Genomic DNA, 54,183 nt, shown 5'->3' with positions numbered 1-54,183 from the left:
CGAAGGTGATCCCGCGGGTGAGGCAGTAGGCCAGGGTGTCGAATTGCGGCGCCGGCTCGCGGCCCTCGCGCCAGCCCGAGGCCATGTAGTGGTCGACCGGGTCGACGCCGGCGGCGGCGAGGTCGGGATTGCCGGCGAGATAGAAGGCGCCGTCGACGAGGCGGCGGGCGAGGCGGTGGGCCTCGGCCGTGTCGGGCTTCGGCAGGGCTTCGGACTCCCCCTCCCCGCCGGCCCCGCCGGCCCCGCCGCGGCGGCGCGCCAGGGCGTGCAGGAGCGGGTTGATGCCGGCGCGGGCGAGGTGGGGATGGGCGGCGAGGTAGGCGGCAGAGTCGAAGTCGGGGCGCGGGTCGCGGCCCGCGCGCCAGCCGTGGACGAGGTAGTCGCGCACCGGGTCGGCCGTGATCCCGTACCAGCTCGCGTAGAACGCCGCGTCGACATGCGGCGTCAGGACGGCGATCAGGCGCGCCTCGAGATCCGCGCCGGTCGCCGGGCCCGCCCAGCGTCGGTGCAGCGCCGCCGGCTTGGCCAGCGGGTCGCGCAGCCGGCCGAGGCGGCGGCGCATCCGCGTCAGGGCCGAGATCCGGCCGGTCCCGTCTGAGCCGCGGCGCATCTCAGGACTCTGCGGAGGGGCGTTCGCCGCGGACCGTCACGGGGCGCGGGATCCATCGGCCGCCCGCCGGGCGGGCGCGGTCGAGGCGCGGGGCTCTGATCGGGTCATGGGCGGCAGCTGGCGGGCAGCGTCGGAGGCGCGAGGCGGCGCGGGGGGATCGTCCTGTCGGACACAAGTCGCACTAACGGAACCGGCCGACTCCGTAAACCGTGGGGTGCCGGCACCGCCCGCGCCGGAGGCCGGTCGCCCGACGGACCGGCGGCCTTGCAGGCGATGGTATTTCGATATATCTATTTTTTAGACATATCGAGATCGGATCGAATCGATGCATCGCCGCTTCCCGGACTTCCTCCACGCCGATCCCTTCGAGGCCTTCCGCGTCCGCGCCCATCGCGGCCCGATGGGCAACGATCCCCGCGGACGGCACGGGTCCCACGGTCACCCGGGCCGCGGCCCCGGCGAGCGCCGGATGTTCGGCCGCGGCGGCCGCAGCGACCTCGCGCGCTTCTTCGCCCACGGCGACCTGCGCCTCGTCATCCTCCACCTGATCGCCGAGAAGCCGCGCCACGGCTACGAGATCATCAAGGCGATCGAGGAGCGGGTCGGCGGCGCCTACAGCCCGAGCCCCGGGACCGTCTACCCGACGCTGACCCTCTTGGAGGAACTCGGCCACGTCACGGTGACCCCCGGGGAGGGCACCAAGCGCCTGCACGCGATCACGCCGGAGGGGCAGGCCTTCCTGGACGGCAACCGCCCGACCCTCGAGGCGATCCTCGCCCGGATGGCGGAGGCCGAGGCCGCCCGGGGCGACGGTCCCCCGCCCTCGGTCGTGCGCGCCAAGGAGGGCCTGAAGCTCGCCCTGCAGATGCGGCTCGCCCGCGGCCCGCTCAGCGCCGAGCAGGCCGCCGCCGTCACGGCCGCGCTGGAGGCGGCGACCGCCGCGGTGGAGCGGGCGTGACGGGCCATCCCGAGCCCGTCACCGGCCCCGTCGCGGGGACGCGGCCGGTGCCCGACCCGCGGCTCGGCCGCGTCGTCCTCGGGATCACCCTGTTCCGGCCGCGACCGGACCAGGTGGCGCGCGTCCGGGACCTGGCCTCGGCCGGCTACGCCGCGGTGGTCGCCTTCGACAATGGCGGCCTCCCGGCCGGGACGGCCGACCAGCTCGCCCGGGCCGGCGTGACCCTGCTGTCGGCGGGCACGAATCTCGGCATCGCGGAGGCGCTCAACCGGATCGCGGCGGCCGCCCGCGCCGCGGGGGCCGGGACCCTCCTCCTCCTCGACCAGGACGCCGAGCCGCCGGCGGACCTCGCCGCCGCGCTGCTGACGGCCCGGGACCGGCTGCGGGAGGCCGGGATCCCGGCGGCGGTGGTGGGCCCGGCGCCCGCGCCGGCACCGGGCCACAAGGCGCCGGCCTACCCGCCCCGTCCCGGCGCGCCGGCACGCGACGGCCTCGCCCCGGTGCAGTTCCTGGCGACCTCGGGCTCGCTCGTCGACCTCGACGCCTTCGCGCGGGTCGGGCCGTTCCGCGGCGACTTCTTCATCGACGGGGTCGAGCTCGAATGGTGCTTCCGTGCCTGGAGCCTCGGTTACGGCTGCTACCAGACCCGCGCCGTCGCGATCCCGCACCGCGTCGGCGGCGGGACGATCCGGGCCCTCGGGATCGCGATGCCGCGCCAGCCCCTGTTCCGCATGGCGACCTACCTGCGCAACGCGATCTACGCGTGGCGGCTGCCGCATGTGCCGCCGCGCTGGAAACTCGCCCAGGCCGCCTACCTGCCGCTCCAGGCCGGGCTGTACTGGGCGGATTCGGGCTTCCGGCCCGCCGTGCTTCTCAGGCTCCTCGCGGCCGCCCGCGACGGCGCCCTCGGGCGCCTCGGGCCGCCCCGGGACCTGCCCGGAGACGCGGCCGGAAAGGCGGCCGGAAAGGCGCCTCGAGATCGGCCGAGAGATCGGACGCGAGCTCTGCCCCGGGACCTGCCGTGACCGACCGCCCTGCCCTCGACGTGGTGATCGTCAACTGGAACGGCGGCGGCCTGCTGCGCGCCTGCCTCGCGAGCCTCGCGGCCGCGCGGGACGCCGCGGCCGTGCAGGTCACCGTGGTGGACAACGCCTCGACGGACGGCTCCACCGAGAGCCTGCCCGTCCTGCCCCGCCCGCTCCGGCTGATCCAGAACGCCGCGAATCTCGGCTTCGGCCGGGCCTGCGACCAGGGCGCCGCCGCCGGCGACGCCCCCGCGATCCTGTTCCTGAACCCGGACACGCAGGTCGCGCCCGACGCCCTCGGCGCGGCCCTGGCCGCCCTGATGGCCGACCCGCGGACCGGGATCGTGGGCGCGCGGCTCGTCGACCCGGACGGGCGGACCGCGCGCTCCTGCGCCCGGGCGCCCTCGGCGCTGGGCCTCCTCGGACGCGCCCTGGCGCTGGACCGCCTCGGCCTCGTGCGGCCGCACTTCCTGCTCGAGTGGGACCACGCGGAGGACCGCGCCGTCGACCAGGTGATGGGCGCCTTCCTGATGATCCGCCGCGACCTGTTCCGGGCGCTCGGCGGGTTCGACCCGCGCTTCTTCGTCTACTGGGAGGATGCCGACCTCTGCGCCCGGGCCCGGGCGGCGGGCTTCGCGGTGCGGCACGTGGCCGGGGCGGTCGCCCGCCATGTCGGCCAGGGCACGACCCGGCAGGTGCGGGCGCGGCGGCTGTTCTACTTCCTGCGCAGCCAGATCCTCTACGCCGGCAAGCACCACGGCGCCGCGACGGCCCTCGGCCTGGCGGCGGCGAGCTTCGGCGCGCAGGTGCCCCTGCGGCTCGCCCTGGCCCTCGCCCGCCGCTCCCCCCGGGAGGCCGCGGAGGTCCTGCGGGCGGCGGGCCTCCTGGCCGCTTCGCTGCCGGGGCTCGTGCCGGATCTCCTCGGCTCCGCGCGCGCGCGGAGCCCCTCTTGAGCGGGACCGCGATGTCGCGCCGCGCCCGCCGCGCAGGGGCCGGCCGCCCGATCGACCCGGACGCGGCCGTGAACCTGCCGGTCACCGGTGACGGCCGGTTCTGGGCCCGCGCCTTCCTGGGCCTCGGCCTGCCGGCCTGCCTCGCGCTGGCCTGGATCGGTCTGCCCGGCGAGACCCCGTCCGCCTCCGCCCTCGCCGTGGGCGGCCGGCTCGCCGGCATCGCGGCGTTCCTGAGCCTGGGGCTCGCCGCCCTGGCCCTGGCGACCCGGGGCCGGGCCGCGCTGTTCGCGCTGCTGTGCTTCCCGGCCTCGCTCGCGGCCGCCGCCGGACCGGACGGGCCCGTCCTCGCCCTGGCGGCGCTCGCGGCCGCGTTGCTCGGCCCCCGGCCGATGACGGGCCGGCACGGATCGGCGCGCCGCGCCGGCGCGGCGCTGGCGATCGCCCTGGTGGTGCTGGCGCGGCCGGCCTGCGCGCCCCTCGTGGGGATGCTGCTGGTGCCGTTCCCGCCCGCGGGACGGCGCGTCCGCGCCTGGCGGGAGCGGCTGCCGCTCGCCGCGTTCGCCCTGCTGCCGGCGCTCCTGCCGGCGCTCCTGCCGGCGCTCCTGCCGGTCTTCCTGCCGGCCCTGCTGCCGGCCGCGAGCCCCGGGCTTCCGCCCCCCGCCGCGGCGGGGAGCGGATTCGTGTCCCTGGCCGTCCCGCTGCCCGGGTTCCTCTCCGCGGTCTGGGCCGCCGCGCTGCTGGTGCCGCCCGTCGCGCTGCGGCGCGGCCCCCTGCCCCCGCCCGCGGAGCGGCTGTGGCTCTCGGGCTGCGCGCTGCTCGGCCTCTGGCTGGCGGTGCTGCCGCAGGCCCTCGCTCCGGCGGGCGGCCTCGGCGGGGTGCAGGTCCGGGACCTGCTGCCGCTGGCGCCGATGCTGATCCTGGCCTTCGCCCGCGGGCGGATCGGCACCGCGGCGGCCCTGCGCTGGCCGGCCCTGCTGCCGGTGCTGGCCGCCGCCCTCGACGCGGTGGTGCTGCCGATGATCGCGCTGCGGGCGTAGCGGGCGCTCAGTCCCGGTCCAGGAAGTCCAGGAGCGCCCGGTTGAAGGCCTCGGGCCGGGTGACGCTGTGGGCGTGGCCGCCCTCCGGGGCGAGGGCGAGCCGGGCGTTGGGCAGCGCCGCCGCCAGCCGCTCGGACCGGGTGTAGGGCACCAGCACGTCGTCCCGGGCGGCCATGACCAGGGTCTCGTGGCCGATCGACCCGAGATGGTCCGCGATGGTGAAGCGCTCCAGGGCGGCGATGCGGGTCAGCACGGTCTCGGCGCCGGGGAAATGCGCCAGCGCCTGCGCCTCGTCGGCTTCGACCCGCTCGGCCTGCGCGGAGAGCCAGGGGGCCGGGTACAGGAAGATCGCCTGCGCCCGCACGTAGGCCTCCGGGCCGCCCCCGGCCAGGATCGCCCGGCGGGCCGCGAAGCAGCGGCGCGTGGCCGGGTCCATCGCGTCCCAGCCGTTGATCACCGCGAGGCGCCCGACCCGCCCAGGGGCGTCCAGCGCCATCTGGAGGGCGATCAGGCCGCCGAGCGCGTGGCCGACCACGTCGGCCCGGTCGATCCCGGCCGCGTCCAGCACCCCGAGCGCGTCCCGCGCCATGGCGGGGATGTCGTGGTCCGGCGCGAGCGGGCCGGGCGAGCGCCCGGTGCCGCGATGGTCGTAGGTGACGACCCGGAACCGGCCGGTCAGGGCCGCCATCTGCGGCGCGAAGTAGCCCGCCGCGCCGCCGAGGCCCGGTGAGAGCAGCACCGGCCGGCCGCCCGCCGGGCCGGCCACCGCGTGGTGGAGCGGGCCCATCAGCGGCCGATATGGGCGATCGCCGCGATCTCCACGCGGGCCTCGGGCTTCACGAGGCCGCACTGGATGCAGTAGCGCGCCGGCTTCTCGCCCGGGAAATACTCGGCGTAGACGGCGTTGATCGCCGCGTAGTCGGCCCAGTCCGCCAGGAAGACGTGGTTGAAGGTGACGTCGTCCATCGTGCCGCCCGCGGCCTCGACCACGCCCCGGATGGTCTCCAGCACGTGGCGGGTCTGGGCCGCCGCGTCGCCGGCATGGACCACGTTGGCCTCCGCATCGAGCGGCAGCGTGCCCGAGACGTACAGGATTCCGTCGGCCAGGGTGCCCGGCACGTAGGGGGCCAGCGGCTTGCCGGTTCCCGGCGGTATCACGACCTGCTTGGGCATTCCCCTGCGCCTCCCGCGCGCGACCTGTCGGCCGGGCCGGGCAGGCCGCGCGGGAGGCCGCGTCGCGGCGGTCCTCGCGCTCCCCGCCGGTCACCGGCGGGGGGCGCGATGCACTTATCCGGCCAGATCGCCGCCGGATCTATCGATCCCGGCGTGTGAAGACGCCCCGAGGGCGGCCTCGAAAGCGGCGACGTCCGAGACCCAGCCGAAGAAGGTCTCGATGTTGGCGAGCGCCGCGCGCTGCAGGCTCTCCGGCCCGGCCTGGTGCGTGGCGTCGGCCAGCACGATCCCGAAATACTCCCGGTGGAACCCGTCCCGCAGGGTCGACTCGACGCAGACGTTGGTGGCGATGCCGGTGAAGACCAGCGTGGTCACGCCCCGGGCCCGCAGGGTGCTGTCGAGGGGCGTGTTGTAGAAGCCGCTGTAGCGCGGCTTGCCCATCACGATGTCGCCGGGCTCCGGATTCAGGGCATCCACCAGCGCGTAGTCCCAGGATCCCTTGGCGAGCAGCTGCGCGTTCGCTTCAGGATTCCGCCGCATCGTCTTGAGGGCGTTGGATTTGTGCCAGTTCGGCGAGCCCGGGCCACCGGCCTCGACATAGGCCGGGTCCCAGCCGTTCTGGAACCACAGGACCGGGATGCCGGCGGATCGCGCCGCCGCCACCGCCCGGGCGATCCGGGCGATCACCGGGCCGGTGCCCGACACGTCGAAGCCGGCCCGGTCGAGGTAGCCGCCCGGGCTCGCGTAGGCGTTCTGGACGTCCACCACGATGAGGAACGTGGTCGCGGGATCGAGGGCGATCGGCTCCGGGCGGGCCGGCAGGACGACGCCGCCGTGCCGGCCCTGGGCGTCGCGGTAGCCGGCGGGGCGATCCATCGGGTCATCCATCGGGCGGTCCATCGGGCGGTCCATCAGGCGACCTCCGGCAGCGGCGCCGCCGTCACGTGCCGGCGCGACCGCATCAGGGGCTGGATCCGGGTCCCGAAGTCGTCGAGGCCCTTGAGGAAGTCGTCGAAGACGAGCAGCACGCCCTCCACTCCGTCGATGGTCATGACGGCGTCGAGCATCGCGGCCACGCTGGCGTAGCTGCCCACCAGGGTGCCCATATTGAGGTTCACCGCCGAGGTCGGGTCGGCGAGCTGGCGCACGTTGGTGTCGCTGCCGGACTTGGTGTCGGCGGCGCCCTGGACGCCGAGCCACGCGATCGCCTCGGCATCCGCGCCCGCCTTGTAGTGCGCCCAGGTCGCCATGGCGGCGTCGTCGGTCTCGTCGGCGATGATCATGAACAGCGCGAAGGCGGTCACCCGCCGCCCGGTCCGCGCGCCGGCCTCGGCGAGCTTCTCCACCACGGGCGCGAAGGCGGTCGGCGTGTTGAGCCCCTTGCCCAGGCAGAAATTGTGGTCGGCGTACTGGGCCGTGAAGGCCAGCCCGGCGCCGCTCTGGCCGGCGCAGATGATCTTCACCGGCGCCTGCGGCCGCGGGCTCAGCCGGCAGTCGGTCATCTGGAAATACGTGCCCTTGCGGTCGCTGGCGCCCGTCTCCCACAGGTCGCGCAGGATCTGGGCGTACTCGGCCAGGTAATCGTAGCGCTTGGCAAAATACTCGTCGCCCGGCCACAGGCCCATCTGGTCGTATTCCGGCTTCTGCCAGCCGGTGACGAGGTTCAGGCCGAAGCGCCCGTCGGAGATCGAGTCGATGGTCGCGGCCATGCGCGCCACGATGGCGGGCGGCAGGCACAGGGTCGCCGCGGTGGCGAACAGCCGGATCCGGGTGGTGACGGCGGCGAGCCCCGCCATCAGAGTGAAGGATTCGAGATTGTGGTCCCAGAACTCGGTCTTGCCGCCGAAGCCGCGGAGCTTGATCATCGACAGGGCGAAGTCGAGCCCGTAACCCTCCGCCTTCAGGGTGATCGCCTTGTTGAGCGCGAAGCTCGGGCGGTACTGCGGGGCGTTCTCCGACAGCAGCCAGCCGTTGTTGCCGATCGGGATGAACACCCCGACGCTCATGGCCGGTGCCGGACGGGCATCGGCGCTGTCGTCCGCGTGGCTCTGCATCATCGTCCCGCGCTCCGCCCGGTCGGTTCCCCCGGAACCGAGTCGACGCCCGGAGGCTCGCAAAACAGCGGCGGAGGGTCAAACCCGCGCCGCCCGTCGGGCGCGAAAATGCCCATCTTTCCAGCGACTTGCACAACCAGGGCGCGATGCCTGCCCAACCCGTGCGCGCGTCCCGACCGGCCGCGCCCGTCCGCCGGGACGCGCTCCACCGCGCTTGACCGCCGCGACGTCCGCGCGGCGCGAGGACCGGTGACGGCGCGGCGATCATCGTCGGCACGATCACGGACCGATCACGAACCGATCACGAACATTGTCGTGGGCGTGGCGGAGACCATCTTCCCGTGACGATGATGGATCTCGGTCCGACACTGGCGGACTTTGCCGGACCTTGCCGGAGTGACAGCGATGCGCGCGTGGCCCGCCCTGCTCCTCGTCCTCGTCCTCGCGGGGCCGGCGGCAGCCGACGAGGCGGGGCGCGCGGCGGCCCGTGCGGTCATCGCCAAGCAGGAGCAGGCGCTCGGCCGCGACGACGCGCAGACGGCCTACGAGCAGGCCGCGCCGGGGATCCGGGACCTGTTCCCGAATGCCGACCTGTTCATCGGCATGGTCCGGAACCAGTACCGTCCGGTCTACCGCCACCGCAGCTTCGTGTTCGGCGAGGCGCACGACACGGACGCGGCGGGCGTGGTCCAGTCGGTGGCGATCCAGGACGAGTACGGCGTCGACTGGACGGCCGAGTACAGCCTCGCCCGCGACGCGGACGGCCAGTGGCGCATCACCGGCTGCCGCCTGACCAAGGCGCCCGGCACGCGCGCCTGAGATCGCGGCCCGAGACCGCGCGCCCGAGACCGCCCCCCGAAGGACGCCCGCCGCCGGCGCGGCGGGCGCGGAGGCCGGGCTCAGGGCCGGAACGTCGCGAGCTTGTCGAGCATCTGCAGGGTGACGTCGGCGCACGCCTTGGTCGTGTCGTCGTCGGCGCACTTCACGTCGACCCGCGCGTCGCCGCGCTCCAGCACGATGTGGGCGGCCCGCGACGGCGGCGGCGGGGGCGGGGGCGGGGGGCCGTCCGGACCGGGACCGCGCCGCGGGTCGCCGGGGGGCGGGGGTGGCGCGCCGGCCTCGGGGCCGGGCCTCGGGCCGCCGGGCGGCGGCGGCGGGGCCTGCGCGAAGGCGACGGTGCCGGACAGCAGCGCCGCGACGCCCGCGAGGGCGATGATTCGGGTCATGTCGGCTCTCTCCGAGACGGGATCCGCCCCGCCGGTCCGGGGGCCGCGGGGCGGTCCGGCTGTAGGACGCGGCCGGCCAACCGGCCCTGAACCGGCCCGTTCAGCCCCGGTTAAACCGCCGGCCCGGCGCGGACCGGCCCGAGATCCGTGTCGCGCCGCGCGCCCGCGCGCCGGACCGGCAGCGACTTCGGCGGCGCGCGCCCGGCTTTCGACAGGTCCGCCCGCATCGTGTAGAGGGGGCGCCTTCCCTCGGAGGACCCTGTGCTCCACGTCTCGACTCGCGGCGCGGCCGCGCCGCTCTCGTTCTCGGACGCGCTCCTGGCGGGCCTCGCCCGCGACGGCGGGCTCTACGTGCCGCAGACCTGGCCGCAGATCGGCCATCCGGAGATCGCCGCCCTGGCGGGCCGGCCCTACGCGGAGGCCGCCAAGCGGGTGCTGCGCCCGCTGATCGACGGCGACATCGCCGGGCCGGACCTCGACCGGATGATCGACGCCGCCTACGCGACGTTCCGCCACCCGGCCGTCTGCCCGCTGACCCAGCTCGACGACAACCTGTTCCTGCTGGAGCTCTTCCACGGGCCGACGCTCGCCTTCAAGGACGTGGCGATGCAGCTGCTCGGGCGGCTGATGGACCATGTCCTGACCCAGCGCGGCGCCCGCGCCACCATCGTGGGCGCGACCTCGGGCGATACCGGCTCGGCCGCCGTGGAGGCCTTCGGCGGCCTCGACCGGGTCGACGTGTTCATCCTCTACCCGCACGGGCGCGTCTCGGAGGTGCAGCGGCGGCAGATGACCTCGGTGCCGGCGCAGAACGTCCACGCGCTCGCCGTCGACGGCACGTTCGACGATTGCCAGAACCTCGTCAAAGCCCTGTTCCAGCACGCCGATTTCGCCGACGCGGTGCGGCTGTCGGGCGTCAACTCGATCAACTGGGCCCGGGTCGCCGCGCAGGCGGTCTACTACTTCACCAGCGCGGTCGCGCTCGGCGCGCCCCACCGCCCGGTCTCGTTCGCGGTGCCGACCGGCAATTTCGGCGACGTGCTGGCCGGCTGGGTCGCCAAGCAGATGGGCCTGCCGGTCGGGCGGCTGATGATCGGCACCAACGCCAACGACATCCTGGTGCGGACCCTGGAGCACGGCGCCTACGAGCTGCGCGGCGTGGTCCCGACCACCTCGCCCTCCATGGACATCCAGATCTCGTCGAACTTCGAGCGTCTGCTGTTCGAGGCTCTGGGGCGCGACGCCTCCTCCCTGTCGCGGCTGATGGCCGGGCTGAAGCAGTCCGGCGGGTTCACGCTGAGCCCCGAGGTGCTGGCGACGGTCCGCGCGGAGTTCGACGCCGTGGCGGTGCCGGAGCCCGACGTCATGGCGGAGATCGCCCTGACCCAGGCCGCCACCGGCGTGGTGCTCGATCCCCACAGCGCCATCGGCGTCCGCGCCGGGCGCCGGCTCCTGGAGCAGGATCCCGCGACCCCGGTCGTCGCCCTCGGCACCGCGCATCCGGCGAAGTTCCCGGACGCGGTCGCCCGGGCCACCGGCGGGCTGCGCCCGCCCCTGCCCCCGCACCTCGCCGACCTGATGGACCGGCCCGAGCGCCTGACCCGGGTGGAGAACGACCAGGCCGCCCTGGAGACGCTCATCCGCGAGCGCGCCCGCATCACGAGGGGTGCGTGAGCCCGGCGCGCGTCGCGCGACGCGCCCCCGCACCCCGTCCCTCTCCCGCACGGGAGAGGGGACCCGCGCCGCATCCGGTCCCCTCCGCGACGAGCCGTCGATGAACCAGCATTTCTCCACCCACGCCGCCTCGCCGTCGCTGCGCACCACGCGGCTCGACAACGGCGTCACGGTGGTGACCGAGCCGATGCCGGGGGTCGCCACCGCGAGCCTCGGCGTCTGGGTCGGGGCCGGCTCGCGCAACGAGCGCGCCGACGAGGCCGGCCTGTCCCACCTCATCGAGCACATGGCGTTCAAGGGCACGCGCACCCGCTCGGCGCAGAAGATCGCGGAAGAGATCGAGAATGTCGGCGGCGAGATCAACGCCGCCACCTCGACCGAGGGGACGAGCTACACCGCCCGGGTGCTCGGCGAGGATGCCGGCCTCGCCCTCGACGTGATCGGCGACATCCTCACCGATTCGGTCTTCGACGCGGGCGAGCTCGCCCGGGAGAAGGGCGTCATCCTGCAGGAATACGCCGCCGTCGAGGACACCCCGGACGACGTGGTCTACGACGCCTTCACGGAGGCCGCCTTCCCGGACCAGCCGGTCGGCCGGCCGATCCTCGGGCGCCCCGAGACGATCCGGAGCTTCGACGAGGCGGGGATCCGCGCCTATCTCGATCGGGAATACACGCCGGACCGCATCGTGGTGGCCGGCGCCGGGGCGGTGACCCACGAGGCGATCGTGGCGGCGGCCGAGCGCCATTTCGGCGCCCTCCCCGCCAAGCCCGCCCCCGCGGCGGTCCCGGGCGTCTACGGTGGCGGCGAGCGGCGGATGCCGCGCAAGCTCGAGCAGGCCAACGTGGTGATCGGCCTGCCGGGCCTCTCCTTCCGGGACGAGGGCTACTACGCGCTCCACATGTTCGCGCAGGTGCTGGGCGGCGGCCTGACCTCGCGGCTCTGGCAGGAGGTGCGCGAGACCCGCGGCCTCGCCTACGAGATCCAGGCCTTCCACTGGCCGTTCTCGGATTGCGGCCTGTTCGGCATCGGCGCCGGCACCGCCGGCGCGGACCTGCCCGAGCTCGTCGACGTGACCCTGGCGGCCACCGCCCGTGCGGCCCGCGACCTCGACGCCACCGAGATCGCCCGCGCCAAGGCGCAGCTGAAGGTCTCGCTGCTCTCGGCCCTGGAGACGCCCGGCGGGCGCATCGAGCGCAACGCCCGCCAGATCCTGGCCTGGGGCCGGGTGATTCCCGCCGGGGAGGTGATCGACAAGGTCGACGCCGTCACGGTCGAGGACGTCCGCGCCGCGGCGGCCGCGATGCTGCGGGGCACGCCCACGCTGGCGGCGATCGGCCCGATCCGCAAGCTGCCCGCCCTCGACAGGATCGCGGGCGCGCTCCGGGGAGCGTAGGGCAGCTTCGGCCGCTCGCCGCGCCACCGTCTCTGCGAGGGGAGCGACCCAGGACAGCGCGTGCGATGACGGAGAGGGCGGCAGAACGGCCGCCCCCGCCCCGGCCAACTTGATTTGGCCGCAAAGGGGCGCGATCCGCGGGCGGTGGACCGGCCCCGGGGCGACCTTGCCCCGAGTCAGGCCCGCGCCTATCGATCGAGGCCGCCCGGGCGGCCGATGCCGCAGCTCGCACGGCCGGAAGTCAAGACACCCTTGCGCATCCTCGCCCACCTCCTGACCCTGGTCGGCGGCCTCGTCGGTGCCCTCGCGCTCACGCTCGCCGCGAGCGCGCCCGCCCAGGCCGTGGAGGCGGTCCGCGTCACCCTCGACGCGCCGGTGATCGACCTGACCACGGCGATCGAGCGCTACCGCTCCGACGGCGACCTGATCCAGATCTCCACGGCGCCCGGCAAGGACGGCATCGTCCGGCGCATCGTCGTGAAGGCGCGCGACGCCGGCGCCCGGCCCGACTGGATCGTGTTCGCGCTCACCAACGACACCGATGAGCAGATCGACCGCATCCTGGTCGCCCCGCATTTCCGGCTGGTCGATTCCGGGGTGATCTGGCCCGATCTCGGCGGCTCGCGCATCGCCGCCATCACGGCGAGCCAGGGCATCCGGCCCGAGCGGGACGAGAACCCGGAGGCCGACCAGTTCACCATCACGCTGGATCCCGGCGCCACCGTCACCTACGTGGCCGAGCTGCGCGGCTCCAACGTCCCCCAGCTCCGCCTCTGGGACCAGGACGCCTACCGGCGCAAGACCGCCGGACTGACCCTCTACAAGGGCATCATCATCGGGATCAGCGGCCTGCTGGCCCTGTTCCTGACCATCGTGTTCGTGGTCAAGGGCGCGATCATCTTCCCGGCCGCCGCCGCGCTCGCGTGGTCGGTGCTCGCCTATGCCTGCATCGATTTCGGGTTCCTGCAGCGGGTGTTCCCGGTCACCGAGCTCGCCGAGCGGGTCTACCGGGCCTCCGCGGAGGCGGTGCTCGGGGCGACGCTGCTGGTCTTCCTGTTCGCCTATCTCAACCTCGCCCGCTGGCACGTGCGCTACAGCCACGTGGCGTTCTTCTGGCTCGCCTTCCTGGCGGGCCTCGTCGGGCTCGCGGTGTTCGACCCGCCGGTGGCGGCGGGCGTGGCGCGGATCTCGATCGCCGCGGTGGCCGGGATCGGCCTGCTGCTGATCGTCTACCTCGCCGCCCATAACGGCTACGACCGCGCCATCCTGCTGGTGCCGACCTGGCTGCTGCTGGTGGTCTGGGTCACGGCGGCGGGCTTCGCGGTCACCGGCCAGATCGGCAGCGACCTCGTCCAGCCCGCCCTGATCGGCGGCCTCGTGCTGATCGTGATGCTGATCGGCTTCACGGTGCTCCAGCACGCCTTCGCGGGGGGCGGCCTCAGCCACGCCCTCGTGTCCGACACGGAGCGGCGCGCGCTGGCGCTGACCGGCGCCGGCGACGTGGTGTTCGACTGGGACGTGCCCGCCGACCGGGTCTTCGTAGGTCCGGAGATCGAGGGCCAGCTCGGCCTCGCCCGCGGCACCCTGGAGGGGCCGGCGACCAACTGGCTGGGCGCGCTCCACCCGTTCGACGTGGAGCGCTACTCGGCGGCCCTCGACACGGTGATCGAGGAGCGGCGCGGCCGCATCGTCCACGACTTCCGCCTGCGCTCGGAGGCCGGCACGTTCTTCTGGTACCGCCTGAAGGCGCGGCCGGTGATCGGCGCCGACGGCGAGGTGATCCGGGTGGTCGGCACCATCGCGGACGTCACCGAGATCAAGACCGCCGAGGAGCGCCTGCTCCACGACGCCGTGCACGACAGCCTCACCGGCCTGCCGAACCGCGAATTGTTCGGCGACCGCCTCGACGCGGCTCTGGCCTTCGCCGGCCAGGACCAGCGCCTCAAGCCCACCGTGATCGTGCTGGACGTCGACCGGTTCAAGGGCATCAACGACGCGATCGGCCTGTCGGCGGGCGATTCGATCCTGCTGACCCTCTCGCGCCGGCTCGGCCGCCTGCTGCGCCCGCAGGACACCCTGGCCCGGGTGGCCGGCGACGAGTTCGCGGTGATCCTCCTCTCCGAGCGCGACCCCGACCGGATCCTGGCCTTCGCCGAGATGATCCGCCGGGCGATCGCCACGCCGATCACCTACGCCGACCGCGAGATCTTCCTGACCGTCTCGATCGGCCTCGCGCTCTACGAGGCCGGCGCCAACCTGAAGCGCGACGAGGTGTTCAAGAGCGCCGAGATCGCCATGATCCAGGCCAAGCGCAACGGCGGCGATCGGATCGAGGTGTTCCGCGCCCACATGCGCACCGACCGCTCCGACCGGCTGATGCTGGAGAGCGACCTGCGCAAGGCGATCGAGCGCAACGAGTTGCGGGTCCTGTTCCTGCCGGTGGTGCGGCTCGAGGACCGCACCGTGGCGGGGTTCGAGACCGTGCTGCGCTGGGACCATCCGAAGCTCGGGCGCATCCCCGCCTCGACCTTCCTGCCGCTCGCCGAGGAGAGCGGCTTCGTGGTCAATCTCGGCATCTTCGCCCTGGAGCGCACCGCCCTGGAGCTCGCGGCGTGGCAGCGCTCCCTGGAGGTCGAGCCGCCGATCTTCGCGGCCTGCAACCTGTCCTCGCGCCAGCTCCTGCGCCACGACCTCCTGCACGACGTGAAGACCGTGCTGGCCCGCTCCGGCGCCCTGCCCGGCTCGCTCAAGCTGGAATTCAGCGAGAGCCTCGTGATGGAGAACCCGGAATACGCCGCCCAGATGCTGGCGCGGATCCACGACCTCGGCGCCGGCCTGTGCCTCTCGGATTTCGGCACCGGCTACTCGGCCCTCTCCTATCTCCAGCGCTTCCCGTTCGACACGATCAAGGTCGACGCGACCTTCGTGCGCCAGATCGGCACCGGCCAGACCGCGATCCTGCGCTCCATCGTGCGCATGGCGAGCGAGCTGAACCTCGCCATCGTGGCGGAGGGCTGCGAGTCCGAGGCCGACGCCCAGGCGCTCGCCGGTCTCGGCTGCGAGTACGCCCTCGGCCCGGCCTTCGGCGAGCCGATGACCATGCTGCAGGCCCGCCAGATCGTCGGTGCCGCCCCGGAAGCGGCCTGAGATTCGATCCGGACGGGCCCGCTCGGTATACTGCCGGCCAACGATCCGCGCGGCGGCAGGTGACGCGATGACTCCGGACCAGATCAGGCTCGTGCAGGACAGCTTCGCGAAGGTGCGGCCGATTGCCGGAACGGCGGCCGACCTGTTCTACGGCCGCCTGTTCGCGATCGCCCCGGAGGTGCGCCCCCTCTTCCCCGCGGACATGACCGAGCAGAAGCAGAAGCTGATGGCCATGCTCGGGCTGGCGGTCGCCAACCTGAACCATCCGGAGACCGTGGTGCCCGCGCTCCAGGATCTCGGACGCCAGCACGTGGCCTACGGCACGCGGGACGCCCACTACGCGCCGGTGGGGGCGGCCCTGCTGTGGACCCTGGAGCAGGGCCTCGGCGTGGACTTCACCCCGGAGGTCCGCGAGGCCTGGACCGAGACCTACGCGCTGGTCGCCCGCGTGATGAAGGCGGCCGCCGCGGACGCCGCGTGAGCGGCGCGTCGAGCGGCGGGCGCGGACGGGCCGAGCGCCACCGCGGAGCGCGGGGCGGCGAGAGTCGCCGATCGGTTTAAGCCCGTCTTAACCATGTCCGACCAAGCTCCTGTTGATAGGCGGGCCCTTCAGCGCCCGCGATGGGGATGGGTCGGATGGCCGAGGCGGCACGGCGTTACCAGCAGGCAGGCGGCTCCGACCTCGTGCGCCGCCTGATGGCCCGGCCCGTCCGGCTGGAGCAGCAGGCCCGGACCCGGATGCCCCTCCGCGACCCGCGCCCGGTCGACGCGTTCGCCGACACGTATGCCGACACGGTCGCCGACGACGCGGAGGTGCGGGACGAGGCCGACGCGATCGCCCGCCTCGAGACCGAGCTGCAGGTGATGAAGGCGGTGCTCCGCGCCCAGCGGCAGGAGGTCGAGTCGCTGCGGGCGCAGCGCCAGCTCCTCACCGAATCGGCCCCGACCGACGATGTCCGCGCGACCCGCGAGCGCTGGGCGGCCCTGGTCGACTCGCTCCTGATCCGCGCCCGCTGATCCGTCACCAGGGCATGCGGGGGAGAGCCATGGGGGCGCGCTGCTCGCTCGTCGTCAACGGTCGGTCGGTCCGCGTCTCGACCGGCGACACGCCGCTGGAGGCGGCGCTGGCCGAGGGCATGATCGCGCCGCTGCAGGCGTCGCCCGGCAACCTGCTCGCCGGCCAGGGCTTGGCCCAGGGCTTGGCCCAGGGCTTGGCCCAGGGCAGCACCGCGCCGTCCGGCCGCCGGCATCCGGCCCGGCGGGCCCGGGCCGAGGCCCTGCGGCCCGCCCTCCCCGGCGCCCCGATCCAGGGCCAGGAGGAGGCGCCGCCGCCGCCCGTCGCCGTCCGCAAGGGCACGGTCACGGAGATCCGCCGGCTCAGCCCCGGCATCCTCGAGATCGTCGCGACCCTGACCCGGCGCCCGACCGGCGAGCCCGGCCACCAGGCGCTGGTGACCTTCGCGGGGCTGCCGACGCGGACGCTGTCCCCGACCCTGCGGGTCGACGGCACGACCGAGATCAACGACGCGGTGTTCCACGTCGCCCGCGACCCCGAGGGCGATCCCCTCGACGGGCTCCGCCTCGACCAGCCGGTGCGCCTCAAGGGCCCCGTCGGCCGGGGGCAGTACCGCCCCGGAGGCGGCCGGCTCGTGCTGGTGGCGGCCGGCGCCGGCTTCGGCGCGATCTGGGCGATCGCCCGGGCGGCCCGCTACGTCGAGCCCGCCCGCGAGATGGCCCTGGCCGTCGGCGCCCGCGACGCCCTGGACCTCTACATGCGCGAGAGCCTGGACTGGCTGCGCCGCACCGGCGTCGGCCGGATCGTGCTCTGCGCCGATCGCGGCCGCCAGCGGCCGCCGGACGTGCGCTCCGGCCCGCTCAGCGCCCACCTGCCGAGCCTGCGCGCCACCGACGTGGTCCACGTGGCGGGCGACGTCTCGACGGTCGGCGCCGTGCAGGTGCTCGCCGCCTCGGTGGGCGCCCGCTGCTACCCGATCGTGATCGACTGACCGCCGTCGCCTCGACGCGGCGGCGCCCGGCTGCTACCGGGCCGGTCCCGACCCCGATCCGAGCCCCGATGGTCCGCGTCCTCTGCCTCGGCTACAGCGTCACGGAGCTGCCGGGCTACGTCGAGCGGGCCAACGCCCTGGCCGAGGCCGAGGGGCGCCCGGTCACCTTCCTCCGCAGCGGCTGGGGCGGCCATTCGCTGCCCTCCATCGCCGCCCTGATCGACGAGATCCTGGACGCGATCCCCTGCGACAGCGTCCTCCTCGAGCTGTTCACCGGCAACGTCCGCTACTTCGACGGCGCGACGATGCGGGCCTATCTCGACGACATCCTCGCGGCGACCGCCCGGCGGGACCTGCCCGTCGCCTTCCTCAACCTCCACCAGGGCGGCGTCGACTACGCCGCCGAGCCCGTCGCCGGCCTGCTGGCGGAGTACCGCGCCCTCTACGGGATCCCCTATCTCGACATCGCCGCCCCGGTGGCGGCCGCGGGCGCGGGCGACATCACCTACCTGCTGAAGGACGCGACCCACGTCACGCCGGCGGGCGCCGACCTCTACGGCACCCTGGTCTACAGCTTCCTCCGCGCGCCGCCGCCGGGCCGGGCCTATATCGACCGGTTCCGGACCCTGCCGGGCCGGTTCGAGGCCCTGCCGCTGCGCGCCCTCCCCGGCCTGACCTGCGGGTTCACCCTCCGCCGCAACGGCATCCCGCTGGACTTCCTGGAGATCCCGGAGGGTACGCGCGTCGCCGTCCCCCTGGGGCGCCCCCGCGACGTGATCGGACTCCTCGTGACCTACGGGCCGCAGGCGGGCACGCTGACGGTCGGGGACCCGGCGACCGGGCGGGCGCGGGCCCTCGTCGCCTACGACGCGTTCTCCTACTACACGCGCGCGATGTTCCGCAGCGTGACCCTCCCGGCGGCGCGCGCGCTGACGATCGCGCAGTCGGCGGAGCGCCCGGACATCGCCCTGCGCAAGGGCGCGCCGGATCCGGGCCCGCGGATCGGGCGCGTGTCGCACGTCGTCTGCCGGCGGAGAGCGGGCCTGGCCCAGCGCGCCGCCCGCCTGCTCCACCGGCTACGGCGCGGCCTGCGCCGCCTCGGGCTGCGGGCCGGCCTCGTCCGCGGGGCCTGAGAGCCGGTCGCCCGAGGCCGGCGCGGCGCCGAACGACCGGCTTACAGGCGTCGATGTAAGTCTCTCGGTTTCTCAGTATTTGTTTCAATGGTGGAAGTGTCGCGGAGCAAAATCGGGCCCCGAAATCCGCGCGCGGGCTTGATCGCGCGTGGATCTTCGCCGGATCGGTATGGTAAAGTCCGATCGAAGTCCGGACGGAGATCAGGCGACATGCGAATGCTGCGAGATACGAGCCTGCATGTCAAAATGGCCGCCCCCCTCGCACTCATGCTGATCGTCGCGGGCGTCGCGGGCTTCTGCGCGCTGTCCGGTATCGATGAGATCATGGATCGGGACAAATATATCGTCGATTATTATTTCGTGAGACTGGAAATGTTCGCGCGCATCCGCGAGAAATTCGTCGACGCCGCGCTCATGAACCGCAACCTCATCATCGGCCGTCCGGAGACGGACCTCCCGCTCTTCCGCAGGCGCTACGACGAGGACGTCAAGGCCGTGGCCGACACCGTCGAGGCCCTGGCCGAGGGATCGCGCCGCGCGGAGATCGCGGCGCTGCAGCGCCAGATCGGCTCGATCGCCCGGGACTATTTCGATCTGCTGGACCGCTCCAATTACCTCGCCCTCCGCAACGACCGGCCGGCGGCGATCCAGGTCGGGGTCGTCGCGAGCCGCGAGGTCCGGGCGCAGTTCGACAGGGCGGCCCAGGCCTACGAGGCGCAGGCGGCGGCCCGCCTCAGCGAGGCGAAGGTCGCGTCGCAGCGGGAGGCCGAGCGGGCGCGGACCGTCCTGATCGGCTCGGCCCTGGCAGGCCTGCTCGCCGCCCTCGGGCTCTCGGCGGCGATCGTCGTGTTCGGCGTGACGCGGCCCCTCCACCGCCTCGTCGCCGCGCTGCAGCGCATGGCGCGGGGCGATGCCGAGGCCGCGGTCGTCGAGGCGCGGCGCGGCGACGAGATCGGGATGGTGGGGCGGGCGGTCGAGGCGATCCGCAGCACGGTCGCCCGCAACGCCGCCGCGGAGGCCGAGCACCTGCGCCGCGCGGAGGCGGAGGCCGCCGCTTCGCGCAAGGAGGCCACGATGGGCTTCGCCCGGCACTTCGAGGAGGCGGTGGCCACGATCGTGGACCGGGTCTCGACCGCCGCGGGCGAACTCGAGGACACCGCCCACCAGATGACCGCGACCGCCCAGGAGACGGCCGGCCAGTCCGGGGCAGTGGCGACGGCGGCCGCGGGAGCCGCGGCCGCCGTCGACGCCGTGGCGGCCGCGACCGAGCGGCTCGGCGGCGCCATCCGGGCGATCGGCCGTCAGGCGGGCGGCTCGTCCGAACTCGCCCAGCAGGCGGTCGGCGAGGCCGACCAGACCGCCGGCCTCGTGGCCGAGCTGCGGCAGGCGGCCTCAGAGATCGGCGACGTGGTGCGGCTGATCGCGTCCATCGCCGAGCAGACCAACCTGCTCGCCCTCAACGCCACCATCGAGGCGGCGCGGGCCGGCGAGGCCGGCCGCGGCTTCGCGGTCGTGGCGGGCGAGGTGAAGGCCCTGGCCGAGAAGACCGCGCGGGCGACCGACGGGATCGCCGCGCAGATCGGCCGGATCCAGGGCGTGACCGGATCCGCGGTCGGCGCCATCGGCGCGATCATCGACCGGATCCGCGAGATCAACGGGGTGGCGATCGCGATCGCCGCGGCCGTCGAGGAGCAGAGCGCCGCGACCCAGGAGATCGTGCGCACCATCGCCCAGGCGACGCGGGGCGCCGCGGAGGTGACCGGCACCATCGCCGGGGTGGCCGAGGCCTCCGGGCGGACGGGGGTCGCGGCCGACCACGTGCTCACGGCCGCCACCGCCCTGTCCCGTCAGTCCGAGGGGCTCGCGGCGGAGGTGGGGCGGTTCCTGGCCACGGTGCGCGCAGCCTGAGGGCGGCGCGGCCCGCTCCCGCGCGGGAGCGGGCCGGTGGCGCTCAGCCCAGGCGGACCCGCCAGATCTCCTCGGCGTACTCGCGCATCGCCCGGTCGGAGGAGAACCACGCCATGCGGGCGGTGTTGCGGATCGCCTTCGCCCACCAGCCGCGGGGATCGCGCCACGCGGCGTCGATGGCGCGCTGCACCCGCCAGTAATCGTCGAAGTCGGCGGTGAGCAGGTACTGGTCGCGCCGGCGCAGGTCGTCGGTGAGCGGCCGGAACCGGCCCGGCTCCTCCGGCGAGAACCGGCCCGACGCGATCATGTCGAGCGCCGCCGCCAGCCGCGGCGACGCCTGGATCGCCCGGGCCGCGTAGTCCGGCTCGGCCTGCCGGGCGCGCACCCCGTCGGCCTCCAGGCCGAAGATGAAGATGTTGTCCGCCCCGACATGGTCGCGGATCTCGATGTTGGCGCCGTCGAGGGTGCCCACCGTGAGCGCGCCGTTGAGGGCGAACTTCATGTTGCCGGTGCCCGAGGCCTCCATGCCGGCGGTGGAGATCTGCTCGGACAGGTCGGCGGCCGGGATGATCGATTCGGCGAGGCTCACCGAGTAGTTCGGCAGGAACACCACCTTCAGCCGGTCCGCGACCTCGGGGTCGTCGTTCACCGCCTTGGCGACGTCGCAGGCGAGCTTGATGATCAGCTTGGCCTGGACGTAGCTCGGCGCCGCCTTGCCGGCGAAGATCTTGACCCGGGGCGTCCAGTCCCGGTGCGGCTCGGCCTTGATCGCCTGGTAGAGCGCCACGGTCTCGACCACGTTGAGGAGCTGGCGCTTGTACTCGTGGATGCGCTTGACCTGGATGTCGAACAGCGCGGCCGGATCGACGTCGACGCCGGTGCGCTCGGCGATGAGCGCCGCCAGGGCCTCCTTGCGCTCCCGGCGCACGGCCGCGTAGCGCGCCACGAAGGCCGGGTCCTCCGCGTGGGCCTCCAGGCCCCGGAGCAGCTCGGGATTGTCGAGCACGCCGGCGCCGACCGTCTCCACGGCGAGCCGGGTGAGGCCGGGATTGGCGTTGTGGAACCAGCGGCGGAAGGTGATGCCGTTGGTCTTGTTGACGATCTTGTCCGGATCCAGCGCGTGCAGGTCGGAGAAGACCGTCGAGCGCATCAGGTCGGTGTGCAGGGCGGAGACGCCGTTGACCCGGCGGGCGCCGTGGAAGGCGAGGTGCCCCATCCGCACCCGCCGCCCGTGCGACTCGTCGATCAGCGAGATCGACGCGAGGTAGGCCGCGGCATCCGCCGATCCCTGGCGGCCGTGCTTGGCCTGCTCCTCCAGGTGCATCCAGTTGATCAGGTAGATGATCTGCATGTGGCGCGGCAGCAGCCGCTCCATCAGCTCCACCGGCCAGGTCTCCAGCGCCTCGGGCAGGAGGGTGTGGTTCGTGTAGTGCAGCGTGTGCGTGGTGACGTGCCACGCGTCCTCCCAGGAGAGGCCGTAGACGTCGAGCAGGACGCGCATCAGCTCCGGCACGGCGATTGCCGGGTGCGTGTCGTTGAGCTGGATCGCCGCGTGGTCGGCCAGGGACCGGACGTCGCCGCGCTCGGCCACGTGGCGGGCCACGAGATCCTGGATCGAGGCCGCGGTGAAGAAGTATTCCTGGCGCAGGCGCAGCTCCTGGCCCTCGGCCGAGGAATCGCTCGGGTAGAGCACCCGCGAGATCGCCTCGGCGCGCATCCGCGCCGCGACCGCGCCGACATGGTCGCCGCCGTTGAAGCGGGCGAGATCCACGGGCTCGCCGGCCTCGGCCTTCCAGAGGCGCAAGCCGTTGACGTGGCGGCCGCGCCAGCCGACCACCGGCACGTCGTGGGCCACCGCCCGCACGGTCTCGGCCGGCTGCCAGTGGCGCCGGATCACCCCCTCCTCCGGCGAGGACAGGGTGACGGTGCCGCCGAACCCGATCGCGTAGGTCGCCTCGGGCCGGGCGAATTCCCAGGGGTTGCCCTCGGCGAGCCACGTCTCCGGCGCCTCGCGCTGCCAGCCGTCCTCGAAGGACTGGCGGAACAGGCCGTGGTCGTAGCGGATGCCGTAGCCCATGGCCGGGATGCCGATGCTGGCCATGCTCTCCATGAAGCAGGCGGCGAGGCGCCCGAGGCCGCCGTTGCCCAGAGCCGCGTCGGGCTCGGCCTCCTGCACGGCGTCGAGGTCGATCCCGAGCTCCCGGAGCGCGCTGCGGGTCGTCTCGGTGAGGCCGAGATTGTTCAGCGCGTCCGACATCAGCCGGCCGATCAGGAATTCCAGCGACAGGTAGTAGACGCGCTTGTTCGGCACGCCGCGCTCGGCGGTCAGCGCGGCGGCCACGATCCGCTCGCGCAGGGCCAGCGCCGTCGCGGCGAACCAGTCGCGCGGGCGGGCGGTCTCCGGCGTGCGGCCGAGCGCGAAGGTGAGCTTGGCGCGGATCGCCTCGCGCAGGTCCACCACCGCGTCGCCGCTGCCGGACAGCACCGGGGCGGTCCAGGCGGCCGGGGCGGGCGCCTCGGTTGCGCGCTCGTCGCGCGAGACATCTTGTGGCACAGGCCGGGTCAGAACATCGTTCAACACGTGCGGGTCCCCCAAAGTCGTCGCCCCGGATTCTAGCGCCGGGGGTATCGTGGGCGGATTATCTCTTTTGATGGATTGCCGCCGCATGAACGGACGGGCGATCCGTGCCCCGAAGCGCCCGACGATGCGGTCGGCTTCCGGCGAAGTCGTGGCAGCGCCGCTCCGGCGGAGCGCACGGGCACGGCGGAGGAGATATGGCACGGCGGCGTGACATTCCAGGCACAGCCGCGCGCCGTCGCCCTGCGTGAGGGGCATGCGCACGGGTTTTGCGGGCCTGAGCCATTCCCTCGGCGACGCTGCACCGAGGCATTCGGCGCGCGGCGCGCGCTCCGAGCGCATCCATCGCCGGTCGCCAGCGCGCGGGTCAGCGGTTAAGCGTGGGCCGCCGATGCGAGGGGCGCAGCATGACCGACACCGTCTGGTGGAAGCGCGGGACCGTCTATCAGGTCTACCCGCGGTCCTTTCAGGACACGAACGGCGACGGGGTCGGCGACCTGCCGGGCATCACGGCGCGGCTGGACTACCTCGCATGGCTGGGGGTCGACGCCGTGTGGATCTCGCCGGTCTACCCCTCGCCCATGGCGGATTTCGGCTACGACGTGGCCGATTACTGCGGGATCGACCCGCTGTTCGGCACGCTGGCCGATTTCGACGCCCTCGTGGCCGAGGCCCACCGGCGCCGGCTGAAGGTGATCCTCGACTTCGTGCCGAACCACTCCTCGATCGCGCATCCCTGGTTCGCCGAGAGCCGGTCGTCGCGCGCGAGCCCCAAGCGGGACTGGTACATCTGGCGCGACCCGGCGCCCGGCGGCGGCCCGCCCAACAACTGGCTGTCGAATTTCGGCGGCCCGGCCTGGACGCTCGATGAGACCACCGGCCAGTACTACTACCACGCCTTCCTGGCGGAGCAGCCGGACCTGAACTGGCGCAACCCCGCGGTGCGGGCGGCCATGCACGACGTGCTCCGCTTCTGGCTGGAGCGCGGGGTCGACGGGTTCCGGGTCGACGTGATCTGGCACCTGATGAAGGATGCGGGATTCCGCGACAACCCGGCCAATCCCGACTACGCTCCGGGCGCGCCCGAGATCAACCGCTTCACCCAGGTCTACTCCGCCGACCGGCCCGAGATCTTCGACGTGATCGCCGGCATGCGGGCGGTGCTGCGCCAGTACGGCGAGCGGGTACTGATCGGCGAGATCTACCTGCCGGTGGAGCGTCTGGTCGCCTATTACGGGCCGGACCTGACCGGGGCCGACCTGCCGTTCAATTTCCAGCTGATCCAGACGCCGTGGCGGGCCGACGCGGTGGCGGACCTCGTGGCCCAGTACGAGGCGGCCCTGCCCGAGGGCGGCTGGCCGAACTGGGTGCTGGGCAACCACGACCAGCCGCGCATCGTCGCCCGGGTCGGGCCGGCCCAGGCCCGCATCGCCGCGATGCTGCTGCTGACCCTGCGCGGCACGCCGACCCTCTACTACGGCGACGAGATCGGGCTCGGCCACGTGCCGATCCCGCCCGACCGCGCCCGGGATCCCTGGGAGCACAACGAGCCCGGGCACGGCCGCGACCCGGAGCGCACGCCGATGCAGTGGGACGACAGTCCGCAGGCGGGCTTCTCCACGGCCGAGCCCTGGCTGCCGCTGGCGGCGGATTGGGCCGCCTGCAACGTCGAGAGCCAGCGCTCGGATCCGGGCTCGATGCTGACCCTCCACCGGCGGCTGCTCGCCCTGCGCCGCGACCACGCGGCGCTCGCCGTGGGCGGCTACCGGGAGGTGCCGCTGGGCAACGCCGAGGTGTTCGCCTACGAGCGCTTCGCCGACGGGGCCGTCCTGCGGGTGCTGCTGAATTTCGGCGCGGCGTCGCAGGACTTGCCGCTGCCCGAGGGGGCCTGGACCGTGCTGCTCTCGACCCGTCCCGGGCGCGCGGGCGCGCCGGCCGGGCTCACCCTGGCGCTCGAGCCCGCCGAGGGAGTGATCCTGCGCCGCGCGGGGTGAGGGGAGCCCGCGTCCGGCCCCGGCGCGTCAGTCCGGGGACCGAATCGGGTGTCCGGACTGAGGCGCCGCCCGTCGGCTCGAACGCGCGCCGGGTACGCGTGGCCGGGCACGCCCGGCTGGGCCCGGCGCGGTCGCCCCCGGCCGGAGCGCTGTATCCAGCGGCCGAAATCCGCCGTCGCGGCGCGATTTCTCGCTGCGATGCCACATAGGTAAGTGACGCTTAATCACCACGGTGGCCTATTTTGTGCGTCGCAACGGAACCGTCGCGGCGAAGGAGCATTGGCCGTGGTTGAGATCGTGACAGCCGTGCCTGCCCGGTCGACTGCCAGACCGGGGCATTCCGCCCGGCCAGGATCAATGCTGATGCTCGATGCGCGCCGTGGTGGTTCCTTCGCCGAGTGGTCGTCCGGCGAGGAGAACGGCGCCGGTCCCGTGCCGGTTCCGGCCCGGCCGGCCTCGCTGCGCCGCCGCATCCTCTACGCGACGCCCGAGATGGCGGATTTCGTGAAGACCGGCGGTCTCGGCGAGGTCTCGGCCGCCCTGCCCCGGGCCCTGATCCCGCACTACGACATCCGCGTCCTGATCCCGGGCTACCGGCAGGTCCGCGCCGCCTTCCCGGAGATCCCGGTCGTCGCCCGCCTCGAGGGGTTCGCCGGCATCCCGGCCTGCGACCTCGGCCTGGTCGAGGCGGCCGACGGCCTGCGGATCTACGTCCTGCTCAGCCCCGACCTCTACGAGCGCGACGGCACGCCCTACGGCGACCAGCACGGCGATTTCGGCGACAACGACCTGCGCTTCGCCCGCCTCAGCCTCGCGGCGGCGGACCTCGCCGCCGGCGCCGATCCTGACTGGGCGGCCGACCTCCTGCACCTCAACGACTGGCAGGCGGCCCTGGCCCCGGCCTATCTCGCGTGGCGCGGCCGGCGGGTCCCGAGCGTTCTGACGATCCACAACCTCGCCTACCAGGGCCTTTTCCCCCGGGACGCCCTGCCCCGGCTCGGCGTGCCGGACGCGGCCTTCCAGGTCGACGGCGCGGAGTTCTACGGGCAGCTCTCCTTCCTCAAGGCCGGCATCTTCTACGCCTCGCAGGTCACCACGGTGAGCGAGACCTACGCCCGGGAGATCCAGACGCCCGAGCTGGGCTGCGGCCTCGACGGGCTCCTGCGCACCCGCGCCGGACAGGGCCGGCTCGCCGGCATCCTGAACGGCATCGACGAGACCTGGGACCCGACCGCCGACCCGCACCTCGCCACGCGATTCGAGATCGACGACTGGAAGGGCAAGCGCGCCAACACGGAGGCGGTGCGCCAGCAATTCGGCCTCGCGGTCTCCCGCGGGCCGCTCTTCGCCATCGTGTCGCGCCTCGTGCACCAGAAGGGCATCGACCTGAGCCTTCAGGCGGCCGAGACCATCGTGGCCGGGGGCGGCCAGCTCGTGGTGATCGGCCAGGGCGAGGGCCGGTTCGAGCAGGCGCTGCAGGGGTTGGCCAAGCGCCATCCCGACGCGGTCGGCGTGCATGTCGGCTTCGAGGAGGCGCAGGCCCGGCGGATGTTCGCGGGCAGCGACTTCCTGCTGATGCCCTCGCGCTTCGAGCCCTGCGGCCTCGCCCAGATGTACGCGCAGCGCTTCGGCTCCCTGCCGATCGTGCGCCGGACCGGGGGCCTCGCCGACACGGTCGAGGACGGCGTGACGGGCTTCACCTTCGGGGAGGCCTCGGCCGCCTCCTTCGGGGCGGCGGTGCGGCGGGCGCTGGAGGCCTTCGGCCAGAAGAAGCGCCTCAACGCCATGCGGCGGCGGGCCATGGCGGCCCGCTTCGGCTGGGACCAGGCCGCCGACAACTACGCGGGCCTGTACGGCCGCGCCATCGGCAACAGCGTGGGACTACGCTGGCGGGCGGCGTAGGGTCGACGTAGGCTGCACACATCGGGCCGGGATGGCGGAGCGCGACGCGCCCTGTCTCCCGCGCGGGAGAGGAGACCCGAGCCGCACGCTGCCGTGCCGCCGCGCCCGCACCCTCGCTCCGGCTTCGCCGCGCGTGGCCCGCGGGGGCGCACCCCGCGGGCGGGACGAGGGGCTCACCCCTCCAGCAGGAAGATCATCGTGGCGAGCGGCGGCAGGGTCAGCGACAGGCTCTGACCCTGGCCGTGGCTCGCCTGGTCGTCGGTGTGGCGGCCGCCCTGGTTGCCCAGGTTGGAGCCACCGTAGACCCCGGCATCCGAGTTGAACGCCTCGCGATAGTAGCCCGCCTGCGGCACGCCGATCCGGTAGCCCTCGCGCGGCACCGGCGTGAAGTTCGACACCACGATCGCCACCTCGCCGGGCTTGGCACCCTTGCGGGCCCAGGCGATGACGCTGTTGTCCTGGTCGTCCGCCACCAGCCACTGGAAGCCGGTATGCTCGACGTCGCGGCCGTAGAGGGCCGGGGTCGAGACGTAGAGCCGGTTCAGGTCGCGGATCACGTTCTGGACGCCCTTGTGCAGGGGATCGTCCAGGAGGTGCCAGTCCAGGCTGTTGTCGTGGTTCCACTCCCGCTCCTGGCCGAACTCGCCGCCCATGAACAGCAGCTTCTTGCCGGGATGCCCCCACATGAAGCCGTAATAGGCCCGGAGATTCGCGAATTTCTGCCAGCGGTCGCCCGGCATCTTGCCGAGCAGCGAGCCCTTCCCGTGCACGACCTCGTCGTGGGAGAGCGGCAGGATGAAATTCTCCGAGAAGGCGTAGAGTAGCCCGAAGGTCAGGTTGTGGTGGTGGTAGCGGCGGTGGATCGGATCCTCCTGCATGAAATGCAGGGTGTCGTGCATCCAGCCCATGTTCCACTTGAAGCCGAAGCCGAGGCCGCCCGTATAGGTCGGGTGCGAGACGCCCGGCCAGGAGGTCGATTCCTCCGCCACCGTGATCGTCCCCGGGGCGTGGCTGTAGGTCGCCTCGTTGGTCTTGCGCAGGAAGTCGATGGCGTCGAGGTTCTCGTTGCCGCCGTAGCGGTTCGGGATCCACTCGCCCTGGCGGCGCGAGTAGTCGAGGTAGAGCATCGACGCGACGGCGTCCACGCGCAGGCCGTCGAGGTGGTAGTGCTCCAGCCAGAACCGGGCGTTGGCGGCGAGGAACGTCGCGACCTCGGTGCGCCCGAAATTGTAGATGTAGGTGCCCCAGTCCTGGTGGAAGCCCTGGCGCGGGTCGGCGTGCTCGTAGAGGTGCGTGCCGTCGAACAGGCCGAGCCCGTGGGCGTCGAGGGGGAAGTGGCCCGGCACCCAGTCGAGCAGCACGCCGATGCCGGCCTCGTGGGCCGCGTCCACGAAGGCCGCGAAATCCTCAGGGGTGCCGAAGCGGCTCGTCGGCGCGAAGAGCGAGACCGGCTGGTAGCCCCAGGACCCGTCGAACGGGAACTCGGTGATCGGCAGCATCTCGATATGGGTGAAGCCCAGATCCTTGACGTAGGGGATCAGCCGGTCGCCGAGTTCCTTGTAGGTGAGGTAGCGGTTGCCCTCCTCGGGCACCCGCGCCCAGGAGCCGAGATGGACCTCGTAGATCGAGATCGCCGCGTGGCGCGGGTCCTTGGCGCCGCGGGTGCTCATCCAGCCGGAATCGCGCCAGTCGAAGTCGCCCGTCCCGTGGGTGACCGAGGCGGTCTCCGGCGGGTGCTGGGCCGCGAAGGCGACCGGGTCGGCCTTGAGCGGCACCAGGGACCCGTCGGGGCCGCGGATCTCGAACTTGTAGCGCACGCCGGCCTTGAGGCCCGGCACGAACAGCTCCCAGATGCCGCCGTCCTGCCAGAGGCGCATCGGGTGGCGCCGCCCGTCCCAGTCGTTGAAGTCGCCGACGACGCTGACCTTGCGGGCGTTGGGCGCCCAGACGGCGAAGCGGAAGCCGTCGATGCCGTCGAGCTGCCCCGACTGCGCGCCGAGCATCCGGTAGACGAGGTTGGTGCCGACCTCGCGGAGCGCCGCCACGTCGTACTGCTCGATCGAGGAGCCGAAGCCGTAGGGGTCGTAGCGGCGCCGCTTCGTCCCGTCCCAGGACTCGACCTCGATCTCGTAGAGCGGCCGGTGCTCGCCCTCGACCTTAGCGACCCAGAACCCGTCCGGATGGCGCTTCTCGAAGGGCGCGGTTCGGCCGTCCATCACCAGGGTGGCGGCCCGCGCCTCGGGCAGCACGGCGCGCACCTCCCAGGCCTTCGGCCCGACCCGGTGGGGCCCGAGCACCGCGAAGGGGTCGCCGTGGTTGGCGGCCATCAGCGCGGCGATCGCGTCCGTGTGGACGCTCGGCGGCTGCGCGGCGCCGGAGCCCGGGACATCCGCGGTCCGCGCCGTCCCCGCGCCCGGGTCGGCCCGTCGTGCGAAGGTCTCGTCGATCGCCGTCATTCAGATGCTCCGGGCTCGTGTCCGTCCGTGTCCAGAATGGTGAGAACCCCACGGGCGGGGATTTCGATCCAGTCCGGCCGGTTGTTGGCCTCGTAGTCGACCTCGTAGAGCGCCTTGGTCAGCAGGCAGAGGCGCAGCAGACGGGTCCGGCTCTCCGGATCGGTCACCGCCGCCCGGGAGCCCTCGACCGCCGTCTCGTAGCCGGCGAGGAACGCCGCCTCGATCATGCCGCGCCACGCGGTCGCCGCGTCCCGCGCCCGCTCCTCGGAATCGGCGAACCGCGCGGTGATCTCCCGGATCACCGTCTCGGCGCCGTACGCGAAGGAGCGCATCAGCCCGGCGACGTCCCGCAGGGGCATCGACTTGGCCCGGCGCTCGTCGGCCGGCCGCGAGGGCTCGCCCTCGAAGTCGACGATGATCAGGTCGTTCTCGGCGACGAGCACCTGGCCCAGGTGGTAGTCGCCGTGGATGCGGGTCTTGTGGGCGCCCCGGACCGGTGCCGCGGTGAGCGACGCGATCAGCGCCTCGACCGCGCCCCGGCGCTGGGCGAGCTCCGCGCAGGCCGGCTTGCCGGCGTCGAGGGCCCGGTCGGCGAGGCCCTTGAGCGCCCGGAAGGCGCGCTCGGCCTGGTGGCGGGCGTCGCGCGCCAGCACGGCGAGGTCGTCCCCGGTGAACGGCTCGGCCGCGAAGGCCGGGTCGTCGGTCTCGATGGCGAGCGCCGCGTGCAGCTCGGCGGTGCGCCGGCCGAGCAGGTCGGCCCAGGGCCGGTGGGCCTGGAACGCCTCCTCGGGGGTCGCGGCCTCGCTCTCGGGGGTGAGCACCACGGTCTCGAAGTCCCGGCGCAGGCCCTCCAGCATCAGGGTCCAGGCGTCGCCCTGGTTCATGACGAACTTCTGCAGGACCGCCAGGGCCGTGCGGGTGCCGTCCTCGGCGACGTGCTCCAGGGTGCCGAGCAGGGCGGGGGTGTTCGAGAACCCCGCCTGCTCGGTGAGGAAGCGGCCGACCTCGATCTCGGGGTGCAGGCCCGGCTGCAGGCGGCGCAGCAGCTTGAGCATCATCTTCGAGCCGATGGCGATCGAGGTGTTGCTCTGCTCGCCCGAGAGCCGGCGGATGTCGGCCACGTCGACCGTGACGTCCGGGTCGAAGGCCGAGGTGACGGCGAAGACGAGCCGCCCGGTCTCCGTGGGGATCTCGCGGGCCTGCCGCATGTCGTCGATCAGGCAGGCGGCGAAGTCGTTGGAGCCGGCCGCGCCGTAGAGCAGGCCGGTGCGCGGCCCCCGGCGCACCCGCGCCACCGCGAAGGGCATGAGGGTCTCGTCCTCGCGGCCCTCCTCGACGCCCACGGGCACGAAGTATTCCTGGGTCTCGCCGCTGGCGAGCTGCACCTGCAGCCGCGGCAGCAGGAAGCGCGCGCTGCCGTCGACGTCCTTCAGGGCGGCGCAGTCGACGACCTTCGTGGCCTTGATCCGCGAGCCCTTGGCGCCGAACCAGCGCCGGCTCGTCAGGAACGGCGGCACCACGGTGCGCTCGAAGGCGACGCGCTCGCGCCCGCTCATCAGGGTCTCGATCCCGCCGGTGAGCACCAGGGTGAACAGCTCCGGCGGCTCCTGCTGCGGGCCGATCACCCCCGACCGGGCGGCACTCAGGGAGAACCAGTAGAAGCCGTAGGACGGCAGGGTCAGCAGGTAGGGCAGGTCGCCGATCGGCGGGAACTCGGTGCCGCCGGTGAGCTCGATCGGCACCGCGGTGCGCAGTTCCGACAGGTCGAGCTGCACCGCCTGCGGCGCGCGCGACAGGTTCGCCACGCACAGGATCCGCTCGTCCTCGTGCTCGCGGATCCAGGCGAGCACCTTCCGGTTCGACGGGTACAGGAACTGGATCGTGCCGCGCCCCAGCGCGACGCTGTTGTTGCGGATCGCGATCATGCGCCGCGTCCAGTTCAGGAGGCTCGTCTGGGCCTGGGTCTGCGCCTCGACGTTGATGGCGTCGAAGCCGTAGATCGGGTCCTGGATCGCCGGCAGGAACAGCTTCTGCGGGTTCGCCCGGGAGAAGCCGCCGTTGCGGTCGGGGCTCCACTGCATCGGCGTGCGCACGCCGTCGCGGTCGCCGAGGTAGATGTTGTCGCCCATGCCGACCTCGTCGCCGTAGTAGAGCACCGGCGTGCCGGGCATCGACAGGACGAGGGACTTCATCAATTCGATCTTGCGCCGGTCGTTCTCGAGGAGCGGCGCGAGGCGGCGGCGGATGCCGAGGTTGATCCGGGCCCGCCGCTCGGCGGCGTAGAACGACCAGAGGTAGTCACGCTCCTCGGCCGTGACCATCTCGAGCGTCAGCTCGTCGTGGTTGCGCAGGAATATGGCCCACTGGCAGCCCTCGGGGATCTCCGGGGTCTGGCGCATGATGTCGGTGATCGGGTGCCGATCCTCCCGGGCGATCGCCATGTACATTCGCGGCATCAGCGGGAAATGGAACGCCATGTGGCACTCGTCGCCGTCGCCGAAATACTGCGCGGTCTCCTCGGGCCACTGGTTGGCCTCGGCGAGCAGCATCCGGTCGGGGTAGCTCGCGTCCAGAGCGGCGCGGATCGCCTTGATGACGTCGTGGGTCTCGGCGAGGTTCTCGCAGTTCGTGCCGTCGCGCTCGATCAGGTAGGGGATCGCGTCGAGCCGCAGGCCGTCGACGCCCATGTCGAGCCAGTAGCGCATCACGTCGATGACCGCTTCCAGCACCTTCGGGTTGTCGAAGTTGAGATCCGGCTGGTGGCTGTAGAACCGGTGCCAGAAATACTGCTTGGCGACCGGGTCCCAGGTCCAGTTCGACGCCTCGGTGTCGAGGAAGATGATCCGCGTGTCCTTGTACGGCTCGTCGGTGTCCGACCAGACGTAGAAGTCGCGCTCGGGCGAGCCGGGAGGGGCCTCGCGGGCGGCCTGGAACCAGGGGTGCTGGTCGCTGGTGTGGTTGATGACGAGCTCGGTGATGACCCGCAGGCCCCGGTCGTGCGCCGCCTCCACGAAGGCCTTGAAATCCTCCATGGTCCCGTAGGACGGGTTGATGTCCCGGTAATCGGCGATGTCGTAGCCGTCGTCGCGCAGCGGCGAGGGATAGAACGGCATCAGCCAGATCGCCGTCACGCCGAGATCGCGCACGTAGTCGAGGCGCTGGGTCAGGCCCTCGAAATCCCCGATCCCGTCGTTGTTCGCGTCGAAGAACGACTTGACGTGGATCTGGTAGATGATGGCGTCACGGTACCATTGCGGGTCGCTGCGATCGATCATCGCGTCGCTGCCTCATCGGTCGAAAGGACTGGGACCGGCGGTCGGGACCGGCCGGGGCGCGGGCGGTCGGCCGCGCGGGGCAATGGTCGGCGACGGGCGGGCCCGTCGCCGGGGTCAGGCGTCATGGTCGAGTGCCACGGGCGGCCTCAGCCCGCAACCCGCCGCGGCGCCCGCAGGCGCCAGATGACGCAGGATCGCTCGGCCGGGTCGAGGGCGATGCGGTGGGACTTGCCCCGCAGCTCGAACCGGTAGCCCTGGAGCAGGTCCTCGACCTCGACGGCGCCGTCGTCGGGCAGGCCCAGCAGCCAGAGCGGCACCTCGTAGGTGCATTCCTGGCGGTTCTTCGGGTCGAGGTTGACCATGGTGAAGACGCAGTTGTCCCGCTCCGGCGTCGTCTTCGCGTAGGCGATGATGTTGTCGTTCCAGGCGCCCGTGAAGGTGACGTTGCGGAAGTCCCAGAGGGCGGGGTTCTCGCGCCGGATCTTGTTGAGCTTGACGATGTGCTCGCGGATGTTGCCTGGCCGGTCGTAGTCCCAGGCCTTCAGCTCGTATTTCTCGGAGTCGAGGTACTCCTCCTTGCCCGGGTAGGGCGCGGCCTCGCACAGCTCGAAGCCGTTGTAGATGCCGTAGACCGACGAGAGGGTCGCGGCGAGCGTGCCGCGGATGACGAAGCCCGCCCGCCCGCTGGTCTGGAGGAAGTACGGGTTGATGTCGGGCGTGTTGGCGAAGAAGTTCGGGCGATAATATTCGCCCATCTCGCCGGCCAGCTCCAGGGCGTAGTCGGTGAGCTCCTGCTTGGTGTTGCGCCAGGTGAAGTAGGTGTAGCTCTGCTGGTAGCCGGCCTTGGCGAGCTTCTTCATCATCTTCGGCCGGGTGAAGGCCTCGGCGAGGAAGATCGCGTCCGGATACTGGCCGTTGACCGCGCCGATCACCCATTCCCAGAACGGGATCGGCTTGGTGTGCGGGTTGTCGACCCGGAAGATGCGCACGCCCCGCGCGCACCAGCCGAGCAGGATGTCGCGCAGTTCGATCCAGAGCGAGGGCAGGGCGCCGCCGTAGAAGTGGACGTTCGAGATGTCCTCGTACTTCTTCGGCGGGTTCTCGGCGAATTTCAGCGTGCCGTCCGGGCGCCACTCGAACCATTCCGGGTGGTTCTTGATCCAGGGATGGTCCGGCGAGCACTGGATCGCGAAGTCGAGGGCGATCTCCATCCCGTAGGCGTGGCTCGCCGCGACCAGCCGCTCGAAATCCGCGAGCGTGCCGAGGTCGGGATGCACGGCCTCGTGGCCGCCCTCCGCCGCGCCCACCGCGTAGACCGAGCCGACATCGCCGGGCTCGGCCTTCAGGGTGTTGTTCTTCCCCTTGCGGTTGGTCCGGCCCACGGGGTGGATCGGCGTGAAGTAGAGGACGTCGAAGCCGAGCTCGCGGATCTCGGGCAGGCGCCGGATCACGTCGTCGAAGGTGCCGTGGCGGTTCACGTCCATCGACTGGGAGCGCGGGAAGATCTCGTACCAGGCGGAGAACCTAGCCGCGAGGCGGTCGGCGATCACCGGCAGGGTCACGGGATAGCGGGTGAGGTTCACCCGCTCGGCGTTGCGCCGCACGAGGCTCGACGCCTCGGGGGCCAGGATCCGGTCGAGCTGGGCGGCCGAGCCGGTCTCCTCGGCGGCGAGCGCGGCCACCAGGGCGGCGAGGCGCTCGGCGTCGCGCCCGCCCCGGGTGCGGGCCAGCGAGGCGGCGGTCCCGACGAGCGCCACGCCCTCGATCGTCTCCAGGCGCACGTCGACGCCGGCGGCGCGCTTCTTCAGGGTGTCGCGCACCCAGGACGAGAAGGCGTCGCGCCACGCCATCAGGGTGAACTCGTAGCGGGCGTTCCGCTCCAGGGGGAAGTGCCCGGCCCAGCGGTCGTTGTCGACGAAGACCATCGGGTCCTCGCGCCACACCTCGGTGCCGGCGACCCGCGACAGGATCGCGGCGTCGATGATCTCGTGACCGTCGGAGAAGATGTCGGCCTCGACCCGCAGGGACTCGCCGACGATCCGCTTCACCGCCGAGCGGCCGCCGTCGAGTTCGGGTGTCACCGCCTCGATCACCACCCGGCCCTCCCCGTCCGGGGTGCCGCGCTCCGGCTGGCGGGCGACCTGCTGGGCGCTCGCCGCGAGGACGCGCAGCTCGCCCGGCATCAGGTCGATGGCGCTGCCGGGATGGAAGGCGATCGGCTCGGCCTCCGGGGTCCGGTCGACGAAGGCGCCCAGCATCCCGCCGGTGCGGGCGATGAGCGGGCCGGCCTCGACCGGCACCGGCCGGTCGGTCGGGTTGTAGAGCACGATCAGCCCGTGCCGCGCCGAGGCCGGGTGGCCGGTGTCGAAGCGGGCGAGCGCCACGAGGTCGCTGTCGGGGGCGGAGATGCGGATCTGCGCGCCCTCGACATTGGCGGCCGGCAGCTCCGCCCGCAGGGCGTTGATCGCCCGGACGAAGCCGGAGACGTCGATGCCGGTGTCGTTCTCGCGGTCGCCCGGGGTGGTCTCCACCACGTGCAGCGCCCGCCGGTAGCCCCACTCGTAGCCGATCGGCATGAGCACGCCGGCCGAGAAGAAGGCCGCGAGCGCGTAGCGGGTGCGCAGATGCGCCGCCACCGCCTCCGGGCCGCCGCCGATCTCGGCGGCGAGCCGCTTCATGTCGTGGTTCTCCGGGAAGGCGATCGAGGGGGCCAGCACCCGCAGGCGCTCGTACTGCTCGAGCGCCCAGGGCTTCTTCAGGTCCCACCACGCGAAGGAGTTGAACAGGTAGTCGAAGCCGGCGCCGGCCGTGGCCCGGGCCTCCTCGAAGGTGCAGCCGAGGGTCTCGGCGGCGAACAGGCAGGCGGGGTCTTGGCTCTTGGCCTGCCCGATCAGGGCGCGCCAGGTCTCCGGCGGCACCTTGTAGGCGGCATCGCACCGGAAACCCTTCACGCCGAGGCCCTGGAGATGCGCCACGTAGGCGCCCCAGATCCGGGTCAGCTCGTCCCGGGCGGAGGGCGTGTGGTAGTCGAGCTCGGCCAGATCGCCCCAGACGGTGCGGATCGACGGGTCGTCCGGATCGACGGCGGCCGGGTGCATGATCGAGCCGTCCGGCTCCTTCATGAACAGGTCGGGCCGCTCGGTGGCGAGCCGGGCGTTGTCGGCGGTGTGGTTGATGACGAGGTCGGTCATGACCGACAGGCCCAGCGCCTCGGCGGCGGTGCAGAAGCGGCGGATCTGCTCGTCGTCGGGCGTGCCGTCGGGGTCGCGGAACCGCTCGTCCAGGCGCTCGGGATCGGCGACCGCGTAGAGGCTCCGCGAGCCGCCGGTCTGGTGGAACGGGTTGAGGTAGACCCAGTCGAAGCCGAGGGCGGCGATCCGCGGCAGCTCGGCGGTCCAGTCCGAGACGCGCCCGACCAGGAGCGGGAACAGGTTGTAGATCCGCGGCCCCTCGGCCCGGGGCGCGAGCGAGGCCGGCAGGACGGCCTCGGCTCCGGATGTCGCGGCGGCTTTGGTCGGTGCGTTCATGCGGCCCTTCGGCTCCCGTTCCCTGTGTCGTAACGCCCGAACCGCGCAGGCGTGCCGCGCGATCCGGTGGGCCCTGTCTCAGCAGACTCGCGTGACAGGGTTGCGGAGGCGGCCCCGGACGTCACGCCCGGACTGCCGTCCTTGCGCGCGGAACGGAGCAATCCGGTAGCGCCGCGCTGATCCAGGTCGCGCTGATCCAGGTCGCGCTGATCCAGGTCGCGCTGTCCTGGGTCGCGCTGTCCTGGGTCGTCGCGCTGCGCTCGCGATGACGGCGCGGTCACGGCTCCCGCCGCAGCACCGCGTAGGGCAGGTCGCGCAGGAGGTTGCCGAGATCGGCCCCCTCCCCCTCGACCACCCGCCCCGAGACGAGGTCCCGCCAGCGGGTCCCCGTCCCGAGATCCACCCGGGTGCCGGCAAAAGCCTCGCCCGACCAGCCGGTCTCGCCGACGAAGCCCGCGAAGAGCCGCGGCACCGCCACGAACAGGTCGCCGCCCTCCTGGACGGGGTCGGTCCGCCGGTAGGCGATGACGTGGTCGGCCCGCGCGCCGGTGGCCGCGACGGGCTCGTAGGCGGCGATGGCGTAGAAGTCCGGGCGCTCGGCCCGCTCGGCGAGGAGCCGCGCGAGCGTCGCCTGCTTGACCCGCCCGTCCGGCCAGTGGCCCAGCAGCTCGGCGGGCGCCCCGCCCTGCGCCAGCATCCGCTCCAGGGCCGGGTAGTCCACCGGGCGGCGGTTGTCGGGGTCGACGAAGGAGAAGTCCCACACCTCCGTGCCCTGGTAGGTGTCGGGCAGGCCCGGCAGGGTGCATTTCAGGACCGTCCGGCCGAGGCTCGCCAGCATGCCGAGATGGGCGAGCCGCCGGACGAAGGGCCTGAGATCCCGAAGGAAATCCGAGCCCGGGGCGACCAGCGCCGTGAACAGTCGCTTGACCGCGCCCTCGTAGACCGCGTCGACATTGACCCAGCTCGACCGGCGCTTGCCCTCGCGCATGGCCTTCTCGCCGTAGGCGATGAGCCGGTCGCGGAAATCCTCGATCGCGCCGGCCTCGTCCCGCTCCAGAAGCTCCAGCGGCCAAGCGCCGAGGATCGCCTGGAAGAACATCCACTGGTCGTTGGCGTCGGGGGCCGGCTCGCCGTCGATGCGGGCGAGGTGCGGTCCGGCGGTCCGCTGCCACAGGTCCCAGGCCTTCGCCCATTCCTCGGGGATCTCCGAGAGGGCGAGCAGCCGGGTGCGGGCATCCTCACCGCGCTTGGTATCGTGGGTCGCGGTGGTGATCATGGCGCTCGGCCAGTCCCGGGCGCGGGCGATCTGCAGGTCGTGGAAATGCTCGGCGTCGATGCCGTACTCGCCCGGGTCGCCGCCGACCTCGTTGAGGCCGAGCAGGCACGCGTAGCGGTAGAACAGCGTGTCCTCCAGGCTCTTGGCCATGACCGGGCCGGTGAGCTGCTGGAACCGGCGGCGGAAGCGCAGGGCGACCCGCGGGTCCGGCCGGCCCGGCCCCGCCGTCTCGATCCGCCCGAGCAGGACGTCGGCGGCGAAGTCGTGGACCGAGCGGTCGGGCAGGCTCGACCAGCGCTTGGCCTTGGCGACGGCGCCCTCGATCAGGCGCACGTCCTCCGGCTCGACCTCGCCCTCCTCCATTTCCGGCGGCAGGTAGCTCCGGTAGGTCGGGAAGCGCGCGATGATCTCGATCAGCGCCCGGCGCAGCGCGTTGACGGTGAAGTCGCGGGTGCGCCGGTCGGCGTCGGCGACCTCCTTCAGGTCGGAGGTCAGCACCTCCAGCTCGCTCGCGAAGCTGATCTCCAGGATCTCGGCCTTGGCGGCGCGGAGCTGGAAGCCGTAGGGCTCGTCGAACCCCGTGGCCCAGGTGTAGAGCCGCTCGACCTTCCCGCGCCGCGACTTGTCGACCAGGATCCCGTCGAGCTGGTTGAGCACGTCGTAGCCCGTGGTCCCGGCCACCGGCCAGGGCCGCAGCCGCTCGCCCGGCTCCAGGATCTTTTCCACCACCACGTAGAAGCCCGGGCCCACGGCCGCCTGGAGCGCCCGCGCGTAGCCCAGCGGGTCGGCGAGGCCGTCGATGTGGTCGATGCGCAACCCGTCGATCCGGCCCTCGCGGACGTGCCGGAACACGGTCTCGTGCGAGCGGTGGAAGATGTCGGACAGCTCGACCCGCAGGCCGGCGAGCGAGTTCACGTCGAAGAAGCGGCGGTAGTTGATGTCGCTCGACGCCACCCGCCAGTGGGCCAGCCGGTAGGCCTGGGCCTCCAGCAGGCGGTGCAGCGGCCCGAAGCTGTCCGGGCGGCCCTTGAAGCCGTTGAGCAGCGCCAGCGTGCTGGCGGTGGCCTCCTGGATCAGCGGCGACACGCCGTAGATCTCGGCGAGCCGGCGCTTCAGCCCCTCGGCCTCCTCGGGGAAACTCCTGCGCCGGCTCTCGTCGGTGTCGATACCCATCGCCCGCAGCCGCTCCGAGATCGCGAGCAGCTCCGCGGTGGTGTCGTCGTCCACGGCCCCGATCGCGGCGATCACCCGGTTGAGGATGGTCGGGTAGCTCAGGGGCCGGATCGGCAGCTGGTGCTCGTAGTGCCAGACGCTGAAGGCGCCCTTGTCGGGGTCGAACTTCAGCTCCAGCGTGCCCTTCTCCAGGGCCTCGCCGTAGCGGTCGCCGAGGAACGGGATCACGAGGTTGCGCCCGGCCCCGAGCCGCTGCCAGTCGATGTCGAAGGCGTCGGCGAAGGGCGACAGGGAGCCCCACTCCAGGACCGACAGCCACCACGGGTTGTCGGCACCGCCGACGCCCATGTGGTTCGGGACGATGTCGAGCAGGAGCTTCATCCCGTGGGCGTGGAGCGTCTCGGAGAGCTGGATGAAGCCCGCCTCGCCGCCGAGTTCCGGGTTGATCGCGCCGTGGTCGACGATGTCGTAGCCGTGGGTCGAGCCGGGCCGCGCCTTCTGGAGCGGCGAGGCGTAGACGTGGCTGATCCCGAGCCGGTGGAGGTAGGGCACGATCCGGCCCGCATCCGCGAAGGTGAAGTCCTTGTGGAACTGCAGCCGGTAGGTCGCGCGCGGCGGCGGCGCGGCGAGGCGCGCGGCGCCCGAGCGCGGGCCGCGGGCCTCGGCCGAGAGGGCGGCCGCGAGCTTCGCCAGGGGCCCGCCGGGGGCGGCGATGTCCGCGAGATCCCGGTCGAGCTTGCGCCGCCAGTTCGGGTAGCCCTCGGTCGAGCCCGGCACGTTGGCCTGGGCGAGTTCCGAGACCACGTCCTCGTACTGGACGGCGGTGAGCATCGCGGGCGCGCGGGCGAGGTAGCGGGCGGCGGCCTCGAAGGGCGCCGAGTCCGGCGGCTCGGCGGAGGGCAGCAGCTGCTCGGCCGCCAGCGCCTCGGCGAGGCGGCGGCGCTCGACGACGCGCTCGCCCCGCTCGGTCTCGGCCCGCTCCTGATCGTAGAGGCCCAGCGACTGGCGGGTGTCGGTGTCGACCCCGCGCCACCAGCCGACGAAGGTCGGCAGATCGTGGGTGGTGATGGCGGTCAGCGCGTCGCGCGGATAGGCCGAGGGCGGCTTGAACCGGCCGTCGCCCTCGCGCTCGAAGGCGAGGATCCGGTAGCTCAGCACCCCCGCCCGCATCAGCGCATCGGAGAAACCCTCGGGCGCGGTGCCGAGGTCTTCCGCAATCACCAAGCACTTGTTGCGGTGGCTCTCGAGCCGCAGCACCGCCAGCATCGGCTCGAACGGCATCGCCACGTAGGCGCCGGCCTGGGCGCCCGCGCCCAGCGGGATCAGGAACAGCCGGGCGAGCTGGAAGGCGTGGTCGATCCGGATCGCGCCGGCGTGGCGCATGTTGGCCTGGACCAGGGCCCGGAAGGCGGCGAGGCCGTCGCGCTCCATCGCCAGCGGGTCGAAGGCCGGCAGGCCCCAGTTCTGGCCCTTGGGCGCCAGCAGGTCCGGCGGCGCGCCGATCGAGACCTTGTCGGCGAAGCGCTCGGGATGCGACCAGATCTCGGACCCGCCCCGGTCGGCGCCGACCGCGAGGTCGCGGTAGAGCCCGACCCGCATGCCGGCGCCGAGCGCCGCCGCGGAGGCTTCTTCGAGCTGACGGTCGGCGAGGTATTGCAGCCACGCGTGGTAGCCGACCAACTCGGCGTTCCCCGCCGCGAAGGCCCGCACCGCCTCCGTGCCGGCCCGGCGATACGCCTCCGGCCAGTCGCCCAGCCAGTGCGCCCCCTGCCCCCGGAAGTGCTCCGACAGGGCCTCGAACAGGGCGTGCGATTCCAGATCCTCCCCGCCCTCCTGGCGGAAGCGCTCGAAGCCGGCATCGGTGCCGGCGCGCGCCGGCGATTCGGCCCACAGGGCGCGGAGCACCGGATCGAGCACGTCGTGCACGCCCTGGTGGTCGACGAGGGCGGCCTCGCGCAGCGCCGTGATCGCGTCCGCGCGCTCGGCGAGCAGCGCCTCGGCCCGGGAGCCCGCGAGCCCCGGGAGGCTGCGCGGCGCGATGAACAGAGTCTCTAGAAATAAGCGCGAGGAGGGCGAGTAGGGCGAGATCTTGGTCCGGTCGGAGCCGAACAGGGCGTGGACCGGGCTCAGTCCCAAAAAAGCCGCGCCGCGCAGGGCGGCCTCGCGGGCGGCCTCACCGGCATCCGCGTAGGTGCCGATGCCGATATTGGTCGCCGAGCGCAGGCCGTAGAGCTGGGCGGCCAGGCCCCAGTCGGAGGCGCCCTCCTCGGTGTAGGGGCGCGGGCGCCAGCAGCGCTGCGGCGCGGCGATGACCCAGGCCTCGGTGCGGGTCTGCCCGGCCTGCACGGTGAGGCGGTGATAGCCCGGCGTCAGCGGCGGCAGCTCGAAGCCGGGCTCCGACCCCTGCGGATTGGCCCGGCCCTCGCGGGCGGTGCCGCGCTCGTCGACGAGGCGCCAGACCAGGGTGTGGGGCGCGCCGTTCTGGAGCCGCACCGGCACGCGCGCCGCCCGGCGGGCCTCCACGGGCAGGAGCGGTGGGATCAGGCCCCGGCGCAGGCGCTCGACCTGCGCCAGGCTCTCGGCGATCGCCGCCTCGTCCTCCACGGCGAAGCCAAGGGCTGCGAGCAGGCCGCGGCGCACCTCCAGGGACGTCTCGACGGGCTTGCCGAAGGCGTCGGTATAGCCGCCAGCGACGCCGACGAGGTCGGCCAGCTGTTCCAGGGCGCTCACGTTCGAGGCGTTCACGAGCGGGACTCCGTCAGGAACACGCCCGTCCAAGACGGGAGATCGCGTCCGGCCCCGTCCGGGGCGTTGGTCCAGACCACACGGGCACCGCCCGGATCCAGCGCGAAGGCGGAATCCCCGACATTGGCGACGAAGCGCAGGGTGCCGGCGCCGAAGCGCCACGTGCAGTCGACCACGTCCGCGCGCGGCATCGTGGCGGCGGCGCCGTCGTAGCCGGACTTCGCCAGGGGCACGACGACGTCGCGGCGCAGCCCCAGGAGCCGGGTCGTCTCGGCCAGCACCTCCCGGTGGGGCGAGCGCTCCCGCTCGGACCAGTCGAGCTTTGACTGCTCGAACGTCTCGCGTTCGGTCGGATCGGGGATCTTCGAGGTGTCGTCCGCGAACGCCGCAAAGCTCTTGAACTCGCGGCGGCGGCCGTCGCGCACCGCCGTGTTCAGCGCCTCGTCCGGCGCGAAGTCGACGAAGAACAGGAACGGCGCCGAGGCCGACCATTCCTCGCCCATCCAGAGCATCGGGATCTGCGGCGCCAGCAGGAGGCCGGCCCGGGCGAGGTCGAGCTTCTTCGGATCGGCCAGATGGTTGAGCCGCTCGCCGAGCGCCCGGTTGCCGACCTGATCGTGGTTCTGCAGGAAGGTCACGAAGGCCGAGGGCGGCAGGTGCCCGGAGGGCTCGCCGCGCGGGTGGTTGTCGAGGGTCGAGAACGGCTCGCCCTGATAGGCAAACCCCTCCGCGAGGCAGCGGGCGAGGTGGGCGACCGGTTTGTCGGCAAAGCTCTTATAATAGCCGGCGTCCTCGCCCGTGAGCAGCACGTGCCAGCAATGGTGCAGGTCGTCGGCCCACTGGGCGTCGTGCATCTTGGGGCGCCCGGCGGCGTCGCGCTCCAGCCAGCGGGCCTGGTTGGCCTCGTTCTCCAGCATCAGGTGGATCTGCCGGTTGGGAAACGTCTTCCGGACCGTCTCGCCGAGCTCGGCCAGGAAGTGGCGGGGCGAGTCGTCGAGGATCGCGTGGACGGCGTCGAAGCGCAGGCCGTCGAAATGGTACTCCTCCAGCCAGTACAGGGCGTTCTGGATGAAGTACTGCCGCACCGTGGCGCCGCTCTCCTTGCCGTCGAAGTTGATGCCCGCGCCCCAGGGCGTCTGGTGGCGCTCGGTGAAGAAGGTCTTGGCGTAGGCGTGGAGGTAGTTCCCGGCCGGGCCGAAGTGGTTGTAGACCGCGTCGAGGTAGACCATCAGGCCGAGCCCGTGGGCGGTGTCGATCAGGCGCTTGAGGTCGTCCGGGCGGCCGTAGGCGCCGTCCGGCGCGTAGGGCTGGACGCCGTCGTAGCCCCAGTTGCGCGAGCCCTTGAAGTCGGCGAGCGGCAGCAGCTCGAGGGCGGTGACGCCGAGCGCCTTGAGGTCCGGCAGCCGGGCCTGCAGGCCGGCATAGGTGCCCTCCGGCGTCGCGGTGCCGACATGGCACTCGTAGATCACCGCCTCCTCGAAGGGCCGCCCGGTCCAGGCCTCGTCCGACCACTCGAAGCCGCGCGGGTCGATCACCTCGCTGAGGCCCGAGACGTCGTCCGGCTGGAAGCGGGAGGCGGGATCGGGGACGACGAGGTCGCCGTCGATGCGGAAGCCGTAGCGGGCGCCGGGCTTGACTCCGGGCAGGGCGGTGCGCCGCCAGCCGCCGCCGGATTCGGGCAGCGGGTGGTCGACGCCGTCGACGACGAGGTCGACGCTCTGGGCGGTGGGTGCCCAGAGGGCGAAGCGGACGCCGCCCCCGACCATCTCGGCCCCGAATTCCATGCTGTGGGCGCGCCGCATCGGGCCACCGTCCTCGTCATTGGCCGCGCGCACCGGGACGCAAGCGCGGCAGGATCATCTGTCGTGGGAGAAGGCCCCGGGCCCGATCCGGTTCCCGCAGCGCAGCTATGGCGGAGCGGCCGCGTGGCAATGGGGTGACGGCGGGGGTGACGGCGGGGGGGCGGCGGGCCGAGAGCGGCCACGGCGGACCGCGCGGAAACTTAGCCGCAGTTCCGTCCGCGCGGGGCGGCCCTATCTTGCCGGCCGGCACTCTCGTCGGTCTGGGAGCGGACACTGGGTCGGACGCACATCATCGGCATCCACGGGCTGGCCAACAAGCCGCCCCGGGACGAGAAGGCCGCCTGGTGGCGCGCCGCGATCCGCGAGGGGCTCGACCGCAATCTCGGGCTCCGGGTCGCGGAGGCCGACCTGCCCTTCACCTTCGTCTACTGGGCGGACCTGCGCTACCCGCAGCCGCTCGCGGGCGACCGCAACCGGGAGCCCTACCGCCCCGATCACGGCCTCGGGCCGTTCCCCTCCCCGGCGGGAGAGCCGGAGCGCGCCGAGCCGACCCTCACCGACCGGATCTACCGCGGCCTGTCGCACCTGCAGGAGGCCGCCGGGCTGACGCCGGTGGACGACCTGATCCTGGAATACCGCCTCGACGATCTCTGGGGCTACTACGCGGACGCGGCGTTCCGGGCGGCGGCGCGGGCGCGCCTGCGCGACGCCCTGGCGGCGGCCGCGGCGGACCGCGTGCTGATCGCCGCGCACTCGATGGGCGGCCTGATCGCCCACGACGTGCTGCGCGCCGCCGAGGCGGACGGGACGCCGATGCCCCGCTGCGACTTGGTCACCCTCGGCGCCCCCCTCGGACTCGCCGAGCTGAAGCTGAAGCTCGCCGACGAGCACGGCGACCTCCGGGTGCCGGCGGCGCTCGCCGCCTGGACCAACCTGATGGACCGCCAGGACATCGCCACGGTGGGCGACGACCTCGCGGCCCTCTACGCGCCGAACGCCGCCGGCGTGCGGGTGCGGGACGTGCCGGTGATCAACGCCTACCGGGGGCCGGACGGCGCCGAGAACCGGCACAAATCCTACGGCTACCTGCGGACCCCGGAATGTTCCCGGGTGCTCGCCGCGTTCCTGGACGCCCCGGGCTGAACGGGCCTCCGGGATCCGGTCAGAGCCGGCCCGGCACCGCCTCGCGCAGGACGCGCTCGGTGGCGGCGTCCTCGATCTTGTTGATCAGCCGCCTCGCCTCGTGCTCGTCGCGCAGGGTCTTGGCCAGCGTGAAGGTCGTGCCCGTGAGGAACAGCGACGCCATGGCGAGGTAGCCCTTGATCCAGATCTCGGCGGGCAGGAAGAAGATGCCGATCGTCAGCATGGCGGCGGCGGCGGCGAAGCTGACCAGCGTGAAGGTCTTCCAGGCGCCGGTATGGGGCATCTGCGGTGTCATGGTGCGGTCTCCTGAGGAATGATCGAGCGGGGATCCGTGCGGCGGCGGTCAGGCCCCGGCCCTGAGGCGGTCGAGCACCGCGAGCGGGTCCGTGCGGGGGCGGCCGTAGCCCGCCGCCGCGAGGTCGGCCTCGATCCCGCCCTCGATCCCGCCCTCGGCCTCGAGCGCGGTCAGCGCGGCGGCGACGTCCGCCTCGGCCGCCTGCCGCTCGCGCAGGCGCGCCAGCGTCCGCTCGGCCTCCCCCAGCGCCCCCGCCGACAGGGTCGTGACCCGGCGGCCCTCGAGCCCGGCTCGCCGCAGCGCCTCGGTGGTGCGGGCGGTCTGGAGCCCGCGGTCGAGGTCCCGCAGCCGCTCGCCGCCCTGCGCGACGAGGCGCTTCAGCCGCTCGACCTCCGCGGCGAAGCGCTCGGCGGCGGCCCGGCGGTCGGCCCGCTCGTCCTCCAGGGCGGCGATGTGGATCGCCGCCTCGGTCCCGAGATCCTCGCGCCCGTCGCCGAGCGCCCGGCGCGCCCCGTCCGACAGGGTGTCGATGCGGGTGCCGATGGCGTCGAGGGCGCGCGCCTCGGCGGCGTGGTAGGCCATCGCGACGGCCAGTTCCCGCCGGGCGGTCGCCAGGGCGCCGGCGGCGTCCCGGATCTGCTGGCGCAGGATCGTCACGGCGTGGGCGTCGTGGATCGCCTGGGCGTTGTCGGCGATCACGCCGCGCATCAGGAAGGAGAGGGTCCTCATCACGGTTCACCTCGCGGGAACGACGGACCGGACCGCGTCCGGATTTGATTGAACGTCGTTCATGAAACAGGTAAACACGGGACGCGCCGGGCCGCAAGGGATAAAATGAACGACGTTCATAAAAAAGTGAGGGGGCGGCCGCGGAAGGAGCCGGGCGACCGGGCGGCCGATCGCCGGGCCCTGATCGAGGCCGCGGTGGCGATCCTGAACGCGGGCGGCGCGGCGGCGCTGACCGCCCGCGGCGTCGCGGAGCGGGCCGGCACGGCGGTCGGCTCGGTCTACACGCAGTTCGACAGCCTGGAAGTGCTGCGGCTGGAGGCGAACGCCGTCACGATGCGCCGGCTCCGGGACACCCTCGCGGGGGCGCTGGCGGCCTGCCCGTCGCGGGAGACGGAGGCGCGGCTCCTGTGCCTCGCCGACGCGTATCTCGCCTTCGCGGGCGCGCACCACGCCGCCTGGGCGGCGATCTTCGAGCGCCGCACGGTGCCGGCACCGGACTCGGTGCAGGCCGACATCGCGGCCCTGTTCGGGATCCTGGAGGGGGTGCTGCGCGACGGCGGCCGCCTCGCCGAGGCGGCGGTCCCCGTGATGGCGCGGGCGCTGTGGTCCAGCGTCCACGGCATGACCTACCTCGCCGATCTCGGCAGCCTCGGGCCCCTCGGCGTGGACGACGTGCGGCCGATGATCGACGCGCTGGTGCGGGCGGCGGTCCGGGGTTTCTCCGCGGGCTGAGCGCCGCCCGGCCCGCTCGCGGGCCGACTTCGGGCCGACTTCGGGCCGACCCTCGGGCCGACTTCGGGCCGGCCTCAGGCCGCCTGGACCTCCGCCAGGAACGCCTTCACGGCGTGGTCGAGCTCGTCCGAGCCGCGGGTGAGGTCGCGGGCGGCCGCCAGCACCTGCTCGGAGGCGCTGCCGGTCGCGTCGGCGCCGCGGCGCAGGTCGACGACGTTCTCCGACACGCCCTGCGCCCCGGTGGCGGCGCTCGCCACGCCGCGGACGATCTCCTGGATGGCGGCGTTCTGCTCCTCCATGGCGGCCGCGACCCCGACCGCGATGCCGCGCATCTCCTCGATGGTCCGGCCGACCGCGCCGATCGCCGCGACCGCGTCCCGGGTCTCGCCCTGGATCCGGCCGATCTGGCCGGAGATCTCCTCGGTCGCCTTGGCGGTCTGCTCGGCCAGCGCCTTCACCTCGGAGGCGACCACCGCGAAGCCGCGCCCCGCCGCGCCGGCGCGCGCCGCCTCTATCGTGGCGTTGAGCGCCAGCAGGTTGGTCTGGCCGGCGATCGACGCGATCAGCCCGACCACGTCGCCGATCTTCTCGGTGCCGGCGGCGAGCGCCCGCACGGTCGCCTCGCCCTCGCGGGTGCTGATCGCGGCCTGCCCGGCAATCTCCGAGGCGCGGTTCACCTGCCCGGCGATCTCCTGGACCGAGGCCGACATCTCCTCGGTGGCCGCGGCGGCGGTCTGGACGTCGGCGGAGGTGCCGGCCGCCTGCGCGGCCACCGCGCCGGTGCGCTCGGTGGTGTGGGCGGCCGTGACGGTCAGGGTCCGCGCCGTCGCCTCGAGGTCGGCGGCCGCCGTCGCGAGGCCGCGGCTCAGGGTGCCGGCCCGGGTCTCGAACGACCGGGTCAGCCGGTCGAGGGCGGCGGCCCGGCGGGCATCCCCGTCGGCGCTGGCGGCGGCGCGGGCGTCGGTCTCGGCCTTGGCGATCAGCGCGTCCTTGAAGACCTGCACGGCGCCCGCCATGGCGCCGATCTCGTCCCGGCGCTCCCGCGCCGGCACCGGGACGCCGGTCTCGCCGGCCGCGAGGCGGTGCATGGCGCCGTTCAGCGCGCGCAGCGGCCGCGTCAGCCGCCGGCCGATCAGCGCCGCGAGCAGGCCGATCAGCGCCACCACCACGAGCATGCCGGCCGCCGCCTTCCAGGCCGCGTCCCGCAGGATCGCCGCGGTGTCGTCGGCGTAGATGCCGGTGCCGATCACCCAGCCCCAGGGGGCGAAGCCGCGCACGTAGGAGAGCTTCGGCACGGGGGCGTCGGCGCCGGGCTTCGGCCAGTAATAGTCGACGAAGCCCTGGCCCTGCCGCTTCACCGTCTCGACGAAGTCGACGAACAGGCGCTTGCCGGTGGGATCCTGCACGGCGGCGAGGTCCCTGCCCTCCAGCTCGGGCTTGATCGGGTGGGCCACCATGCGGGGCTGCATGTCGTTGACCCAGAAGTACTCCTTGTCGTCGTAGCGCAGGGCCTTGAGGGCCCGGATCGCGGCGCCCTGCGCCTCCGCCCGGGACAGGCGCCCGGCCCGCTCCTCGCCCTCGAAATAGGCCGCGACCCCGTAGGCGACGTCGGTGAGATTCCGCGTCTTGGCCATCCGGTCCTGCTCGACCTGGGATTTCAGGCTGACGAGGCCGATCCCCGAGACCGCGACGATGCCGACCAGCGCGGTCGCCGTGATGGTGTGGAGCTTCGCTCCGAGCCCGATCTTCACCCACGCCCCCGCGATGATGATTGCAAGAGGATGATTTCAACCTGCGAGATTTTGCAGCTTCTGCGTTAGCGGAGCGTGAAGACGGCCTTGCGCGCGCCGGCCCGAGCCTGTCCACTCCCCGTCCAACGAAAGCCCGGCGCCGCTCAGGATCGTGCCGGGCCACGGGGAGAAGCGTCATGGTGCGTACGTCGCGGACGGGCTCGCTGCTGCCGGGCCGCCGCCGGCTCCTGCGGGCGGGATCGGTCCTCCTGCTGGCCGGGCTGGCGCTGGCCACCCCCGCCCGGGCCGACGATGCCAGGGTCCGGATCAGCCGGCAGCCGGGCTTCGTCTACCTGCCGGCCGTGCTCGCCGAGCAGCACAAGCTGATCGAGAAGCACGCCAAGGCCGCCGGCCTCGGGGACGTCGCGGTGGAGTGGGTCAACCTGACGAGCGGCGCCGCCGGCAACGACGCGCTGCTCTCGGGCAACATCGACATCGTCGACAGCGGCTCGACCAACATGCTGCTGCTCAACGACCGCACCAAGGGCGACGTGAAGGGCCTGTGCGGGGTCGGCACCACGCCGATGATGCTGCTCACGCGCAATCCGGACGTGAAGGAGCTCAAGGACTTCTCGTCCAAGGACAAGATCGCCCTGCCCTCCGTGAAGGTCTCGTCCCAGGCGGTGCTGCTGCAGATCGCCGCCAAGAAGGCGTTCGGGCCCGAGAACGCCACCAAGCTCGACCCGCTCACCGTCCAGCTCGGCCATCCCGACGCCGTGGCGGCGCTGGCGAGCCCGCACAACGAGGTCAACAGCCACTTCTCGCTGCCGCCGTTCCAGCAGCGCGAGCTGCAGGATCCGGCGATCCACGCGGTGCTGAACTCCTACGAGCTGGTCGGCGAGCCGGTGAGCAACGCGATCTTCTACGCCCGGACCGGCTGGTACAACCGCAACCCGAAGCTCGCCGCCGCGATCGTGGCCGCCATCGACGAGGCCAATGGCGAGATCGCCAAGGATCCGCTCAAGGCCGCCAAGGACTACGTGGCGGCCACCAACGAGAAGACGCCCCCCGAGACCCTGGTCGCGATCATGAAGGAGCCGGGGACGAACTTCTCCACCACGCCCTACGGCATCATGCTCCAGGCCCGGCACTTCTACGCGATGAAGACCATCAAGGCCGAGCCCAAGGACTGGAAGGACACGTTCTTCCCGATCGTTCACAACCTGCCCGGCCGGTAAGGCCGCCGGGCGGTCAATGCGCCTCGATGGGCCCGGCGGCACGCTGCGGCTTCCTGAGGATCGCCACCACGGCGAGGCTCGCCACGAGGCTGACCCCCACCAGCCAGAACCCGTCCGCATAGGCCATGACGGTGGCCTCCCGGCGGACCTGGGCGGCGAGCTGGCCCAGCGCGACGCCCTTGGCGGCCAGCGGGTCGGCGATGCGGGCGTGCATCCCGGCGGCGAGCGCCGCGAGCCGGTCCTGGGTGCGGGTGGCGTTGACGGTGATCGCCTCGGCCAGCATCGAGAAATGGAAGTGCTCCCGCCGGTCGATCATGGTCGACAGCATGGCGATGCCGATCGAGCCGCCGAGGTTGCGCATCATGTTCGACAGCGCCGAGGCGTCGGCGGTGTCGCGGGGCGCGAGACCGGCCGTAGAGAGCTGCGAGAGCGGGATCGTGAACAGCGGCTGGCCGATCGCCCGCATGAGCTGCGGCAGGATCAGCTGGTCGGCGCCGACGTCGTGGGTGAGCCCGACATTGATCCAGCAGCTCGCGATGAAGAACAGCGTCCCGGTGACCACGAGCAGGCGGGCGTCGACGGCGCGCATGAGCAGGGGCATCATCGGGAACAGGACCAGCTGCGGCAGGCCCGACCACATCACCACCGTGCCGATCTGCTCGGCGTTGTAGCCCTGGATCTGTGCGCAGTAGACCGGGATGATGTAGATCGATCCGAACGACACTGCGCCCAGCACGGTCATCAGCACGCAGGCGCCGCCGACCGAGCGGTTGGCCAGAACCCGCAGGTTGATGAACGGCCGCGCCGCCGTCAGCTCGCGCACGATGAAGCCGGTGATGCCGGCCGCCGCGAGCCAGCTCGCCTCGACGATGACGGGCGAGCCGAACCAGTCCTTGCGCTGTCCCTCCTCCAGCACGAAGGTCAGGGCCGGCAGGCCGGTCGCCATCAGGCCGATGCCGATCCAGTCCCCCTTGAGCAGCTCGCCCCAGCGGGCGGGGGTCTTCTCGAACGCGCCGAGCTGGATCGCCGCCGCGAGGGGACCGAAGATCAGGTTCAGGTAGAAGATGTAGTGCCAGGACAGGTTGTCGGTGAGCCAGCCGCCGACCGTGGGTCCGATCGCCGGGGCGAAGGTCGCGGTCAGGCCGAACAGGGCGATGCCGACCGCCTGCTGGCTCTTCGGCAGCCGCGTGCGCACGATCACGATCGCGGTGGGGATCAGCACGCCGCCGGTGAAGCCCTGGCCGGCCCGGAACAGGATCATCTGGCTCAAGGACGTCGACAGCGCGCAGGCCAGCGAGAAGCCGGTGAACAGGATGGTGTTCACCGCGAGGTAGCGGCGCAGGCCGATCACCGAGGACAGCCAGCCGGTGAGCGGGATCACGATGATCTCGGCCATCAGGTAGGCGGTGGAGATCCAGCTCCCCTCCTCCGTCGAGGCGCCGAGCGCCCCCTGGATGTCGGCGAGCGACGCGTTGGTGATCTGGATGTCGAGGATCGCCGTGAAGGCGCCGAGGATCGCGCCGAACACGGCGAGCCAGTCCCGCGCGCTGGCCTTCGCCTCTGGCACGGCCGGCACCGGGCTCATCGGGGCAGGGCCTCGCTGACGAGGGCCGGGGCAGGCCTCGGCCGGGCGGGACGCACCGGCTCCACCGGATCCCGGGTGTGGACGGTCGCCTCCACCGACAGGCCGGGGCGCAGGCGGGCCACGAGCGGATCGGACGCGTCCAGGGCGACGCGCACGGGCACGCGCTGCACCACCTTGGTGAAGTTGCCGGTGGCGTTCTCCGGCGGCAGCAGCGCGAATTGCGAGCCGGTGCCCGGCGAGAAGCTCTCGATCCGGCCGTCGAACGCGTGGTCGCCGAAGGCGTCGACCGTGAAGGTGACGCGCTGGCCCTCGACCATGCGGCCGGTCTGGGTCTCCTTGAAATTCGCCACGAGGTAGATGTCGCGGCCCATCGGCACGAGGGTCAGGAGCCCGGTGCCGGGGGCGACCACTTGGCCGACCCGCAGCGCCCGGTCGCCGGCCACGCCGTCGATCGGTGCCAGGATGGTGGTGTAGCTGAGGTCGAGCCTCACCCCCTCGACCTTGGCCTGCGCGCCCTCCAGGCTCGCCCGGGTGCTGGCCTCGAGCGCCTTCAGGCTGTCGATCTGCTTCTGCGCGGCGTCGAGCGCGGCGGCGGCCTTGTCGCGGGCGGCGTGGCGCTGGCGGAGGTCGGACTCCGCCTGCTGCTGGCGCTGCACCGTGCCGGACCCGGTCTGCAGCAGGTTCTGGTAGCGGGTGTATTCCTGCTGCGCGAAGGTCAGCGCGGCCTCGGCGTTGGCGAGATCGGCCCGCGACGAGGCGACCTGCGCCCGCTGCTGGACGATCGCCGCGGCGACGCCCAGGATCTGCGCCTTGTCCTTGTCGACCTCGGCCTCGGCCTGCTTGAGCTGGACCCGGTAGGACCGGTCGTCCAGGCGGGCGATCACGTCGCCGGCCTTCACCGGCTGGTTGTCGCCGACCCGCACCTCCGCGACGATCCCGGCGATGCGCGGCGCCACCGTGACCTTGTCGGACTGGAGATAGGCGTCGTCGGTGACCTCCAGGAAGCGCCCGACGGTCCACCAGTGCCAGCCGTAGGTCCCGGCCCCGCCGAGCGCGAGCAGGCCGAGGAGGGGCAGCACGACCCGCGCGCGGCGGCGGCGCGGCGCCGGAGCGGAGACCGGGGTGGCGGCAGCCGCGGTGGCCGGCGCGGAGACCGGAGCACCCGCGACCGGTTCGGCGCTCTTGAAGCTGTCGCTGCGACGTGCGTCCATCGGGTCTGGCCAGAATCAAAACGGTACGGTATCGTTTTGATAAGACGAACGGCGCCGATGGGCAAGGAGGATCGCGGGGTGACGGTCACGGAGATCGAGGAGATCGAGCGGGCGGAGGCGGGCCCGCGGCGCGGCGGGCGGCCGACCCGGGCGGAGGCGGCCCGGCGCGAGGCGCACCTGATCGCCGTCGCCACGACCCTGTTCCTGGAGCGCGGCTTCGACGCCACCTCCATCGACGCGGTGGCCGAGGCCGCCGGGATGAGCAAGCCGACGGTCTACGCCCGCTACCGCGACAAGCGGGCCCTGTTCGAGGCGGTCCTGCGCGAGCGGATCGCCGCCTGGCTGGCGCCGCTCTCGGCCGCGGCCGAGGCCCAGGCCGCGCAGGGCGGGAGCGACGAGGTCGAGAGCGCCCTGGAGGATCTCAGCCGCACCCTGCTGGCCCACGGGCAGTCGCCGGGCGCGGCGATGCTCAAGCGCACCCTCGTGGCCCAGGCGCTGCAGTTCCCCGAACTCGCCCGCCTCGCCCACGAGGAGGGCTGGCTGCGCGGCGTGCGCGCCGTGGCGCAGCTCCTCGACGCCTTCGCGCGGCGCGGCCGGATCGCGGTGGCCGATCCCGAGATCGCGGCCGACCTGTTCCTCAGCCTCGTCCTCGGCCGGTCGTCCCAGGCGACCCTCTACGGCATCGCCACCGACCCGGAGGCGCAGGAGCGGCGGCGGCGGGCGGCGGTGCGGCTGTTCCTCGACGGGGTGCGCCCGCGCTGAGGGACGCCCGGTCCCCGACAGGGCCCGGCGCGGCGCCGGAAAATCGGCCGCCGAATCGGCACGCCGGGCTCCGAACGGGCCCAACCCGCGATTGCGCCCCTCCCGGCCGCGGCCTATATACGGACATCCCCCATTCAACAGCGTGAGACGGGACATCCGGATCGTTTATCCGGAGCCCGCGGCCCGATGCCCGGCCCCCGTCCCGCCAGGCCGGAGCACGAGAAGCATGTCCCAGGGTCCGCTGATGCCGAAGGCGACCGCCGTCTGGCTGGTCGAGAACACCTCGCTCGCCTTCGAGCAGATCGCCGATTTCTGCAAGCTCCACCCGCTGGAGGTGAAGGGCATCGCCGACGGCGAGGTCGCGGCCGGGATCAAGGGGCTCGACCCGGTCTCCACCGGCCAGCTCACCCGCGACGAGATCGAGAAGGCCCAGAAGGCGCCGCACTACAAGCTGAAGCCCGCCGTCTCGAAGGTGAAGCTGCCGGAGGTGAAGCGCACCACCAAGGGCCCGCGCTACACCCCCCTCTCCCGCCGCCAGGACCGGCCGAACGCCATCCTGTGGCTGCTGCGCAACCACCCCGAGCTGAAGGATTCGCAGATCATCCGGCTGGTGGGCACCACCAAGTCGACGATCCAGCAGATCCGCGAGCGCACCCACTGGAACTCCGGCTCGCTCCAGCCGATGGACCCGGTCACGCTCGGCCTGACCACCCAGATCAACCTCGATTTCGAGGTCCAGCGCGCGGCGGCCGACCGCCCGGCCGCGGTGGCGGCCGAGTCCGGCGCCTCGCTGCTGCCGACCGAGGTCTCCACGGCCCGCGACGCCGACGAGCGGGAGCACGAGGACGATCACGGCGGCCGCGAGGAGCGGCTCGACGCCGATTCGGTCTTCGCCAAGCTCAAGGGCCGGCACCAGGACGAGGACGACGAGGACTAGGACTAGGACCGACCCGTCCCCGGCCGAGGGCCGGGCCACCGGGACGGCCCGTGCAGGACGCGGCCCCCGCTCCGTCGGAGCGGGGGCCGTTTCGCGTCCGGCCGGGCCCGGGAGCGCCCGCCGGCGGGACGGACAGCCGGCCTATTCCGGCAGCGGCCGGCCCCGGGTCTCCGGCATGAACCACGGCACGACGAGGCCGATCACGTAGACGCTGGACAGGGTCAGCGCCGCCGCGGCGACGCCCCCGAAGGCGGTCACGATCTGGCCGGCGAGGATCGGGAAGATCCAGGCGATCAGCCGCGCGCCGTTGAAGACCGCGCTCGACGCCGTCGCCCGGACCGCCGGGGTGAACAGCTCCGCGAGGTAGATCGCCATCCACGAGAAGGCGAAGCCCAGGGTGAAGAACCCGTTCAGGAAGGCGAGCGCCATGAACGGCACGAGCCCGCCGGTCCAGAGGTAGCAGGCGAGCGACGTGGCGATGCAGCCGGCATAGGTCACGAGCAGGAAGGCGCGGCGCCCGATCGCGTCGGCCACGAAGCCCGAGATCACGTAGGCGGCGATCGCCCCGACATTGTAGACGATGCCCATGCGCGGGCCCCAGACATTGGCCGGCGCGCCCGCGGCCTTGGCGAGCCCCTCGGTGTAGGCCGGCAGCCAGGACGAGACCGCCCACCAGCCCACCGTGGTGGCGAAGGACATGGCGGTGGCGAGCAGCACCCGCCGCCGGCTCTCGGGCTCGCGGAAGATCTCGGTGAGCGAGAACGGCCGCGGCCCGCTCTTCCGGCTGGCAGCG

Annotated in this window: 37 protein-coding genes and 1 pseudogene (1 of these 38 only partly in view); 20 read left to right on the top strand and 18 right to left on the bottom strand. The window is 72.9% G+C overall.

Features of this window, described 5'->3' with window-relative positions:
* Window positions 1-610, bottom strand: a pseudogene (locus ACLBXO_RS05585) (glycosyltransferase); the annotation flags it as partial.
* 325 nt (window positions 611-935) lie between these two features.
* On the opposite strand from ACLBXO_RS05585, the gene ACLBXO_RS05580 reads away from it, so the two are divergent.
* Genes ACLBXO_RS05580 through ACLBXO_RS05565 form a run of 4 tightly spaced genes read left to right on the top strand, consistent with a single transcriptional unit; the run spans window position 936 to window position 4,583 of the window.
* Entirely contained in the window at window positions 936-1,568 is a 633-nt protein-coding gene (locus tag ACLBXO_RS05580) for a PadR family transcriptional regulator (RefSeq protein ID WP_447684723.1), read from the top strand.
* Complete coding sequence (locus ACLBXO_RS05575; RefSeq protein ID WP_447684722.1) at window positions 1,565-2,593, top strand: rhamnosyltransferase; 1,029 nt, start codon at window positions 1,565-1,567, stop codon at window positions 2,591-2,593. The genes ACLBXO_RS05580 and ACLBXO_RS05575 overlap by 4 nt, the downstream gene beginning before the upstream one ends.
* On the top strand, window positions 2,590-3,546 hold the full coding sequence (locus ACLBXO_RS05570) for a glycosyltransferase family 2 protein (protein ID WP_447684721.1): 957 nt from the start codon (window positions 2,590-2,592) through the stop codon (window positions 3,544-3,546). The genes ACLBXO_RS05575 and ACLBXO_RS05570 overlap by 4 nt, the downstream gene beginning before the upstream one ends.
* Complete coding sequence (locus ACLBXO_RS05565; protein WP_447684720.1) at window positions 3,543-4,583, top strand: hypothetical protein; 1,041 nt, start codon at window positions 3,543-3,545, stop codon at window positions 4,581-4,583. The genes ACLBXO_RS05570 and ACLBXO_RS05565 overlap by 4 nt, the downstream gene beginning before the upstream one ends.
* A gap of 7 nt (window positions 4,584-4,590) precedes the next feature.
* Here the strand turns inward: ACLBXO_RS05565 and rutD are convergent, their stop codons facing one another.
* The 4 genes from rutD to rutA all read right to left on the bottom strand — a co-directional run bounded on the left by rutD (window position 4,591) and on the right by rutA (window position 7,762).
* Window positions 4,591-5,373, bottom strand: coding sequence for a pyrimidine utilization protein D (rutD, locus tag ACLBXO_RS05560; protein ID WP_331318958.1), 783 nt, complete (start codon window positions 5,371-5,373; stop codon window positions 4,591-4,593).
* A complete protein-coding gene (gene rutC, locus ACLBXO_RS05555; RefSeq protein ID WP_020093352.1) occupies window positions 5,370-5,756 on the bottom strand; it encodes a pyrimidine utilization protein C in 387 nt (128 codons plus the stop codon). The genes rutD and rutC overlap by 4 nt, the downstream gene beginning before the upstream one ends.
* A 114-nt stretch (window positions 5,757-5,870) precedes the next feature.
* A complete protein-coding gene (rutB, locus tag ACLBXO_RS05550; protein WP_447684719.1) occupies window positions 5,871-6,632 on the bottom strand; it encodes a pyrimidine utilization protein B in 762 nt (253 codons plus the stop codon).
* 35 nt (window positions 6,633-6,667) lie between these two features.
* The gene (rutA, locus tag ACLBXO_RS05545) at window positions 6,668-7,762 is read right to left on the bottom strand and encodes a pyrimidine utilization protein A (protein ID WP_447684726.1); all 1,095 of its coding nucleotides are present in this window, start codon (window positions 7,760-7,762) and stop codon (window positions 6,668-6,670) included.
* A gap of 453 nt (window positions 7,763-8,215) precedes the next feature.
* Here rutA and ACLBXO_RS05540 point away from each other — a divergent pair, with 453 nt between their 5' ends.
* The gene (locus ACLBXO_RS05540) at window positions 8,216-8,629 is read left to right on the top strand and encodes a DUF4864 domain-containing protein (RefSeq protein WP_447684718.1); all 414 of its coding nucleotides are present in this window, start codon (window positions 8,216-8,218) and stop codon (window positions 8,627-8,629) included.
* Between the two features lie 80 nt (window positions 8,630-8,709).
* On the opposite strand, the gene ACLBXO_RS05535 is transcribed toward ACLBXO_RS05540, so the two are convergent.
* On the bottom strand, window positions 8,710-9,036 hold the full coding sequence (locus ACLBXO_RS05535; protein ID WP_447684717.1) for a hypothetical protein: 327 nt from the start codon (window positions 9,034-9,036) through the stop codon (window positions 8,710-8,712).
* Between the two features lie 261 nt (window positions 9,037-9,297).
* Between ACLBXO_RS05535 and thrC the strand changes: the two genes are divergently transcribed.
* The 8 genes from thrC (at window position 9,298) to ACLBXO_RS05495 (ending at window position 20,300) form a co-directional block, all read left to right on the top strand.
* Window positions 9,298-10,710 (top strand): threonine synthase, encoded by a 1,413-nt coding sequence (gene thrC / locus ACLBXO_RS05530; RefSeq protein ID WP_331318806.1) that lies wholly within the window; start codon window positions 9,298-9,300, stop codon window positions 10,708-10,710.
* Between the two features lie 100 nt (window positions 10,711-10,810).
* Window positions 10,811-12,106, top strand: coding sequence for a M16 family metallopeptidase (locus tag ACLBXO_RS05525; RefSeq protein WP_331318804.1), 1,296 nt, complete (start codon window positions 10,811-10,813; stop codon window positions 12,104-12,106).
* A gap of 216 nt (window positions 12,107-12,322) precedes the next feature.
* Window positions 12,323-15,253: an EAL domain-containing protein gene (locus ACLBXO_RS05520; RefSeq protein WP_331318802.1), complete on the top strand. Its 2,931-nt coding sequence runs from the start codon at window positions 12,323-12,325 to the stop codon at window positions 15,251-15,253.
* A 67-nt stretch (window positions 15,254-15,320) separates the two neighbouring features.
* Window positions 15,321-15,734: a globin family protein gene (locus tag ACLBXO_RS05515; RefSeq protein WP_331318801.1), complete on the top strand. Its 414-nt coding sequence runs from the start codon at window positions 15,321-15,323 to the stop codon at window positions 15,732-15,734.
* A gap of 155 nt (window positions 15,735-15,889) precedes the next feature.
* A complete protein-coding gene (locus ACLBXO_RS05510; RefSeq protein ID WP_447684716.1) occupies window positions 15,890-16,270 on the top strand; it encodes a hypothetical protein in 381 nt (126 codons plus the stop codon).
* A gap of 29 nt (window positions 16,271-16,299) precedes the next feature.
* Window positions 16,300-17,259: a ferredoxin--NAD(+) reductase gene (locus tag ACLBXO_RS05505; RefSeq protein ID WP_447684715.1), complete on the top strand. Its 960-nt coding sequence runs from the start codon at window positions 16,300-16,302 to the stop codon at window positions 17,257-17,259.
* 68 nt (window positions 17,260-17,327) lie between these two features.
* On the top strand, window positions 17,328-18,392 hold the full coding sequence (locus ACLBXO_RS05500; protein WP_447684714.1) for a hypothetical protein: 1,065 nt from the start codon (window positions 17,328-17,330) through the stop codon (window positions 18,390-18,392).
* Window positions 18,393-18,602: 210 nt separating this feature from the next.
* Window positions 18,603-20,300, top strand: a complete 1,698-nt coding sequence (locus ACLBXO_RS05495) for a methyl-accepting chemotaxis protein (RefSeq protein ID WP_447684713.1) — start codon at window positions 18,603-18,605, stop codon at window positions 20,298-20,300.
* A 43-nt stretch (window positions 20,301-20,343) separates the two neighbouring features.
* Here the strand turns inward: ACLBXO_RS05495 and ACLBXO_RS05490 are convergent, their stop codons facing one another.
* Window positions 20,344-22,881 carry a glycogen/starch/alpha-glucan phosphorylase gene (locus ACLBXO_RS05490; protein ID WP_419539450.1) on the bottom strand — a complete coding sequence of 846 codons (2,538 nt, stop codon included), beginning with the start codon at window positions 22,879-22,881 and terminating at the stop codon, window positions 20,344-20,346.
* A gap of 404 nt (window positions 22,882-23,285) precedes the next feature.
* Between ACLBXO_RS05490 and ACLBXO_RS05485 the strand changes: the two genes are divergently transcribed.
* Together ACLBXO_RS05485 and glgA are read left to right on the top strand one after the other, a co-directional pair.
* On the top strand, window positions 23,286-24,872 hold the full coding sequence (locus ACLBXO_RS05485) for an alpha-amylase family glycosyl hydrolase (protein ID WP_447684712.1): 1,587 nt from the start codon (window positions 23,286-23,288) through the stop codon (window positions 24,870-24,872).
* Between the two features lie 363 nt (window positions 24,873-25,235).
* Window positions 25,236-26,774 carry a glycogen synthase GlgA gene (gene glgA, locus ACLBXO_RS05480; RefSeq protein ID WP_447684711.1) on the top strand — a complete coding sequence of 513 codons (1,539 nt, stop codon included), beginning with the start codon at window positions 25,236-25,238 and terminating at the stop codon, window positions 26,772-26,774.
* A gap of 173 nt (window positions 26,775-26,947) precedes the next feature.
* On the opposite strand, the gene glgB is transcribed toward glgA, so the two are convergent.
* The 5 genes from glgB to treZ all read right to left on the bottom strand — a co-directional run bounded on the left by glgB (window position 26,948) and on the right by treZ (window position 43,028).
* Entirely contained in the window at window positions 26,948-29,230 is a 2,283-nt protein-coding gene (gene glgB / locus ACLBXO_RS05475) for a 1,4-alpha-glucan branching protein GlgB (protein WP_447684710.1), read from the bottom strand.
* Window positions 29,227-32,505, bottom strand: a complete 3,279-nt coding sequence (treS, locus tag ACLBXO_RS05470; protein WP_447684709.1) for a maltose alpha-D-glucosyltransferase — start codon at window positions 32,503-32,505, stop codon at window positions 29,227-29,229. The genes glgB and treS overlap by 4 nt, the downstream gene beginning before the upstream one ends.
* A gap of 146 nt (window positions 32,506-32,651) precedes the next feature.
* Entirely contained in the window at window positions 32,652-36,032 is a 3,381-nt protein-coding gene (locus ACLBXO_RS05465; RefSeq protein WP_447684708.1) for a maltotransferase domain-containing protein, read from the bottom strand.
* A gap of 277 nt (window positions 36,033-36,309) precedes the next feature.
* The gene (locus ACLBXO_RS05460; RefSeq protein ID WP_447684725.1) at window positions 36,310-41,211 is read right to left on the bottom strand and encodes a malto-oligosyltrehalose synthase; all 4,902 of its coding nucleotides are present in this window, start codon (window positions 41,209-41,211) and stop codon (window positions 36,310-36,312) included.
* An 11-nt stretch (window positions 41,212-41,222) separates the two neighbouring features.
* Window positions 41,223-43,028 carry a malto-oligosyltrehalose trehalohydrolase gene (gene treZ, locus ACLBXO_RS05455; RefSeq protein ID WP_447684707.1) on the bottom strand — a complete coding sequence of 602 codons (1,806 nt, stop codon included), beginning with the start codon at window positions 43,026-43,028 and terminating at the stop codon, window positions 41,223-41,225.
* 612 nt (window positions 43,029-43,640) lie between these two features.
* Here treZ and ACLBXO_RS05450 point away from each other — a divergent pair.
* The gene (locus ACLBXO_RS05450) at window positions 43,641-44,171 is read left to right on the top strand and encodes a hypothetical protein (protein WP_447684706.1); all 531 of its coding nucleotides are present in this window, start codon (window positions 43,641-43,643) and stop codon (window positions 44,169-44,171) included.
* Window positions 44,172-44,190: 19 nt separating this feature from the next.
* Here ACLBXO_RS05450 and ACLBXO_RS05445 read toward each other — a convergent pair whose 3' ends face one another.
* Together ACLBXO_RS05445 and ACLBXO_RS05440 are read right to left on the bottom strand one after the other, a co-directional pair.
* The gene (locus ACLBXO_RS05445; RefSeq protein WP_447684705.1) at window positions 44,191-44,466 is read right to left on the bottom strand and encodes a YiaA/YiaB family inner membrane protein; all 276 of its coding nucleotides are present in this window, start codon (window positions 44,464-44,466) and stop codon (window positions 44,191-44,193) included.
* Between the two features lie 48 nt (window positions 44,467-44,514).
* Window positions 44,515-45,195: a PspA/IM30 family protein gene (locus ACLBXO_RS05440; RefSeq protein WP_447684704.1), complete on the bottom strand. Its 681-nt coding sequence runs from the start codon at window positions 45,193-45,195 to the stop codon at window positions 44,515-44,517.
* A 105-nt stretch (window positions 45,196-45,300) separates the two neighbouring features.
* Here ACLBXO_RS05440 and ACLBXO_RS05435 point away from each other — a divergent pair, with 105 nt between their 5' ends.
* Window positions 45,301-45,927 (top strand): TetR/AcrR family transcriptional regulator, encoded by a 627-nt coding sequence (locus ACLBXO_RS05435; protein WP_447684703.1) that lies wholly within the window; start codon window positions 45,301-45,303, stop codon window positions 45,925-45,927.
* 74 nt (window positions 45,928-46,001) lie between these two features.
* Here ACLBXO_RS05435 and ACLBXO_RS05430 read toward each other — a convergent pair whose 3' ends face one another.
* The gene (locus ACLBXO_RS05430; RefSeq protein WP_447684702.1) at window positions 46,002-47,678 is read right to left on the bottom strand and encodes a cache domain-containing protein; all 1,677 of its coding nucleotides are present in this window, start codon (window positions 47,676-47,678) and stop codon (window positions 46,002-46,004) included.
* Window positions 47,679-47,854: 176 nt separating this feature from the next.
* Here ACLBXO_RS05430 and ACLBXO_RS05425 point away from each other — a divergent pair, with 176 nt between their 5' ends.
* Window positions 47,855-48,895 carry an ABC transporter substrate-binding protein gene (locus ACLBXO_RS05425; protein WP_447684701.1) on the top strand — a complete coding sequence of 347 codons (1,041 nt, stop codon included), beginning with the start codon at window positions 47,855-47,857 and terminating at the stop codon, window positions 48,893-48,895.
* 13 nt (window positions 48,896-48,908) lie between these two features.
* On the opposite strand, the gene ACLBXO_RS05420 is transcribed toward ACLBXO_RS05425, so the two are convergent.
* Together ACLBXO_RS05420 and ACLBXO_RS05415 are read right to left on the bottom strand one after the other, a co-directional pair.
* Window positions 48,909-50,480, bottom strand: a complete 1,572-nt coding sequence (locus ACLBXO_RS05420) for an MDR family MFS transporter (protein ID WP_331318777.1) — start codon at window positions 50,478-50,480, stop codon at window positions 48,909-48,911.
* Complete coding sequence (locus ACLBXO_RS05415) at window positions 50,477-51,691, bottom strand: HlyD family secretion protein (protein ID WP_447684700.1); 1,215 nt, start codon at window positions 51,689-51,691, stop codon at window positions 50,477-50,479. Before ACLBXO_RS05415 ends, ACLBXO_RS05420 begins: the two co-directional genes overlap by 4 nt.
* A gap of 57 nt (window positions 51,692-51,748) precedes the next feature.
* On the opposite strand from ACLBXO_RS05415, the gene ACLBXO_RS05410 reads away from it, so the two are divergent.
* Both ACLBXO_RS05410 and ACLBXO_RS05405 read left to right on the top strand, forming a co-directional pair.
* Window positions 51,749-52,453, top strand: coding sequence for a TetR/AcrR family transcriptional regulator (locus ACLBXO_RS05410; RefSeq protein WP_331318774.1), 705 nt, complete (start codon window positions 51,749-51,751; stop codon window positions 52,451-52,453).
* A 226-nt stretch (window positions 52,454-52,679) separates the two neighbouring features.
* Window positions 52,680-53,390 (top strand): DUF1013 domain-containing protein, encoded by a 711-nt coding sequence (locus ACLBXO_RS05405; RefSeq protein WP_331318772.1) that lies wholly within the window; start codon window positions 52,680-52,682, stop codon window positions 53,388-53,390.
* A gap of 141 nt (window positions 53,391-53,531) precedes the next feature.
* Here ACLBXO_RS05405 and ACLBXO_RS05400 read toward each other — a convergent pair whose 3' ends face one another.
* On the bottom strand, window positions 53,532-54,183 hold the 3' portion of the coding sequence (locus ACLBXO_RS05400) for an MFS transporter (protein ID WP_447684699.1). 698 nt of this gene lie beyond the right edge of the window; the window shows 652 of its 1,350 coding nt (coding positions 699-1,350); its start codon lies off the right edge, out of view — the gene reads right to left on this strand; the stop codon is at window positions 53,532-53,534.

This window comes from Methylobacterium sp. C33D (genome assembly GCF_053345825.1).
The sequence above is the reverse complement of the archived record's forward strand: the minus strand, read 5'-3'. Positions and strand labels throughout refer to the sequence as shown.

Bases quoted from the DNA above. Each gene is read 5' to 3' on its own strand.
- ACLBXO_RS05580 (WP_447684723.1), top strand. From the start codon at position 936: ATGCATCGCCGCTTCCCGGACTTCCTCCACGCCGATCCCTTCGAGGCC.
- rutC (WP_020093352.1), bottom strand. From the start codon at position 5,756: ATGCCCAAGCAGGTCGTGATACCGCCGGGAACCGGCAAGCCGCTGGCC.
- rutB (WP_447684719.1), bottom strand. From the start codon at position 6,632: ATGGATCGCCCCGCCGGCTACCGCGACGCCCAGGGCCGGCACGGCGGC.
- rutA (WP_447684726.1), bottom strand. From the start codon at position 7,762: ATGAGCGTCGGGGTGTTCATCCCGATCGGCAACAACGGCTGGCTGCTG.
- ACLBXO_RS05540 (WP_447684718.1), top strand. From the start codon at position 8,216: ATGCGCGCGTGGCCCGCCCTGCTCCTCGTCCTCGTCCTCGCGGGGCCG.
- ACLBXO_RS05535 (WP_447684717.1), bottom strand. From the start codon at position 9,036: ATGACCCGAATCATCGCCCTCGCGGGCGTCGCGGCGCTGCTGTCCGGC.
- ACLBXO_RS05525 (WP_331318804.1), top strand. From the start codon at position 10,811: ATGAACCAGCATTTCTCCACCCACGCCGCCTCGCCGTCGCTGCGCACC.
- ACLBXO_RS05520 (WP_331318802.1), top strand. From the start codon at position 12,323: ATGCCGCAGCTCGCACGGCCGGAAGTCAAGACACCCTTGCGCATCCTC.
- ACLBXO_RS05515 (WP_331318801.1), top strand. From the start codon at position 15,321: ATGACTCCGGACCAGATCAGGCTCGTGCAGGACAGCTTCGCGAAGGTG.
- ACLBXO_RS05510 (WP_447684716.1), top strand. From the start codon at position 15,890: ATGGCCGAGGCGGCACGGCGTTACCAGCAGGCAGGCGGCTCCGACCTC.
- ACLBXO_RS05505 (WP_447684715.1), top strand. From the start codon at position 16,300: ATGGGGGCGCGCTGCTCGCTCGTCGTCAACGGTCGGTCGGTCCGCGTC.
- ACLBXO_RS05500 (WP_447684714.1), top strand. From the start codon at position 17,328: ATGGTCCGCGTCCTCTGCCTCGGCTACAGCGTCACGGAGCTGCCGGGC.
- ACLBXO_RS05495 (WP_447684713.1), top strand. From the start codon at position 18,603: ATGCGAATGCTGCGAGATACGAGCCTGCATGTCAAAATGGCCGCCCCC.
- ACLBXO_RS05485 (WP_447684712.1), top strand. From the start codon at position 23,286: ATGACCGACACCGTCTGGTGGAAGCGCGGGACCGTCTATCAGGTCTAC.
- glgA (WP_447684711.1), top strand. From the start codon at position 25,236: ATGCTCGATGCGCGCCGTGGTGGTTCCTTCGCCGAGTGGTCGTCCGGC.
- glgB (WP_447684710.1), bottom strand. From the start codon at position 29,230: ATGACGGCGATCGACGAGACCTTCGCACGACGGGCCGACCCGGGCGCG.
- treS (WP_447684709.1), bottom strand. From the start codon at position 32,505: ATGATCGATCGCAGCGACCCGCAATGGTACCGTGACGCCATCATCTAC.
- ACLBXO_RS05465 (WP_447684708.1), bottom strand. From the start codon at position 36,032: ATGAACGCACCGACCAAAGCCGCCGCGACATCCGGAGCCGAGGCCGTC.
- treZ (WP_447684707.1), bottom strand. From the start codon at position 43,028: ATGCGGCGCGCCCACAGCATGGAATTCGGGGCCGAGATGGTCGGGGGC.
- ACLBXO_RS05445 (WP_447684705.1), bottom strand. From the start codon at position 44,466: ATGACACCGCAGATGCCCCATACCGGCGCCTGGAAGACCTTCACGCTG.
- ACLBXO_RS05440 (WP_447684704.1), bottom strand. From the start codon at position 45,195: ATGAGGACCCTCTCCTTCCTGATGCGCGGCGTGATCGCCGACAACGCC.
- ACLBXO_RS05435 (WP_447684703.1), top strand. From the start codon at position 45,301: ATGAACGACGTTCATAAAAAAGTGAGGGGGCGGCCGCGGAAGGAGCCG.
- ACLBXO_RS05425 (WP_447684701.1), top strand. From the start codon at position 47,855: ATGGTGCGTACGTCGCGGACGGGCTCGCTGCTGCCGGGCCGCCGCCGG.
- ACLBXO_RS05420 (WP_331318777.1), bottom strand. From the start codon at position 50,480: ATGAGCCCGGTGCCGGCCGTGCCAGAGGCGAAGGCCAGCGCGCGGGAC.
- ACLBXO_RS05415 (WP_447684700.1), bottom strand. From the start codon at position 51,691: ATGGACGCACGTCGCAGCGACAGCTTCAAGAGCGCCGAACCGGTCGCG.
- ACLBXO_RS05410 (WP_331318774.1), top strand. From the start codon at position 51,749: ATGGGCAAGGAGGATCGCGGGGTGACGGTCACGGAGATCGAGGAGATC.
- ACLBXO_RS05405 (WP_331318772.1), top strand. From the start codon at position 52,680: ATGTCCCAGGGTCCGCTGATGCCGAAGGCGACCGCCGTCTGGCTGGTC.